General features: G+C 60.7%; 47 protein-coding genes (1 of these 47 cut by a window edge). 23 read left to right on the top strand and 24 right to left on the bottom strand.

What is annotated here, in order from left to right:
* Positions 1-1,388, bottom strand: partial view of a ComEC/Rec2 family competence protein gene (locus JYU29_RS18300; RefSeq protein ID WP_431192841.1) — the 5' portion only. 1,069 nt of this gene lie to the left of the window's left edge; only the first 1,388 of its 2,457 coding nucleotides appear in the window; its start codon is at positions 1,386-1,388; its stop codon lies beyond the left edge, outside the window.
* Positions 1,389-1,509: 121 nt separating this feature from the next.
* Between JYU29_RS18300 and gltX the strand changes: the two genes are divergently transcribed.
* Together gltX and gltA are read left to right on the top strand one after the other, a co-directional pair.
* Complete coding sequence (gene gltX / locus JYU29_RS07515; RefSeq protein WP_213984043.1) at positions 1,510-2,931, top strand: glutamate--tRNA ligase; 1,422 nt, start codon at positions 1,510-1,512, stop codon at positions 2,929-2,931.
* A 166-nt stretch (positions 2,932-3,097) separates the two neighbouring features.
* The gene (gene gltA / locus JYU29_RS07520; protein ID WP_250157206.1) at positions 3,098-4,387 is read left to right on the top strand and encodes a citrate synthase; all 1,290 of its coding nucleotides are present in this window, start codon (positions 3,098-3,100) and stop codon (positions 4,385-4,387) included.
* A gap of 102 nt (positions 4,388-4,489) precedes the next feature.
* Here the strand turns inward: gltA and JYU29_RS07525 are convergent, their stop codons facing one another.
* From JYU29_RS07525 to JYU29_RS07535, 3 genes are all read right to left on the bottom strand, one after another.
* A complete protein-coding gene (locus JYU29_RS07525; protein ID WP_213984045.1) occupies positions 4,490-5,473 on the bottom strand; it encodes a DUF2156 domain-containing protein in 984 nt (327 codons plus the stop codon).
* A 69-nt stretch (positions 5,474-5,542) separates the two neighbouring features.
* Positions 5,543-9,064, bottom strand: a complete 3,522-nt coding sequence (dnaE, locus tag JYU29_RS07530; RefSeq protein ID WP_213984046.1) for a DNA polymerase III subunit alpha — start codon at positions 9,062-9,064, stop codon at positions 5,543-5,545.
* A 102-nt stretch (positions 9,065-9,166) separates the two neighbouring features.
* On the bottom strand, positions 9,167-11,179 hold the full coding sequence (locus JYU29_RS07535) for an acetyl-CoA carboxylase biotin carboxylase subunit (protein WP_213984047.1): 2,013 nt from the start codon (positions 11,177-11,179) through the stop codon (positions 9,167-9,169).
* 185 nt (positions 11,180-11,364) lie between these two features.
* Here JYU29_RS07535 and JYU29_RS07540 point away from each other — a divergent pair, with 185 nt between their 5' ends.
* The 5 genes from JYU29_RS07540 to JYU29_RS07560 all read left to right on the top strand — a co-directional run bounded on the left by JYU29_RS07540 (position 11,365) and on the right by JYU29_RS07560 (position 16,231).
* Positions 11,365-12,492: an S-(hydroxymethyl)glutathione dehydrogenase/class III alcohol dehydrogenase gene (locus JYU29_RS07540; RefSeq protein ID WP_213984048.1), complete on the top strand. Its 1,128-nt coding sequence runs from the start codon at positions 11,365-11,367 to the stop codon at positions 12,490-12,492.
* 44 nt (positions 12,493-12,536) lie between these two features.
* Positions 12,537-13,295: a hypothetical protein gene (locus JYU29_RS07545; RefSeq protein WP_213984049.1), complete on the top strand. Its 759-nt coding sequence runs from the start codon at positions 12,537-12,539 to the stop codon at positions 13,293-13,295.
* Between the two features lie 7 nt (positions 13,296-13,302).
* On the top strand, positions 13,303-13,767 hold the full coding sequence (locus JYU29_RS07550) for a YaiI/YqxD family protein (protein WP_213984050.1): 465 nt from the start codon (positions 13,303-13,305) through the stop codon (positions 13,765-13,767).
* A 72-nt stretch (positions 13,768-13,839) separates the two neighbouring features.
* Positions 13,840-14,676: an S-formylglutathione hydrolase gene (fghA, locus tag JYU29_RS07555; protein WP_213984320.1), complete on the top strand. Its 837-nt coding sequence runs from the start codon at positions 13,840-13,842 to the stop codon at positions 14,674-14,676.
* A gap of 313 nt (positions 14,677-14,989) precedes the next feature.
* Positions 14,990-16,231, top strand: coding sequence for a peptidoglycan DD-metalloendopeptidase family protein (locus JYU29_RS07560; RefSeq protein WP_213984051.1), 1,242 nt, complete (start codon positions 14,990-14,992; stop codon positions 16,229-16,231).
* A 51-nt stretch (positions 16,232-16,282) separates the two neighbouring features.
* Here JYU29_RS07560 and prfB read toward each other — a convergent pair.
* From prfB to JYU29_RS07575, 3 genes are all read right to left on the bottom strand, one after another.
* A protein-coding gene (gene prfB / locus JYU29_RS07565) for a peptide chain release factor 2 (protein WP_213984052.1) occupies positions 16,283-17,414 on the bottom strand; the annotation gives its coding sequence in 2 pieces (ribosomal slippage) (positions 16,283-17,347 and positions 17,349-17,414; 1,131 coding nt in all).
* 122 nt (positions 17,415-17,536) lie between these two features.
* Positions 17,537-19,981, bottom strand: a complete 2,445-nt coding sequence (locus JYU29_RS07570) for a penicillin-binding protein 1A (protein ID WP_213984053.1) — start codon at positions 19,979-19,981, stop codon at positions 17,537-17,539.
* A gap of 192 nt (positions 19,982-20,173) precedes the next feature.
* Positions 20,174-21,406, bottom strand: a complete 1,233-nt coding sequence (locus tag JYU29_RS07575) for an N-acetylmuramoyl-L-alanine amidase (RefSeq protein ID WP_213984054.1) — start codon at positions 21,404-21,406, stop codon at positions 20,174-20,176.
* 658 nt (positions 21,407-22,064) lie between these two features.
* Between JYU29_RS07575 and JYU29_RS07580 the strand changes: the two genes are divergently transcribed.
* Positions 22,065-25,250, top strand: a complete 3,186-nt coding sequence (locus JYU29_RS07580) for an Rne/Rng family ribonuclease (RefSeq protein WP_213984055.1) — start codon at positions 22,065-22,067, stop codon at positions 25,248-25,250.
* A 375-nt stretch (positions 25,251-25,625) separates the two neighbouring features.
* On the opposite strand, the gene JYU29_RS07585 is transcribed toward JYU29_RS07580, so the two are convergent.
* On the bottom strand, positions 25,626-26,810 hold the full coding sequence (locus tag JYU29_RS07585) for a pyridoxal phosphate-dependent aminotransferase (RefSeq protein ID WP_250157207.1): 1,185 nt from the start codon (positions 26,808-26,810) through the stop codon (positions 25,626-25,628).
* Between the two features lie 99 nt (positions 26,811-26,909).
* On the opposite strand from JYU29_RS07585, the gene JYU29_RS07590 reads away from it, so the two are divergent.
* From JYU29_RS07590 to JYU29_RS07625, 8 genes are all read left to right on the top strand, one after another.
* Positions 26,910-28,307 (top strand): M48 family metalloprotease, encoded by a 1,398-nt coding sequence (locus JYU29_RS07590; protein WP_213984056.1) that lies wholly within the window; start codon positions 26,910-26,912, stop codon positions 28,305-28,307.
* Positions 28,308-28,347: 40 nt separating this feature from the next.
* Complete coding sequence (locus tag JYU29_RS07595) at positions 28,348-29,136, top strand: DsbA family protein (RefSeq protein WP_213984057.1); 789 nt, start codon at positions 28,348-28,350, stop codon at positions 29,134-29,136.
* 107 nt (positions 29,137-29,243) lie between these two features.
* On the top strand, positions 29,244-29,681 hold the full coding sequence (aroQ, locus tag JYU29_RS07600) for a type II 3-dehydroquinate dehydratase (protein WP_213984058.1): 438 nt from the start codon (positions 29,244-29,246) through the stop codon (positions 29,679-29,681).
* Between the two features lie 35 nt (positions 29,682-29,716).
* On the top strand, positions 29,717-30,184 hold the full coding sequence (accB, locus tag JYU29_RS07605; RefSeq protein WP_213984059.1) for an acetyl-CoA carboxylase biotin carboxyl carrier protein: 468 nt from the start codon (positions 29,717-29,719) through the stop codon (positions 30,182-30,184).
* Positions 30,185-30,188: 4 nt separating this feature from the next.
* A complete protein-coding gene (gene accC / locus JYU29_RS07610; protein ID WP_213984060.1) occupies positions 30,189-31,532 on the top strand; it encodes an acetyl-CoA carboxylase biotin carboxylase subunit in 1,344 nt (447 codons plus the stop codon).
* A 10-nt stretch (positions 31,533-31,542) separates the two neighbouring features.
* A complete protein-coding gene (gene aat / locus JYU29_RS07615; protein WP_213984061.1) occupies positions 31,543-32,157 on the top strand; it encodes a leucyl/phenylalanyl-tRNA--protein transferase in 615 nt (204 codons plus the stop codon).
* A gap of 158 nt (positions 32,158-32,315) precedes the next feature.
* Positions 32,316-32,942, top strand: a complete 627-nt coding sequence (locus tag JYU29_RS07620) for a PilZ domain-containing protein (RefSeq protein WP_213984062.1) — start codon at positions 32,316-32,318, stop codon at positions 32,940-32,942.
* A 192-nt stretch (positions 32,943-33,134) separates the two neighbouring features.
* Positions 33,135-33,743 carry a transglutaminase-like cysteine peptidase gene (locus tag JYU29_RS07625; protein ID WP_213984063.1) on the top strand — a complete coding sequence of 203 codons (609 nt, stop codon included), beginning with the start codon at positions 33,135-33,137 and terminating at the stop codon, positions 33,741-33,743.
* Between the two features lie 95 nt (positions 33,744-33,838).
* On the opposite strand, the gene JYU29_RS07630 is transcribed toward JYU29_RS07625, so the two are convergent.
* Positions 33,839-34,369, bottom strand: coding sequence for a gamma carbonic anhydrase family protein (locus JYU29_RS07630; RefSeq protein WP_213984064.1), 531 nt, complete (start codon positions 34,367-34,369; stop codon positions 33,839-33,841).
* Between the two features lie 101 nt (positions 34,370-34,470).
* Between JYU29_RS07630 and JYU29_RS07635 the strand changes: the two genes are divergently transcribed.
* Positions 34,471-35,187 (top strand): hypothetical protein, encoded by a 717-nt coding sequence (locus JYU29_RS07635; protein WP_213984065.1) that lies wholly within the window; start codon positions 34,471-34,473, stop codon positions 35,185-35,187.
* A 38-nt stretch (positions 35,188-35,225) separates the two neighbouring features.
* Here JYU29_RS07635 and JYU29_RS07640 read toward each other — a convergent pair whose 3' ends face one another.
* A complete protein-coding gene (locus JYU29_RS07640; protein WP_213984066.1) occupies positions 35,226-35,432 on the bottom strand; it encodes a DUF3126 family protein in 207 nt (68 codons plus the stop codon).
* A gap of 93 nt (positions 35,433-35,525) precedes the next feature.
* Positions 35,526-36,374, bottom strand: a complete 849-nt coding sequence (gene cysE / locus JYU29_RS07645) for a serine O-acetyltransferase (RefSeq protein WP_213984067.1) — start codon at positions 36,372-36,374, stop codon at positions 35,526-35,528.
* Between the two features lie 127 nt (positions 36,375-36,501).
* On the opposite strand from cysE, the gene JYU29_RS07650 reads away from it, so the two are divergent.
* Entirely contained in the window at positions 36,502-37,302 is an 801-nt protein-coding gene (locus JYU29_RS07650) for an enoyl-CoA hydratase-related protein (RefSeq protein WP_213984068.1), read from the top strand.
* Between the two features lie 6 nt (positions 37,303-37,308).
* On the opposite strand, the gene JYU29_RS07655 is transcribed toward JYU29_RS07650, so the two are convergent.
* Genes JYU29_RS07655 through JYU29_RS07665 form a run of 3 tightly spaced genes read right to left on the bottom strand, consistent with a single transcriptional unit; the run spans position 37,309 to position 39,185 of the window.
* Complete coding sequence (locus tag JYU29_RS07655) at positions 37,309-38,067, bottom strand: alpha/beta fold hydrolase (RefSeq protein ID WP_213984069.1); 759 nt, start codon at positions 38,065-38,067, stop codon at positions 37,309-37,311.
* A gap of 12 nt (positions 38,068-38,079) precedes the next feature.
* Complete coding sequence (locus JYU29_RS07660) at positions 38,080-38,589, bottom strand: DUF192 domain-containing protein (protein ID WP_347879864.1); 510 nt, start codon at positions 38,587-38,589, stop codon at positions 38,080-38,082.
* A gap of 32 nt (positions 38,590-38,621) precedes the next feature.
* Positions 38,622-39,185 carry a cold-shock protein gene (locus JYU29_RS07665; protein WP_213984070.1) on the bottom strand — a complete coding sequence of 188 codons (564 nt, stop codon included), beginning with the start codon at positions 39,183-39,185 and terminating at the stop codon, positions 38,622-38,624.
* Positions 39,186-39,447: 262 nt separating this feature from the next.
* Here JYU29_RS07665 and JYU29_RS07670 point away from each other — a divergent pair, with 262 nt between their 5' ends.
* Together JYU29_RS07670 and JYU29_RS07675 are read left to right on the top strand one after the other, a co-directional pair.
* Positions 39,448-39,888 carry a VOC family protein gene (locus JYU29_RS07670; protein WP_213984071.1) on the top strand — a complete coding sequence of 147 codons (441 nt, stop codon included), beginning with the start codon at positions 39,448-39,450 and terminating at the stop codon, positions 39,886-39,888.
* Positions 39,889-40,000: 112 nt separating this feature from the next.
* Positions 40,001-41,533 (top strand): acyl-CoA carboxylase subunit beta, encoded by a 1,533-nt coding sequence (locus tag JYU29_RS07675; protein ID WP_213984072.1) that lies wholly within the window; start codon positions 40,001-40,003, stop codon positions 41,531-41,533.
* Between the two features lie 22 nt (positions 41,534-41,555).
* Here JYU29_RS07675 and JYU29_RS07680 read toward each other — a convergent pair whose 3' ends face one another.
* Positions 41,556-43,331 (bottom strand): SLC13 family permease, encoded by a 1,776-nt coding sequence (locus JYU29_RS07680; protein ID WP_213984073.1) that lies wholly within the window; start codon positions 43,329-43,331, stop codon positions 41,556-41,558.
* A gap of 138 nt (positions 43,332-43,469) precedes the next feature.
* Here JYU29_RS07680 and JYU29_RS07685 point away from each other — a divergent pair, with 138 nt between their 5' ends.
* Complete coding sequence (locus JYU29_RS07685; RefSeq protein WP_213984074.1) at positions 43,470-44,465, top strand: heparan-alpha-glucosaminide N-acetyltransferase; 996 nt, start codon at positions 43,470-43,472, stop codon at positions 44,463-44,465.
* A 3-nt stretch (positions 44,466-44,468) separates the two neighbouring features.
* On the opposite strand, the gene JYU29_RS07690 is transcribed toward JYU29_RS07685, so the two are convergent.
* The 6 genes from JYU29_RS07690 to JYU29_RS07715 all read right to left on the bottom strand — a co-directional run bounded on the left by JYU29_RS07690 (position 44,469) and on the right by JYU29_RS07715 (position 53,049).
* Entirely contained in the window at positions 44,469-44,756 is a 288-nt protein-coding gene (locus JYU29_RS07690) for a hypothetical protein (protein WP_213984075.1), read from the bottom strand.
* Positions 44,757-44,802: 46 nt separating this feature from the next.
* Complete coding sequence (locus JYU29_RS07695) at positions 44,803-45,981, bottom strand: glycosyltransferase family 4 protein (RefSeq protein ID WP_213984076.1); 1,179 nt, start codon at positions 45,979-45,981, stop codon at positions 44,803-44,805.
* Between the two features lie 78 nt (positions 45,982-46,059).
* The gene (locus tag JYU29_RS07700; protein WP_213984077.1) at positions 46,060-46,548 is read right to left on the bottom strand and encodes a DUF4112 domain-containing protein; all 489 of its coding nucleotides are present in this window, start codon (positions 46,546-46,548) and stop codon (positions 46,060-46,062) included.
* Between the two features lie 188 nt (positions 46,549-46,736).
* Complete coding sequence (locus JYU29_RS07705; RefSeq protein ID WP_213984078.1) at positions 46,737-46,943, bottom strand: YMGG-like glycine zipper-containing protein; 207 nt, start codon at positions 46,941-46,943, stop codon at positions 46,737-46,739.
* Positions 46,944-48,229: 1,286 nt separating this feature from the next.
* Positions 48,230-49,108: a P63C domain-containing protein gene (locus JYU29_RS07710; protein WP_213984079.1), complete on the bottom strand. Its 879-nt coding sequence runs from the start codon at positions 49,106-49,108 to the stop codon at positions 48,230-48,232.
* A gap of 77 nt (positions 49,109-49,185) precedes the next feature.
* On the bottom strand, positions 49,186-53,049 hold the full coding sequence (locus tag JYU29_RS07715) for a vitamin B12-dependent ribonucleotide reductase (protein WP_213984080.1): 3,864 nt from the start codon (positions 53,047-53,049) through the stop codon (positions 49,186-49,188).
* Positions 53,050-53,694: 645 nt separating this feature from the next.
* On the opposite strand from JYU29_RS07715, the gene JYU29_RS07720 reads away from it, so the two are divergent.
* Positions 53,695-55,386: a DUF6311 domain-containing protein gene (locus tag JYU29_RS07720; protein ID WP_213984081.1), complete on the top strand. Its 1,692-nt coding sequence runs from the start codon at positions 53,695-53,697 to the stop codon at positions 55,384-55,386.
* Between the two features lie 4 nt (positions 55,387-55,390).
* Here the strand turns inward: JYU29_RS07720 and JYU29_RS07725 are convergent, their stop codons facing one another.
* Positions 55,391-55,846: an NUDIX hydrolase gene (locus JYU29_RS07725; RefSeq protein ID WP_250157209.1), complete on the bottom strand. Its 456-nt coding sequence runs from the start codon at positions 55,844-55,846 to the stop codon at positions 55,391-55,393.
* Between the two features lie 185 nt (positions 55,847-56,031).
* Between JYU29_RS07725 and JYU29_RS07730 the strand changes: the two genes are divergently transcribed.
* On the top strand, positions 56,032-56,355 hold the full coding sequence (locus JYU29_RS07730) for a YnfA family protein (protein ID WP_213984083.1): 324 nt from the start codon (positions 56,032-56,034) through the stop codon (positions 56,353-56,355).
* A gap of 6 nt (positions 56,356-56,361) precedes the next feature.
* Here the strand turns inward: JYU29_RS07730 and gpt are convergent, their stop codons facing one another.
* Both gpt and JYU29_RS07740 read right to left on the bottom strand, forming a co-directional pair.
* Positions 56,362-56,859 (bottom strand): xanthine phosphoribosyltransferase, encoded by a 498-nt coding sequence (gene gpt, locus JYU29_RS07735; RefSeq protein WP_213984084.1) that lies wholly within the window; start codon positions 56,857-56,859, stop codon positions 56,362-56,364.
* A gap of 65 nt (positions 56,860-56,924) precedes the next feature.
* Positions 56,925-57,671, bottom strand: coding sequence for a competence/damage-inducible protein A (locus JYU29_RS07740; protein ID WP_213984085.1), 747 nt, complete (start codon positions 57,669-57,671; stop codon positions 56,925-56,927).

The raw sequence follows: 57,671 nt of genomic DNA on the forward strand, positions 1-57,671 counted from the left end.
AAGGGTGAGCGGTTGGTTGGCGGTGCGTGACGCTTGCCGTTAAGTCGCCACTGCTTCCACCCGGCATAGCCCGCAATCAGGGCTGCGGTTGCCGCAAACGACATTTGAAAGCTCGGTCCCATCACCTCATGCGGGGTGATCAGTAGGATGATCAGAGCCGCAATGGCCAGATTGCGCATGCTGAGCGCAGCGCGATCAAAGAGGATCGCCGTCAGCATCACCGCAACCATCAGAAAACTTCGATTGGCGGCAACCTGATCACCGGCGAGCAGGAGGTAAAATCCGGTACCAGCCAAAGCGACAAGGGCGGAAACCTTCTTCACGGGGTAGCGTGCCGAGAAGCCTGGAAAGAGTGCAAACAGCACGCGCATGGAGCCCATGATTGTCGCTGCCGCCAGCGCCATGTGGAGGCCTGAGATTGACAGAACATGCGCGAGACCGGTGATGCGCAGGTCCTCGTTGACTGCTTCGGGAATACCAGCCCGTACGCCAGCGATAAGCGCGGCCGCGATCTCGCCGGACGCCCCGGGGATCACGGCTCGGATCTTGTCCGCTATTGTCATTCGAAGCCGCTCAACGCGTTGCGCCAGGCTCTGCGAAGACGACGCAGCCGGCGCCCCCTCCGCGCGAACAGGATTGCGCAGGAAAAAGCCGATCGCGCCAAGTCCGTCAAAATAGCTTTGAAAGGCAAAGTCGTAGCTGCCCGGCCGCACCGGGCCGGAGGGCGGCATCAGCCTGACCACGCCTCGGACAACCTCGCCGGGCAGCAACTTGTCAGGCACCTGGCGCGCAGTTACGCGAACCCGCTCCGGCGCGTAACGAAGTTTTGGCCGCGCTGTCGACAAGACATCCAGCGTCAGCCGCGTTCGTCCGCTTTCCTGAAGTTCAACCAGCGCTACGCGGCCTGTGACCTCCGTTGCGATTGGAGAGCCAAGGATAGGCGTCGATTTCCGCTCCGTTTCGAGTTTCGCCAGAGCGCCCCCCACCAGCAACGCGAGCATGGCGAGACAGGCAAGATGCCAAACATGGCGCCGACGCAGGAGCCACGCCAGTACCCCCACGAACAGTAATGCCGCAGCCAGAGGTAAAATCGATGGCTCAAAGGGGAGAAGAAAGTAAACAACGGCACCGCCACCGATCAGCGGCGGCAGGGTGAGAAAGCCGATCCCGCGCGACCATTCGACTTGCCAGGCCCGTTTCCAGGCATCCGGCTGATGTGCAACCCAGCGAAGCAGCCGTGCCACATGCTGCGAAGACAGGAAGCCGCGCGGTTGGCCGGGCTGCGACCATGCGTCATACGTCGCCTCTTCATCGTCATAGACGAAGAAACCCCGCTCACTCGGTTCGGACGCGGCTGTACTGATCGTCGCCCTCACTTCGATCCCCATCAGATGCAAAACTTGCACCTGCCCGCACCTATGCTACACGGGCGCGCGTCCGGTGCCAGCCCACGTCAGGCTTTAGCCCCGTGAAATGCGCCGCCTTGAGAATTTACGATCGGATCCCACCATGTCGAAGCCAATCGTCACCCGCTTCGCGCCCTCGCCCACGGGCTATCTCCATATTGGCGGCGCGCGAACAGCCTTGTTCAACTGGCTTTACGCCCAGCACGTCGGCGGCACGATGCTGCTGCGCATCGAAGACACCGATCGCGAGCGCTCCACCGATGCGGCAACCACTGCGATCCTCGACGGTTTGAAATGGCTCGGCCTGACTTGGGATGGCGAGCCGATCTCCCAGTTCGCACGCGCCGAGCGCCACCGAGAAATCGCTGAGGAACTCGTGGCAAAAGGCGCCGCATATCGTTGCTACGCCACACCGGCCGAGCTCGACGAAATGCGCGAAAAGGCAAAGGCTGAAGGTCGTCCGCCACGCTATGACGGCCGTTGGCGCGGCCGCGATGAGTCCGAGGCACCAGCTGGTGTGAAGCCCGCGATCCGCATCAAGGCGCCGCGCGAGGGCGAGACCGTCGTTGCCGATCGCGTGCAGGGCGAAGTGCGCTTCCCGAACAAGGATCTGGACGATTTCATCATCCTGCGTTCGGATGGCAATCCAACCTACATGCACGCCGTCGTTGTGGATGATCACGATATGGGCGTGACGCACATTATCCGCGGCGACGACCACCTGACCAACGCCGCACGCCAGACCATCATCTACCAGGCGATGGGCTGGGACGTGCCGGTCATGGCGCATATTCCGCTGATCCATGGTGCGGACGGCGCTAAGCTGTCCAAGCGCCACGGCGCGCTCGGCGTCGAAGCGTATCGCGAGATGGGCTACCTGCCGGAAGCGCTCTGCAACTACCTGGCTCGCCTCGGTTGGAGCCACGGCGACGACGAGATCATGTCCGTTAAAGACATGATCCGCTGGTTCGAGATCGAAGACGTCAACAAGGGTGCGGCGCGATTCGACTTCGCCAAGCTGGAAGCCGTGAACGGCGTGCATATGCGTCGCATGGATGATGCAGCGCTCACGGCCGCTCTCATCGACACGCTGCCTTATCTGCAGAACGGCGAAGCCATCCTGGGAAAGCTGGATGATGCCAAGCGCGCACAGCTGAGCGCTGCAATGCCCGGCTTAAAAGAGCGTGCCAAGACGCTGGTGGAGCTGGCCGATAGCGCCGACTACCTTTTTGCCACGCGTCCACTGCCGCTCGACGAGAAGGCTACGCAGATTCTTGATGCTGACGCACGCAAGGTTCTCGCCGATGCACGCGATGCCTTGTCGTCCGTCCAGGACTGGTCGGCAGCCACGACGGAAGCAGCTGTGCGAGAGGTTGCTGAAAAATCAGGCTTGAAGCTTGGTAAGGTCGCGCAGCCGCTTCGCGCGGCTTTGACGGGCCGAAGCACGTCACCTGGCGTCTTCGATGTCTTGGCTGTGCTCGGAAAAGAAGAGTCGATTGGCCGTTTGACAGATCAAATCGGTTAGCGTGGGAACAACTCGGTTGCAGTGCACTTACGGCAGTGCAACATTCGTTGCCGGAATCCTTGGCACGATTTGCTGAATACGATAGCACTCCCCTGCCTGCGGGTTTTCGCCACACTTCGGCAATTTTTCCGCCATGGCGTCTTCCAGTAATGAGAAGGACTTTGCGATGACCGACGCGAACGCTGATTTTAGCCTGAACGGTAAATCTATCAATTTGAAGGTCCGAAAGGGCTCCGTCGGACCAGAGGTGGTCGATATCGGCTCCCTGTATAAGGAAACCGGCGCCTTCACCTACGATCCCGGATTTACTTCAACCGCGTCGTGCGAGTCGCAGATCACCTATATCGATGGTGATGAGGGCGTTCTCCTGCATCGCGGCTATCCTATCGACCAGCTGGCGGAACAGGGCGACTTCCTGGAAGTCTGCTACCTGCTTCTTTACGGCGAACTGCCGACGCGCACGCAGAAGGAAGACTTCGACCGTCGCGTCACGCGCCACACGATGGTGCATGAGCAGATGGCTTGGTTCTATCGCGGCTTCCGTCGCGATGCCCATCCGATGGCCGTCATGTGCGGCGTGGTTGGCGCACTGTCTGCGTTCTACCACGACTCCACGGACATCTCGGATCCGCAGCAGCGCATGATTGCTTCGATCCGCCTGATTGCGAAGATGCCGACGATCGCGGCAATGGCCTACAAGTACCATGTTGGCCAGCCCTTCGTTTACCCGAAGAACGAACTGAATTTCGCGGCGAACTTCCTGCACATGTGCTTTGCCGTGCCGTGCGAGGACTATAAGGTGAACCCGATCCTGGCACGCGCCATGGAGCGGATCTTCATCCTTCATGCCGACCACGAGCAGAACGCCTCGACCTCCACGGTCCGTCTTGCCGGTTCGTCCGGCGCGAACCCCTTCGCCTGTATCGCAGCTGGCATCGCCTGCCTGTGGGGTCCGGCGCATGGCGGCGCCAACGAAGCGGCACTGAACATGCTGGGTGAGATCGGCTCGGTTGATCGCATTCCTGAGTTCATTGCTCGCGCAAAAGACAAGAACGATCCGTTCCGCCTGATGGGCTTCGGACATCGCGTCTACAAGAACTACGATCCACGCGCCAAGATCATGCAGAAGACAACGCATGAGGTTCTCGGCGAACTCGGTATCAAGGACGATCCGCTGCTCGACGTCGCCATGGAGCTCGAGCGGATCGCGCTGACCGACGAGTACTTCATCGAGAAGAAGCTCTACCCGAACATCGACTTCTATTCGGGCATCACGCTGAAGGCGCTCGGCTTCCCGACCACCATGTTCACGGTGCTGTTCGCGGTCGCCCGCACGGTCGGCTGGATTGCGCAGTGGAAGGAAATGATCGAAGATCCGAGCCAGAAGATCGGCCGTCCGCGCCAGCTCTATACGGGCCACACCCAGCGCGACTACACACCGATCGCCAAGCGCTAATCCAAACGCAATGAAAAAGCCCGGCCATAACGCCGGGCTTTTTTGCTTTCGGATGATCGCTATTTTCGCAGAAGTGGCGGCTCAACAGTCGTGTTGAGTGGATCAGATGATCCGGCAGGCCCGTAGCAGCTTCAGAAGCCGCACAACTGCCGGCAGCCTGTTAAAGGCGACGTAAACTAGCCGCTGTTCTCCGCCATAGATATCTTTGTGCTGCGACAAGGAGCGGACCGGATACAGGAAGCGGTTGGTGAACGCGTTGGTGTAGAAGAAGCGGAAACCACGCCGCGTCACCCAGTTCTTGTTGAATTCCTTGTCCTCGATCATGTGAAATGGCGACAGGCCGAGATGGAGCTCGTGCGCGCCTTCAGACTGAAAGGTCTCGATGGCCTTGCGCATCAAGAGGTAGCCGGCAAGCGGATCCGTACCGGGCAACCACCGCCGCGTGGCGGAGAGATAACCGACCACGTGGCCACCCTCGTAGACAGGATCAAAAAAGGCGAAACCTTCCGGCTCGCCTTGTTTATTGAACAGCACGAATTTGCGGGCACCCTCCTCATCGCCGAGCACAACGGGGCGCACAAGGAAACGCAGCTCGCGGCTCTTCGTGGCCTTCGAGCGCCGCCAGGCTTCTGAGACAGCCCGAAGTTTCCGTCCTATCTCGCCGGAAAGTGGAACCTCGCATACGCTGTGTCCACTGGCTTCGAAGCGATTGGCGGCTGTACGGAAGCTGCGGCGTGCAGGTCCTTTAAATGAGAAGTTGCGCAGGTCGACCACTGTTTCGGACCCAAACGCATTGACGAAGAAACCGCGTCCGTTCAGCAGCGCCGCCGTTGCATGCGAGATCTGCCAGAAGCTCACATCCTGGTATTTGGCGAGGAAGTCGTCGATCAGAGCGCCATGGTGTTCAGCCGGCGCGATCGGATCAGCCAGCACGAAAGCGGTGCCGCCAACCATCTTGTAGCTGAGGAAGCCGTTCTCATCGCCAAAATAGCGGAGATCCGGCTGAAACGCGGCAGAATAGGCGACGGGAAAGCGCCCATGCTGTTCGAGCAGCGCGCGGCGCTTGGAATCGGGAAGGACATTCATCCCGGCGAGAAACAGGAAAACCCTGTTCTCGAACAGAGGGGCAGCAAAGAAAAATGCTGCACCAGTTTTTTATACAAGCTCGACCTCAAGCACACCAGGCACAGCCTTGATGGCGGACGCCATGCGGGGCTCGATGCGGTAGCGGTCCTGCAACTGCACCTCGATCTCGCCCTGGCCCCCATCCTTGACCACCACGAAGCTGACCTGACCTTCGCCGCGCATGTTAAGCTGGTTCGACACAATCCGGATAGGCGCTGCATCGCGCACGAAGACGCGCAGCGCTTTCTGAACTCTGCTGGCTTCCTCATCGAGCGATTGCACGGTCTGGATGCGCAGGTTCACGCCTTCCGGCCGATCTTCGGCTGCAACCGTGATCACCACGGAGGTGCCGGGCTCCAGCAGGTCACGAAACTGCGCTAACGCTTCCGAAAACAGCACAGACTCATACTGACCCGATGAGTCAGACAGCATGACGATGCCCATCTTGTTACCGGTGCGAGTACGCCGTTCCTGCTTGGACGTTACGGTGCCAGCAAGGCGCCCGGCAGTGGCGCCCTTCTTCACCGCCGCCTGGAAGTCGCTCCAATTCTGCACCCGCATCTTTGCAAGAACACTGCGATATTCATCGAGAGGATGCGCAGACAGGTAGAAGCCGATTGCCTGGAACTCGCGCTGCAGACGATCAGCCGGCAGCCAACCGTCGGCTGGCGGGAGATACAGCTTTTCGGGTTGCGCAGCTGCGCCGCCGAAGATGTCGCCCTGCCCACTTGCCGCGTTTTCCGCCGCACGCTGCGCCATGCCCATCATGCGTTCAATGCCAGCCATCAGCGCCGACCGGTCATAACCGAAGCAGTCGAACGCACCGGCCTGAATCAGGCTTTCGAACACGCGCTTGCCTACAATCTTGCAGTCAATTCGGGTGCAGAAATCCTCGATTGAAGCGAACTGGCCTTCTTTGCGCTTCTCGACGATGTGGTCGACGGCATGTTCGCCCACGCCCTTGATGGCAGCCAGCGAGTAGAAAATCTTGTTTTCACCGACTTCGAAGATGCGGTGCGAGGTCTTCACCGAAGGCGGCACCACCTCGATGCCGAGCCGCATGGCATCCTGGCGGAAGTCCGACAGCTTTTCCGTGTTGTTCATGTCGAGCGTCATGGACGCCGCCAGGAACTCGACCGGATAATGCGCCTTCAGATAGGCCGTCTGATAGGAGACGATCGCGTAGGCTGCGGCGTGTGACTTGTTGAAGCCGTAATCCGCAAATTTTGCGAGCAGATCGAAGATGAAGTCGGATTGTGGCTTGGTGAGCCCGTTCTTCATTGCGCCTTCAACAAAGCGCACACGCTGCACTTCCATCTCGGCACGGATCTTCTTGCCCATGGCGCGGCGCAGAAGGTCGGCTTCGCCAAGCGTATAGCCGGACAGCTCCTGCGCGATCTGCATGACCTGTTCCTGGTAAACGATAACGCCCTGCGTTTCCTTCACCAGATGGTCGATCATGGGGTGGATCGAGGCGATCTCCTCCTCGCCATGTTTGCGCGCATTATAGGTCGGAATGTTCTCCATCGGACCCGGACGATAGAGCGCCACGAGCGCGATGATGTCCTCGATCCGATCCGGTTTCATGCCGATCAGCGCCTTGCGCATGCCCGCGGATTCCACCTGGAACACGCCGACAACCTCGCCACGCGACAGCATCTCGTAGGTCTTCTGGTCGTCCAGCGGCAAGCGCGGAATATCAATGTCGACCCCGCGCCGCCGGATCAGCCGCACCGCGTTCTCGATCGTGGTAAGCGTCTTGAGGCCGAGGAAGTCGAACTTCACCAGACCTGCCTGCTCGACATATTTCATGTTGAACTGCGTGACCGGCATGTCCGATCGCGGATCGCGATACATCGGCACGAGTTCGGAGAGCGGCCTGTCGCCGATCACGATGCCTGCAGCGTGCGTGGAGGCGTGGCGAAACAAGCCTTCGAGCTTCTGCGCGATGTCGAGCAGCGTCTGCACGATCGGCTCGCGGTCGATCTCTTCCTGGAAACGCGGCTCGCCTTCGATCGCCTTAGCCAGCGTCACCGGATTGGCAGGGTTTGCCGGCACCATCTTGCAGAGGCGATCGACCTGGCCATAGGGCATCTGCAACACCCGGCCAACGTCGCGCAGCACGGCACGCGCCTGCAGCGTTCCGAAGGTGATGATCTGGCCGACCTGGTCGCGTCCATACTTGCCCTGAACGTAGCGAATGACCTCTTCACGCCGATCCTGGCAGAAGTCGATATCGAAGTCGGGCATCGATACGCGGTCGGGATTGAGGAAGCGCTCGAACAGCAGTGAGAACCGCAGCGGATCGACGTCGGTGATCGTCAGCGCATAAGCGACCAGCGAACCAGCACCCGAACCGCGTCCCGGACCGACCGGGATGTCGTGCGCCTTCGCCCATTTGATGAAGTCCGACACGATCAGGAAGTAGCCAGGGAACTTCATGCGCTCAATGATGCCGAGCTCGAATTCCAGCCGTTCCGCATATTGTTCAGGCGTGTAGCCCGGTGTTATCCCGAAATGCTCGAGGCGGTAAGCAAGACCCGCACGAGCCTGCCGCTTGAGCTCGTCGGCTTCTGCCTGCACGGCCTCCTCTGCATCCGCCACATCACCGCCCGTGAAGCGTGGCAAGATCGGCTTGCGGTTCTTAGGATAGTAGGAGCAGCGCTTGGCGATCTCGATCGTGGAATCGACCGCTTCCGGTAAGTCGGCGAACAGCCGACACATGTCGGCCTGACTCTTGAGATAGTGGTCAGGCGTCAGGCGTCGTCGATTGTCTTCTGCGACGACCGACCCTTCCGCGATCGCCACCAGGGCATCATGTGCGTCGTAATCGTCTCGCTTCGGAAAGTAGGCTTCGTTGGTGGCCACCAGCGGCAAGTCGTGGGTGTATGCGAGATCGATCAACCCGGCTTCAACATTGCGGTTATAGCCTTGCTGACGCTGCAATTCGACATAAAGCCGGTCGCCAAATATCGTTTTCAGCTTTTCCAGGCGTGCTTCGGCAAGGGGGCGCTTGTCTGCGACCAGCATAGCGCCAATCGCCCCGGTGGGGCCGCCAGTCAAGCAGATCACGCCATCAGCCAGTTCCTCAACCCACTCCATGAGAATGTGCGGTGCAACGGCATCTGGATGGTTGAGGTAGGAACGGCTAACGAGCCGCACGAGATTGGCATAGCCGCCTTCGGTCGCGGCGATCAGGATCAGCTGATAATAAGTCGGGCCATTCTTGCGCCCGGATCGCGACGTGTCAGGCTCCTCATCATCGAAGCAGACGTCGAGCTGACATCCGACGATCGGCTGCACGCCTTCCTTGGTCGCCTTCTGAGCGAACTCCAGCGCGCCGAACAGATTGTTGCTGTCAGTAATCGCGATTGCCGGCGCGGCATCCTTGACGGCATGTCCGACGATCTTCCCGACAGGCAATGCCCCTTCCAGCAGCGAATAGGCCGAATGCACGCGCAGGTGCACGAAGGGACGCGCGGGCGTCTCCGGCAATGCGGCTTTGACCGCCGCTTCGCGCTTTAGCGGATCGCGTGGAAGTTTGTCGCTCATAAGGATTCCGGCTGCCGGCAGGACTCAGATGTCGTGCCGACATTCTCCCGGATCAAGGCCTCAGGGTCGAGTCAAAACCGCTGTGGAATCACAGCCGCAGCGTCAAGCGAACTCCATGATGACGGCATCCACTGCGAGACTGTCCCCGGCTTTGGCGTTGATCTTGGAAACCGTCAGGTCGCGCTCGGCTCGCAGGACGTTCTCCATCTTCATCGCTTCGACCACAGCCAGCGTTTCGCCGGCCTTCACCTCTTGCCCTTCCTCCACCGACACCGAAACAACGAGGCCCGGCATTGGGCACAGAAGCATCTTTGAGGTGTCAGGCGGCAGCTTGACCGGCATCAGCTTTGCGAGCGCCGCGATCTTGGGCAGCATGACCTTTGCCGTCACCGCTTTGCCGTTCCAGGCAATGCGGCTGCCATTGAGCACCGGGCGGACCTGCGCGGCCACTGGCTTGCCGCCCACCTCACCCTTCCAAACGGGATCGCCCGGTCGCCAATCCGACGTGACCGTCATCGGCTTGCCGTCACCGACTGCGAGATCGACTTCGATCGGCGATCCGATCATGCCTTCGGTGATCGAGACATCGATATAGTCGTCCCCGATCCGCACAACCCAGTCAGGCTTCATCGCGCCAGAATGCGGGGCCATGCGGCCAAGGTGGCGATCCAGGCGATCGCGACGCAGGAGTTCGACGGCAAGCGCGACCGCAGCAATCACGCGCTGCTCGTCGGCCTCCGGTTGGCGCGGTGCAAAACCGTTGGGATATTCCTCGGCGATAAAACCCGTCGACAGGCGTCCTTCACGCCAGCGCGGATGCTGCATCAGGGCCGCGAGGAACGGGATGTTGTGCTCGATGCCATCCACCACGAACTCGTCCAGCGCCACCGACATGGCGTCGATCGCTTCGATACGCGTGGGTGCCCAGGTGCAGAGCTTGGCGATCATCGGATCATAGAACATCGAGATCTCCGATCCCTCCGTTACGCCGGTGTCGTTGCGCACGATGACGTCGCCGTCCTGGCCTTCTTCCGGCGGCCTGTAGCGCGTCAAACGGCCGATCGAAGGCAGGAAGTTGCGATAGGGGTCCTCTGCGTACAGCCGGCTTTCCACCGCCCAGCCATTCAGCGTCACGTCGTCCTGGCTGATCGTCAGCGGCTCGCCGGCCGCGACACGGATCATCTGCTCCACCAAATCGACGCCGGTCACCAGTTCTGTGACCGGATGCTCGACCTGCAGGCGCGTGTTCATCTCCAGGAAATAGAAGTTCTTGTTCTTGTCGACGATGAACTCGACCGTACCTGCACTCTGATAATCGACGGCCTTGGCCAACGCGACGGACTGCTCGCCCATCGCGCGACGAGTGTCTTCATCCAGGAATGGTGACGGCGCTTCTTCCACGACCTTCTGGTTGCGGCGTTGAATCGAGCACTCACGTTCGCCGAGGTAAATGACGTTGCCATGCGCATCGCCAAGGACCTGGATCTCGATGTGCCGTGGATCGACCACGAACTTCTCGATGAAGATGCGGTCATCGCCGAAGGAGCTTTTGGCTTCGTTCTGCGAGGACTGGAAACCTTCGCGTGTTTCAGCCTCGTTCCAGGCGATGCGCATTCCCTTGCCGCCACCGCCGGCCGATGCCTTGATCATCACCGGATAGCCGATCTCGCCCGCGATCTCGACCGCATGATCAGCATCACGGATCTCGCCAAGGTAGCCCGGCACGGTGCTCACCTTGGCGGTGTTGGCGAACTTCTTCGATTCGATCTTGTCGCCCATGGCTTTGATGGCCTTCGGCTTGGGTCCGATGAAGGTGATGCCTTCCTTCTCCAGCGCTTCGCAAAAGGAGGCTCGCTCGGACAGGAAGCCGTAACCAGGATGCACAGCCTGAGCGCCAGTCTGCTTGCAGGCTGCAATGATCTTGTCGGCGACGAGATAGCTTTGAGCGGCAGGCGCAGGCCCAATGTGAACAGCCTCATCAGCCATCTCGACATGCATGGCATCACGGTCCGCGTCTGAATAAACCGCGACGGTCTTGATGCCCATCTTGCGTGCGGACTTGATGACACGGCAGGCGATTTCGCCGCGATTTGCGATCAGAATTTTGTCGAACACTTGTTAGGTCCTCCTGATCCCTCTTTTATGAACTCCATCACGCTCGTCAAGCAACCTAACGAATGTTTGCTTCACCCATAAGCTCTCGGCTTGACGCAGAGGAGAAAGGCAAGGGCATTCCCGGGCTTGATCCCGATCCCGAAACCTGAGACCTCTGACTTCAAGAAACGTTCGGAGATATCCTCATGAAAACCCGCGCCGCCGTAGCCGTTGCCGCCGGCAAACCGCTCGAAATCATGGAAGTGGATCTGGAAGGTCCGCGCGAGGGCGAAGTCCTCATCGAAGTGAAGGCGACCGGCATTTGTCACACCGATGAATTCACCCTCTCCGGCGCTGATCCAGAAGGCATCTTCCCCGCCATTCTCGGCCATGAAGGCGCGGGTGTGGTTGTGGATGTCGGTCCTGGCGTCACCTCGCTGAAGAAGGGCGACCACGTCATTCCGCTCTACACGCCGGAATGCCGTCAGTGCCCATCCTGCCTCAGCCGCAAGACCAATCTATGCACCGCCATCCGCTCCACGCAGGGCCAAGGCCTGATGCCAGACGGCACGTCGCGCTTCTCGATCGGCAAAGACAAGATCTTTCACTACATGGGCTGCTCGACCTTCGCGAACCATACGGTTCTGCCGGAGATCGCACTGGCCAAGGTCAACCCGGACGCGCCGTTCGATAAGATCTGCTACATCGGCTGCGGCGTCACCACCGGTATCGGCGCGGTGATCAACACGGCCAAGGTCGAAATCGGCGCTACGGCCATCGTTTTCGGTCTTGGCGGGATCGGCCTCAACGTCATTCAAGGGCTTCGGCTTGCCGGGGCCGACATGATCATCGGCGTTGACCTTAACAACGACAAGAAGGAATGGGGCGAGCGCTTCGGCATGACCCATTTCGTCAATCCGAAGGAAGTCGATGGAGACATCGTGCCTTACCTCGTCAACATGACGAAGCGTGGCGCAGATCAGATCGGCGGCGCAGACTACACGTTCGACTGCACGGGCAACGTGAAGGTCATGCGCCAGGCTCTTGAGAGCGCGCATCGCGGCTGGGGCGAGTCGATCGTCATCGGTGTCGCGGGCGCAGGGCAGGAAATCTCGACTCGTCCTTTCCAGCTGGTCACCGGTCGAACCTGGAAAGGCACGGCTTTCGGCGGCGCGCGTGGTCGTACCGACGTGCCGAAGATCGTCGACTGGTATATGGAGGGCAAAATCCAGATCGATCCGATGATCACCCACACGCTGAGCCTCGAAGAGATCAACAAGGGTTTCGATCTCATGCATGCCGGCGAAAGCATCCGCTCGGTCGTGGTGTACTGAGCACCATCTCTTGACGCTTGGTCATAAGGCACCAAATGCCATTTATGACCAAGCTCATCCGCACCGCTACCGCCCTGACCCTCCTCCTTGGCTGCACCGCCGCCTATGCCGCATCGACGAGCGCGGTCGTGGCCCAGACAGAAACAGAGCCCAGCACGCTTGAGCGCGCCTGGGGTCGCCTGAAGGAAGCGACCGATCTTGCGGGCGATGCAGCCCGTGAGGAAGCCGTCAAGCTTCGACAACGCGCTCAGGAAGCCATGGACGACGCCGGCCCGCTCGTCGACAAAGCGCGCGACATGGCCAACCAGCTCCGCGACAATCTGCAGGACTCCGCCGAACAAGCTGCACGCGACCTCAGTGCTGCTGCGCAGGATCTCGACGAGCGCATCCGTTCCGCCACAGGCACACCGGTCGAGCAGCCGAGCGACGTTCAGGCAACTCTTCCGCCAGTAGACCAACTCAACACGGACACACGCGCCGCCGCTATGCCCCGGCCTGCCGATACGGTGCCGGACTATGTCGGCGTTTGGGCGAAGTCACCGGCGGCTTGCGCCCAGATCGATCAGAAAGACGCCACCGATTTTGCCGTGATCACGCCCACCACCATTCGCCAGGTAGATAGGGTCTGCAACATGGCGAGCCCGTCGTTGACCGACGGCAAGGCAACGGCTCAGGCGTCCTGCTATGCAGATGGTGAAGAAGCGCCGCGCGACATCGTGCTGAACCTTCCTTCACCCGATACCCTACGCATCGGCACTGGATCACGTGCTACGCCGCTGATCCGTTGTCATCTGCCGGAGTAACCTCTGCATGACCGATCCGGTTGGACCGGCCATCTTTGTCGATGCCGATGCCTGCCCAGTCAAAGACGAGGTGGTGCGCGTTGCAGAACGCCATGACCTCGTCGTGACCTTCGTCTCCAATGGCGGACTTCGTCCGTCGCGCGATCCGATGATCCGGCATGTCGTTGTGCCGAAAAGTGCCGACGCAGCAGATGACTGGATTGTCGAGAACAGCGCGGCCGGGGACATCGTCATTACCTCCGACGTGCCACTGGCAGCACGTTGCGTGGAAAAGCACGTTCACACGCTGGCGCCCACGGGCAGGCCTTTTACGCCTGAGACGATTGGCATGGCTGTTGCGATGCGCGATCTCAAACAGCATCTGCGCGAAACCGGCGAAATCCGTGGCTTCAATCCCGGCTTTTCGGCACGCGACCGCTCAGCCTTCCTGAGCGCGCTCGATCTCACTATGCGCAGAGCCGTGAAGCGCTAGCTTCGTTTGTTCGTTTCGATCGACATGCTAAGCAGCGGCGTCACCCGCCAAACCACCGACGGAAGCAATCAGATGAAAACCGTTTCAACAGCCAAGTCGCACGGCGGCACGCAGGGCGTTTACTCCCACCACTCCGCCGCCTGCGCTTGCGAAATGACATTCGCCGTCTTCGTGCCGCCGAGATCAGGCACGAAGCCGCTTCCGGTGCTGTGGTATCTATCCGGCCTGACCTGTACCCATCAGAACGTTATGGACAAAGGCGAGTATCGCCGACTCGCGTCCGAACTTGGACTGATCATCGTGTGCCCGGACACAAGCCCACGTGGGGAGACCGTCCCGGATGAGCAGGACAACTGGCAGTTCGGCTGCGGTGCAGGGTTCTATCTTGACGCCACGCAAGCACCGTTCGATGCCAACTACCGTATGTACACCTACCTGACCGAAGAGCTTCCCGCGCTGATTGCAGCCGAGTTCCCGGCGGACATGAAGCGGCAAGCCGTCTTTGGACATTCGATGGGCGGCCACGGGGCCCTCACCCTCGCTTTGAAGAACGCTGATCGTTTTCGCAGCTGCTCAGCCTTCGCACCTATCGTTCATCCTAGCACCGCCCATTGGTCGACTGATGCTTTCACCAAATACCTCGGTCACGATCAGTCCAGCTGGCGGGCCTATGATGCCGTATCGCTGATCGAGGACGGCAAGCGTTTTGCAGAGTTTCTGGTGGATCAAGGATCAGCCGACGGCTTCCTCGACAACGGTCTCCAACCCTGGCTGTTGGAAAAAGCCTGCAAGGAAGCCGGTATTCCACTCACGCTCAACATGCGCGAGGGATACGACCACTCCTATTATTTCATCTCTACGTTCATGGACGATCATCTGCGTTGGCATGCGCAAAGACTAACAGTTTAGAAGCTTGTAACCTTCTCAGGGAACCGCTGCGCGGTCAGCACGTTCTACAAACGACACGACTGATCCGCTCAAGAGGAAATCGCTATGTTTCGTGGTATCGCGCTTTGGATGCTGGGAATTCCGATCCCGATCATCATTCTGCTGCTGATCTTCCTGCGCTAAATTTATCCGTTGCGCACCGACAAAGGGCTGGCCGTGTGCCGGCCCTTTTCATTTCGTGCATCACCCGAACGCTCCAAGTGAAAGGTTCCTTAACCTTAACCATGTCTTATCACGATCATCTTCCTTCGTGATCTCGACAGGTGCCTGGCTCGTGCAAAGCACATCTCATTCAGCCGTACTTGGGCGACGTAAAGAACCGCACACCATCATCATCGCTCGGGGCGACGCAGTGCGGCATTTTACGATCCGGCCGTGGGTCGCCACCCTCCTCGTCTGCTGTGTAGCAGTCATTGCCGCAGGGTATCTTCTCGCTACCACCTATCTGGTTCTTCGTGACGACCTGATCGGCGCAAGTGTCGCATGGCAGGCGCGCATGCAGCAGGCCTATGAAGACCGTATTGCCACGTTGCGCTCCCAAATCGATCGCATCACCAGCCGTCAGCTCCTGGATCAGCAGCTGATGGAACAGAAGGTCAACGAGTTAATCGAGCGGCAAACAGCTTTGACCGAGCGGCAGAATGTCATCGCGCCCATTGTGGAGCGGGTAAACACAGCGCCTACCGGAGAAGAATCTGAACGGATCGAGAAGAAGCCCCAGCTTGGCACGGTGTCGCCAGATCAATCTGGCTTCAAGGCCTCGCAGATCGCCGCTCTGTGGAAGACACGCACTGAAAGCTTGAACAAAACGCCTGCCGAAAAAGCTGATCTGGCATTCTCGACGATTACCAAGTCGCTGCGCCATGTCGAGGACGATCAGCTGAAACGTCTAGAAAGCCTCGCTGACGACGCCTACCAGACGGCAGACAAGATCTCTCAAGCCCTCGCTTCAGCTGGACTGGTCATCGATGTCGATTACGACAAAGCGAATGTCGGCGGACCTTTGATCGAGATTGACAAATCTCAGGTGTTTGACACGCGAGTGCGGGAGCTGAACGCCGCCTTCCGTATGCTTGACACAGTGAAGGACCAGGCCCGCAGCCTACCTGTTGCCAATCCCGCTCCTGGACGGCCGGTTTCATCGAGCTTCGGCGTCCGGCGCGACCCGATCATCGGCACTGCCGCCCTTCATTCCGGCATGGATTTTCGTACCGGTACCGGCACACCAATTCGTGCGACTGCATCTGGAACCGTTGTCAGCGCCGGCTGGTCCGGTGGCTACGGCCGCATGGTGGAAGTCGAGCACGGCCAGGGTTTTACCACCCGCTACGCCCATATGAGTGAGATTCTGGTTGTACCGGGAGAGAAGATCGAGCGCGGCATGATCGTGGGCAAAACCGGGAGCTCCGGCCGATCGACGGGACCGCATCTCCACTATGAAGTGCGCAAGAACGGCACTGCGCTTGACCCGCTGCGTTTCATAACGGCCGGGAGGCAGATCCAATCCTACCTATGAAAATGGCGGCCGAAGCCGCCATTCAATAGATATCGAAAACTGCAAGCCGACTTAGTCGATGTCGGCAACCGGTTCTGCTGCACCGCCATTGATCTTGGCCGAGAGCGAGGCTTCCATGAAGTCGTCCAAATCGCCGTCGAGAACGTCGGATGGACTGGTGCTCTCGTGGCCGGTGCGAAGATCTTTCACCAGCTGATACGGCTGCAAGACATAGGAGCGGATCTGGTGACCCCAGCCGATCTCCGTCTTTGACGACTCAGTGGCATTCGCCGCTGCTTCGCGCTTCTTCAGCTCCTCCTCATACAAGCGTGAGCGCAGCATTTCCCAGGCCTTGGCGCGGTTCTGGTGCTGTGAACGCCCCGCCTGACAGGCAACAGCAATGCCGGTCGCGAGATGCGTGATACGCACGGCCGAGTCGGTCGTGTTGACGTGCTGACCGCCCGCGCCCGATGAGCGATAGGTGTCGATGCGAACATCCGACTCGCTCACCTGGATCTCGATCGAATCGTCAATCACCGGATACACCCAGACGCTCGCGAAGGACGTGTGGCGACGCGCATTGCTGTCATAAGGCGAGATGCGCACGAGACGGTGAACGCCCGATTCCGTCTTCGCCCAGCCGAAGGCGTTGTGCCCCTTGATCAGCAGGGTCACCGACTTGATGCCGGCTTCTTCGCCATCATGCAGCTCGAGGATCTCGACCTTGAACCCTCGACGCTCTGCCCAACGCGTATACATGCGCATGAGGATGGACGCCCAGTCCTGGCTTTCCGTGCCACCGGCGCCCGAATGCACTTCGAGATAGGTGTCGTTCGAGTCTGCCTCGCCGGACAAAAGCGTCTCGATCTGGCGCGCGGCGATCTCGCCCTTGAGCGAACGAATGGCAGCCTCAGCTTCTTCGATAACCGACTGGTCGCCCTCTTCCTCGCCAAGCTCGATCAAGCCGATATTGTCTTCCAGACCCTGGTTCAGGCTGCGAACCGCCTTGATGCTGTCGTCGAGCGACTGGCGCTCACGCATCAGCTTCTGCGCTTCCTGCGGATCGTTCCACAGCGCCGGATCTTCGGCGCGCATGTTGAGGTAGTCTAAACGCTTGAGGCCCTGATCCCAGTCAAAGATGCCTCCTCAGCAGGCCAATGCCCTGCTTGATTTCGTCGACAATCGATTGCGTTTCCGCACGCATATAGTTCCACCTGCAAATCGTTCGGGAATGGTTAGGCCGGAACATAGGGAGGCGTCCCGCGCCTGTAAAGAAAAAGGCGCGCCGGATGAGCGGCGCGCCTGCATTCGGTTGATCGAGTGGCCTCAGTAAAGGCCGCCAGCACCGGATGTGATGGCACGGTTGGCGGACGGCGAGATCGTTTCGCGTGACTGCTCCGCCCCACTCTCGTCCATGCCAATGACCCAGTAGCTATCGGCCGGTCCGGTACCGGGTTTGAAAGCTTCCATGATCGTACCCTGCTGACCTTCGGTCGCGCGCATACCGGTCTTACGATCGATGGCGATCAACTTCATGCCTTCCGGTACGCGAAAATCGACGATCGGCTGATCTTTCAACGCCTCGGCCATGAACTCCTTGAAGATCGGAGCCGCGAGGCCGCTGCCAGTCGCGCCTTTGCCCATCGGGCGCGGCGTGTCGTAGCCCATGTAGAGGCCCACAACGAGATCAGGTGAATAGCCCACGAACCAGGCATCCCGCTCATCGTTCGTCGTACCCGTCTTGCCTGCAAGCGGACGGCCAAGCTCGGAGATCGTTGTCGCCGTGCCGCGCTGAACCACACCTTCCATCATTGACGTGATCTGGTAGGCCGTCATCGGATCGAGCACCTGCTCGGAATTGTCGATGATCGTCGGCTCCGGCTGATTATCCCACTGCTGGGCGTTACAGTTTTCACAAGTACGCTCTTCGTGCCGGAAGATGGTGTGCCCGTAACGGTCCTGAATACGGTCGATCAGCGACGGCTTGATCGACTTGCCGCCATTCGCCATCACCGAATAGGCTGAAACCATGCGCATGACGGTGGTTTCGCCCGATCCCAGCGAGTTCGAGATGTGTGGCGCCATCTTGTCGTAGACGCCGAAGCGCTCGGCATACTCAGCGACGAGATCCATGCCCATGTCGTTGGCCAGCCGCACGGTCATGAGGTTGCGCGATTTTTCGATACCTGTGCGCAAGGTTGATGGACCGCCGAAGCCACCACCATAGTTCTTCGGCTCCCAAACGGAGGTGCCGATCTTGATGCTGATCGGCCCATCCATCACCACGGACGCCGGCGTGTAGCCGTTGTCGAGGGCAGCCGAGTAAACGATCGGCTTGAAAGACGAGCCGGGCTGACGCATCGCCTGCGTGGCGCGGTTGAACACGGACTTGGCATAGGAGAAACCGCCGACCATGGCGAGCACACGACCCGTATGCGGATCCATGGCAACCATGCCGCCTTCGATCTGCGGCGGCTGTCGCAAAATCAGCTTCTTGATGTCGCCGTCCTGAGGCTCAACATACACCACGTCGCCGGGCTTAACGACATCCGCCGGGGACTTTGCAGTCAAACGCTTACCGTTGACGACATGGCGCATCGCCCACTTCATGTCGGCAGCAGCAACGAAGCCCTCGTCTCGCTCGGCCTTCAGCTCACCAGACACCTCCCGACCGGGCCTCATGCCGACTTTCAGGCCGTCCTTGTTTGCTTCGAGAACAACAGCCGGCTGCCATTCAGGCACGTCGCTCAGACCCTTCACCTCCCCAAGCGGCTTGCCCCAGTCACCTGCGATGTCGATCGAGGTAATCGGACCGCGATAGCCGCGGAGCGTGTCGTACTTGATCAGGCCATGCTGAAGCGCACCGCGCGCCATACGCTGCATGGTGGGATCAAGTGTGGTACGAACGGATAGACCGCCTTCATACAGAGTGTCTTCGCCATACTTGGCGATGATCTGACGGCGGACTTCTTCCGTGAAATATTCGCCAGCAAAGATGTAGGTGCCACCGCGACGTGGCGTGACGCCGAGATCGGTCGCCTTGGCCTTGTCACCGTCTTCCCGCGAGACGTAGCCATTTTCGACCATCTGATCGATGACCCAGTTGCGGCGCTCAAGCGCACGCTCGGTGTGGCGGAACGGGTGATAATTGGTCGGCCCCTTCGGCAAGGCGGCCAGATAAGCAGCTTCTGCGACAGTCAGCTCATTCACCGACTTGTCGAAGTAAGTCAGTGCCGCTCCGGCAATACCGTAGGAGCCGAGGCCGAAGAAAATCTCGTTGAGGTAGAGCTCAAGAATGCGATCCTTCGAATAAGCCTGCTCGATGCGGAAGGAGAGCACCGCCTCTTTCACTTTGCGCTCGATCGTCTGCTCGTTCGTCAGAAGGAAGTTCTTGGCAACCTGCTGCGTGATCGTCGAGCCACCCTGGGTCGGGCCACCTTTCATGGCGACCAACACGGCACGACCAACGCCTTCGATGTCGATGCCCGGATGATTGTAGAAGTTCTTGTCTTCGGCAGACAGGAACGCAGCCTTGACCCGGTCCGGAATGGCCTGGATCGGAAGATAAAGACGGCGCTGGCGAGCAAACTCAGCCATCAGAGCACCATCCGAGGCATGCACGCGCGTGGTAACGGGCGGTTCGTATTTCGCGAGCACCTCGTAGTCTGGCAGATCCTTGGTGAGGCTCGTGATGTAGAGGGCCACGCCTCCAGCAGCCAGCAAAGCCAGCGCTACGCCTACACCAAAGAAGTAGCCGATCAGCCTAATCATTCCCACTCCAGTCCAAGGAAACCATGAAGCGCACCGGCACGAGCCGAGCAGAATCATGCCACGCAACGCTCGGTGCGCCGATTAACCCCGCCGATATGGGCAAAATACGGCAAACTCAATGCTGCCGCTGAGTTCTAGGCAAAATCGGGACAAAGCGCTTCGAGCGCCCTCATAGCACATTCTGAGGGATAATTAACCTCGGCTACCGATGCGAGGACCCGCAAACTGGATCACGGCATCCACAATGCCGCCGGCGGCCTTGGCCCGCCAAGCGCTGTCGAGCAGATGTTTTTCGTCGCCTTCATTCGACAGATAGCCGAGTTCGATCAGCACGGAAGGCACATCCGGCGCGCGCAAGACCCGGAATCCGGCCATACGGTGCGGGTTGTTGATCATCGTCACCGAGCGCTTGAGCTCACCGACCAGTGTTTTGGCGAAGCTCATCGAGAAGGAGTGCGTTTCGCGCCGGATCAGATCAACCAGAATATCCGCGATCTGGTGATCCTCATCCTCGATGTTGATGCCAGCAAGCTGGTCCGAAAGGTTTTCGCGTGTCGCAAGAGCCGCTGAGGCCGCATCCGAAGCGCGATCTGAAACGGTGTAGACGGTGGCGCCGCTGATGCCTTTCAAGCGAATGGTGTCAGCGTGAATGGAGATGAACAGATCGGCGTTCTTTTCGCGGGCGAAGCGCACCCGCTCATCCAGTCGCAGGAACCGGTCGTCGTCACGCGTGAGGATGACATCAAGGTTGCCGGCTTTGGAAAGCTGGTCGCGCAGCTCTCGGGAAAAGGCGAGTGTGATGTCCTTTTCAACCGTGCCGGACAAACCATTCGCCCCGCCATCGATGCCACCATGACCGGGATCAACAACCACCGTGAAACGTTTTTCACTTGTCTGCGCTGTTTGGCCTTCGGCGTTCTTCGGCTGTGAAGGCGTCGTTGACCCGGTTGATGTCGCCTGTTCGGCGAGAGCCGCGTCAAAGAGCTGTTCCGAAGCCGCTTCTAGGTCGAGCACCAGGCGATTGCCGGCCTTCTTGTCATTCGCAAGCAGGTTGAAGTCGGCAATCGTGAACGGGCCCTTGGCGCTGACCACGATCCGCGACATGCCCTCGCCGATCGAACCATACTTGATGCCGGTGATCAGGCCACGCGGCTTCAGAGCTTTCTCTTCGAAGCGAAAGCGCGCTTCGGGAAGGTCGATGACGAGGCGATGGGGCGAACGCAGCAGCATGAGCTTGGGTTCGGCTTCGACATCCAGGCTGAACAGCATCCGCGTCTTCAGCGAATCGCCGGCAATGGCCAAATCCCGCAACTCCAGCGGCTTGGCTGCCGCCGGCTGGCCCATAAGCAAGGAAAGCGTGAGCCCAGCAGCTATCATTGCCCGGGCGGCCATGGTGCGGACGTTCTCGGAAATGCGGAAGTTCATACGCCCCTCGTCGCCTGCCGCAGGTGAAGTTCAAGCTCTCGTCGAGCACGAAAACGGCACAGTTTGGGCCGCCACCCAGCCGTCGATAGTTAAGCACAGGTAATTCAAGCTGGTTAAGCAAGCGTTGCCTCACCATACAGGCGTACCCATATGAAACAGGTCGGCAAAAAAGGTTGCTTTAGGATAACCCAAACCATACAAGCGAAGCTGGGTAACAGCTATGTCGGTCCTGTTTTGGATCGCCTGCAAGCTAGGTTCGCGTGACGTACACGCATCCGTCGTACGCCGTGAGCCACGCCGCAAGGCGGGCAATAGGCGTCGTTTTTGCCCCAACGTATTTCGGCTCGGCATCTCGATTTCATGAGGCCGGGTTTGAGGAAAACGGCTGGAGTTTTTCTGAGCCGGCTCTTTAGAGCGAACAAGCTGGTCCGACACCCTGTCGGGCTCGATTTAATCTTTTCGCGAGGAACGCGATTGGTCTGCGCATACCAGGTCCCCTCCGTTGAAAACCGCGCCACTTTGGCTGCGGTTGGAGCCGACCATGCGTACCGATTGGTGATCGTGGACGTGACAATATCCGGCACACGCGTGCCGTCCAGCCAGGAAGATCCGCCTTTGAGGGCGTCCCGGTGGCCGGCTGCCGGGGAGATCTTTAACTATGCCCAACAAGATGCTGATCGACGCCTCCCACCCGGAGGAAACACGGGTCGTCGTCACCCGCGGTAATCGGATCGAAGAGTTCGACTTCGAATCGCAGGATAAGAAACAGCTTCGCGGAAACATCTATCTCGCCCGCGTGACGCGGGTTGAGCCGTCGCTCCAGGCGGCCTTCGTGGAATATGGCGGCAATCGCCACGGCTTCCTCGCCTTCAGCGAAATCCACCCTGACTATTACCAGATCCCGCTTGCAGATCGTCAGGCTCTTCTGCGCGCTGACGCGGAAGAAGCAGAAGCTGAGGAAAAGGAAGACGAGGAAGAGCGCTCCGGCGGACGTCGTCGTCGCAGCCGCAACGGCAAGAATCGTCATCGCGATGACGATCGTAAAGCCTCGTCCAATGAGTCCGAGAAAGACAAGGACGAAAATCAGGATCCAACGGTCGAGAACGGCGGCTCGCTCGCCGAGATCGAGATGCTGGAAAGCGCGTCTTTCCTGTCGAATTCCTTCAGCCCGGCAGCACTGGCGGAAGCTGAGAAGAACGCTGCCGCTGACGAACGTCACGGCGATGCATCTGACGAACAGCGCGCTGACGCGCAGGACAATGCGGAACGCAACAGCCAGGATGCCGATCGCAGCAACGACGTCTCCGTTGCAAACGACGAATCCCAGAGCGCAGAAGACGAAGACGAGACGAACTCGTCATCCGGCGGCTCCGGTCCGGCTATGCCGTCTGCCATCGAAGGCGACGTCGTTTCGGAAGATGTAACGGACGCGTCTGAGGGCACCTCTGGCAAACGCCATGGTCGGACGTCCAACGGTTCTTCCGCCGATGATCACAGCCACGATGACGACGACTCGGAAGGCGACGACGATGTTGAGTCGGTCGGCGCGGAAGACGCCATCGAGGAAGCGCAGCCGCGTCGCCGCGCCAACCGCCGTCAGTACAAGATCCAGGAAGTTATCAAGCGCCGCCAGATCCTGCTGGTTCAGGTCGTCAAGGAAGAGCGCGGCAACAAGGGTGCTGCTCTCACCACCTACCTGTCGCTGGCCGGCCGCTATTCCGTTCTGATGCCGAATACGGCACGCGGCGGTGGTATCTCGCGCAAGATCACCAACATCCAGGATCGCAAGCGCCTTAAGGATGTCGTGAAGGAGCTCGAAGTGCCGCAGGGCATGGGTGTGATCCTCCGTACGGCCGGCGAAAGCCGAACGAAGGCCGAGATTCGCCGTGACTATGAATATCTGATGCGCATGTGGGAGAACGTCCGCACGCTCACGCTGCAGTCAACGGCCCCTGCCCTCGTTTACGAGGAAGGCTCTCTGATCAAGCGATCGGTGCGCGATCTCTATAACAAGGACATCAGTGAAATTCAGGTGGCCGGCGAAGAAGGATATCGCGAGGCCAAGGACTTCATGCGCATGCTGATGCCGAGCCACGCCAAGGTGGTTCAGCCTTATCGCGACACGGTCCAGATTTTCGCCCGCAACGGCATCGAAGCACAGCTCGATCGCATGCTGCAGCCGCAGGTGAACCTGAAGTCGGGCGGCTACATCATCATCAACCAGACGGAAGCGCTGGTTGCGATCGACGTGAACTCGGGTCGCTCTACGAAGGAGCATTCGATCGAAGACACGGCGCTGCAGACCAATCTGGAAGCAGCGGACGAAGTCGCACGTCAGCTTCGTTTGCGCGATCTCGCCGGTTTGATCGTTGTCGACTTCATCGACATGGAGGAGAACCGCAACAACCGAGCCGTTGAAAAGCGCATGAAAGATGCGCTGAAGAACGACCGCGCGCGCATTCAGGTTGGTCGCATCTCGCATTTCGGCTTGCTGGAAATGTCGCGTCAGCGCATCCGCGCCAGCGTGCTGGAATCCACGACGCAGACCTGTCCGCATTGCGGCGGCACCGGTCACATCCGCTCCGAATCCTCTGTCGGGCTGCATGTGATCCGCGGCATCGAGGAGTACCTCCTCAAGGACAATCGCTCGCACATCACGGTTCGCACGCCTGCATCGACGGCGCTCTATGTGCTGAACCACAAGCGCTCGACCCTTGTAGACATGGAGAAGCGCTTCGGTGTCACCATTGAGGTTGAGGCCGATGAAACCCTGGGCTCGCAGCACTATGCGATCACCCGCGGTGCGGCCGTAGAGAACCCGGTGATCATTGCACCGCCGAGCTACGAACCGGTGGTCGACGAACTCGATGACGAGCCGATGCAGCCTTTCGACGAAGTCGAAGATGAGGTTGTAGAAACCGAGGCGGAGAGCCGCGATGAAGGCGAAGCGAAAGAAGGCGAGCGTGACAACGATCGTAAGCGCAAGCGCCGTCGTCGCCGTCGTGGTGGACGCGATCGCGACGCTGAAAATGCTGTAACGCCTGCATCTACTGGCGATCACGGCCTGGCGTCCAACGCCGATGAAGCTCCGGCTGCCGATGAGGATGCCGCCGTTGGTGCCGAACCTGTTGAGCCGGAAGCGGATGCTGACGGCGACAACAAGAAGCGCCGGCGTGGCAAGCGTGGTGGTCGTCGCAATCGTCGTGAAGACGGCGATGAAAGCGTTGCGGCGCAGGATGGTGGCGAGGCTGAGAAGGCTGCGGTGTCGGATGTTCAGCAGACCGATGAAGCGGCTGTAGCGGCTGAAGCGGTAGCTGGGATCGATTCGACTGCCGAAGTTCAGTCTGCCGAAGAAGCAAAGCCTGAGACGGCCCAGAATTCGCCGGAAGATCAGGCACTTGCGGTTGATCTGCCGACGGAACAGGCCGCTGCTGAAGCCATGACGGGCGACGCGGTTGCGGCTCCTGAAGAGGCCCCTGCTCCGGCCAAGCGGCCGCGTGCAAGGCGCAGCAAGAAGGCGATTGCTGCGGAAGAGGCTGCAGCGGCAGCAGCGGCGGAAGTCGTTGAGAACGCTGCAGAACCTGCCGCTGAAAATGCGTCGACGCCAACTGCAGAAGAAGCACCGGAGGCCCAGCCCGCTCCATCCGAGCAGGCCGCAGAACCGGAAGCTTCGGTTCAGGTTGAAGAGCCCACGGAAGAGCCGGCTCGTCGGTCGCGCCGTCGCACAACGGGCACGGAAGAGCCGGTTGAACCGGTGGTTACGTCCACGGGTCCAAGCGAGACTGCGGACGAAGCACCGGCACCGCGCAAGGGTGGCTGGTGGCAGCGCAAGAGCTTTTTCTAAGCATCTGGCAGCGTGGAACGCGCGTTCTGTAACGCAGAATAAGCAAATGGCCGGGGCATTTCCCGGCCATTTGCGCATTTGGCTGAGCGTTTTGCGGCGAAAACGGGACTTGGTCGCGCTGGCTTGGTGATGACTGGGCTTGCCAGTTGATCCCCGCCAAAAACAAAGACGATCAAGTTTGATGCATTAGGCACTTCTAAGAAGAAGACATCAGCGAACTTGACATCGACACGGAACGAGACGCTCTCGTCAGCCGCGTCTCATATCATCGTCATCGCAGTCAGGCAGATCGGCAAAGTGCAACGAATAAATCGATGCACGTCTCCCACGATCCCGCATCAGGATCCGGACCGAATCACAGCAACTTCGATGACACTATCGACTTGCGCGGGTGGCCAGCCAACGTTCGATGCGGTCGGTCGCCTCAACCATCTCGTTCATGCTGCCGGCATAGGAGAATCGCATCGTGCGATGTCCCTCACCCGTGTCGAAGTCGATGCCGGGTGTGGCGGCGACATGAGCTTGCGCGAGCATGGCCTTGGCGAACTCCATGCTGTCATTGCTGTGACGTGTCACGTCGCAATAGGCATAGAAAGCACCATCAGGCGGAGCGGCGATGCCGAAGCCGAGTTGTGGCAGGCGCTGGAGGAGATAAGCGCGGTTGGCTTCGTAGCGCGCCTTGATGGGCTCCAGGACTTGCCTAGCCGTCAGAGCGGCGACGGCGGCGATCTGCGACAGTTCGGGCGCCGAAATATATAGGCTCTGGCCGATGCGCTCGATGGGCCGCACCATCCGCTCCGGCAGCACCATCCAGCCGATGCGCCAGCCGGTCATGCAGTAGTATTTGGAAAAGGAGTTGATGACGGTGACGTTCGGATCGAAGGCAAGCGCCGTCACATCCGGGCCGGTATAACAAAGGCCGTGATAGATCTCGTCGGAGATCGTCGAGATGCCGAGTTCGCTTGCCGTTTGAACCAGATCGCGCAGAGCATCGGCAGGAATCACGGCACCGGTGGGATTGGCCGGACTCGCAAACAGCAGACCGTCGAGCCGTCCTTCGTCATGAACCGCACGCAGCCTTTCAGCCGTGAGATAGGGTTCATGATCCAATGGGATCTCGACGACCTCGAGACCAAGCGCCTTGAGGATGTTTCGATAAGCGGGATAGCCGGGTGCTGTGATGGCGACACGGTCGCCGGGATCAAACATCGCGAGAAACGCCAGGTTGAAGCCGGCCGATGACCCGGTGGTGACGGCGATACGCTCCACCGGAACGGACACACCATAATGCTCGGCATAATGCCGGCTGAGACCCTCGCGCAGATCGCGCAAACCAAGGGCGTCGGTATAGCCTATGCGGCCTTCCTTCAACGCGCGGGCCGCAGCCTCGCGCACGATCTCCGGTGCCGGATCGGACGGTTGCCCCACCGCAAGCGAAATCACGGACGCTCCGGCTGCACGCAGACGGTTCGCTTCGGCGAGAACATCCATGGCGTGGAAGGGCTCCACGGCACTGCGGAGCGAGGGCTGGCGAACAAAGGGCTTGGGTGACTCAGTCATGATGCCGCACAAATGCCGGAATGGTATGAGGATCACAAGTTTACGAGTGAGAACAGCGTGCCTTTCTTTCCACCGCATCCTTCGTTACCAACTCCGGTCATGATCAGAGCCAGTTTCCAGCGATTGAAGTCTGCTAAACGCGCGGCCATTGCGAGCGTCTTGAGTGTTGCGCTGGTTCTACCAGCGATCGCTCCCGCTGCCGCGCAAGGCCGAAGCGTTCCGATCGTGCGCGATGCCGAGATCGAGGCGCTGGTTACCGAATATGCCAGGCCGATCCTTAAGGCGGCCGGTCTGGGCAATTCCGGCATCCGCATCGTTCTGGTGAATGATCCGAGCTTCAATGCGTTTGTTGCCGGTAACCGAATCTTCGTCAACACCGGCGCGCTGATGACGGCGGAAACGCCGAACGAAATCATCGGCGTGCTCGCGCATGAATCCGGCCACATCGCCGGCGGTCACCAGCAGCGGCTGCGTGACCAAATTGCCCGCGCGCAGACGGCAGCCGTGGTCGCCGGTCTGCTCGGCATGGGCGCTGCCGTTGGTGGCGCGGCGTCGGGAACGAACGGGCTCGGTCAGGCCGGCATGGGCATGGCCATGGGGAGTTCCGAAGTGGCTCGCCGCAGCGTGCTCGGTTATCAGCGCACGGAAGAGATCACCGCCGACCGCTCGGCCATGCGCTACCTTGAAGCGACCGGGCAATCCGGCAAGGGCATGCTGGCGACGTTTCAGCGTTTCCAGAGCGGTCTGGCTCTGGCCGGCACGCGTGTCGATCCCTACCAGATCAGCCATCCAATGCCGCGCGAGCGTATCGCCAATCTGACAGAGCTCGCTCAATCCAGCCCTCACTATAACCAGAAGGATCCGGCGGAGCTGCAGCAGCGGCATGACCGCATGCGCGCCAAGATCGCTGCTTATACGCAAGACCAGCGGGCAGCGAGCCGCTTGTTCCGGAACGATCGCAGCAACCCGGCAGCGGCCTATGGCGATGCTTTCACAACCTTTCTTTATGGCAACCCGGCCGCCGCGCTGCAGAAGGTCGATGCGCTCATCAAGACGATGCCGAAGAACCCGTATCTGTATGAGTTGCGCGGCGAAGTGCTGATGCGCGGGAACCGCCCGGCGGAAGCGGCCAATGCGTTTGCCACTGCGGTGAAACTCGACCCCAACCGGTCCGGCATTCTTCAGGTCGCTTACGGTCAGGCGCTTCTTGCGACGGGCAAGCCGGCTGCGCTGAAGCAGGCCACGGTTGCCTTGCAGCAGGGTCTTGCGCGTGACCGCGAATATATCAACGGCTACAAGTTTCTAGCTCAAGCCTACGGACAGGCAGGCTCCATCGGCGAAGCCGAACTGGCGACGGCCGAGGGGCACTATTATTCCGGAAACTACAAGGACGCGATGATCTTCGCCGCCCGCGCGCAACAGCGCTTGAAGCGCGGATCGCCTGGCTGGGTGCGCGCGCAAGACATCATCTCCTCACGCACGAAGCTGAAGAAGTAAGGGGCTTACACCCCAACCAAACACCGTGAAGGCGCAGACTATGAAAAAGATACTCCTGGGACTGACAGGCACTGTCATGGCGCTTGCCCTTCTTGGCGGCGGCTATGCGGCTGGCCGGGTCAATGCCGATCCGAGCCCGGAAGCCACTCCCCAAGTCGCTCAGGCCACCGATCGGGCCGAAACCGAATCGATCATCCGCGACTATCTCTTGTCCAACCCAGAAATCCTGATCGAGGTTCAGACCGCCCTGACCGCGCGCGACCAGGAAGCGCAGCAGAAACAGCAGGCGGAAGTTCTGCAGAACGAAAAGGCCGCGATCTACCAGTCCGCCAATGATGCGATCATCGGCAATCCGGAGGGCAGCAAGACAGTCGTCGAGTTCTTCGATTACAATTGCGGCTACTGCAAGCACGCGCTCGCCGACATGCAGGCGATGGTACAGGACGATCCGGACCTGCGCTTCATCATGAAGGAATTCCCGATCCTCGGACCGGATTCGCAACAGGCCCATATGGTGGCTGCCGCGTTCAAGCGCGTCGCAGCGGACAAATATGCCGAGTTCCATATCCGTCTTCTCGGCGGCAGCGGTCGCGCCAGCGAAGCGTCGGCACTGCGTCTTGCCGCCAGCATGGGCGTGGAAGAAGCGGCCTTGCGCCAGGCCATGAAGGATCCGGCCATCGTCGAAGAGTTCACGCAGACCTTTGAACTCGCCAACAAGCTTGCCATCAGCGGAACGCCCGCTTACGTCATCGGCGACGAAGTCGTTTCGGGTGCGATCGGTGCGGATGCGCTCAAGAGCAAGGTGGAAGCGGTCAGCGCCGTCAACTAAGGGATCGCTCTGGCACGGGAAAAAGCCCGGTTCGCTCTTTTCGTTCGAAGCTGACGCCCTTATAGAGGGCGCGGTTGTGCCTGCAAACGCGGGCACCGGGAAACGTGATGTCGAAGCCGATCTTTGTTCTCAACGGTCCGAACCTCAACATGCTGGGTAAGCGCGAGCCCGGCATCTATGGCGGCAAGACCCTGGGTGCGATCGAAGCCGATTGCAGCGCTGAAGCGCAGGCGCTCGGCCTCGAAGTCGATTTTCGACAAACGAACCACGAAGGCGTTCTGGTCGATTGGATTCAGGAAGCCGGCGACCAAGCCGCCGGCATCGTGATCAATCCGGGCGCCTATAGTCATACTTCCATTGCCATCCACGATGCGCTCCGCTCGATCGGCTCGCTTCCGGTGGTGGAGGTCCATCTTTCCAACATCCATGCCCGCGAAGCTTTCCGGCACACTTCCATGGTGTCGCTGGTTGTTGCGGGTGTTATCTGCGGTCTCGGACCGATCGGCTATCTGCTGGCGCTCCGGGCCTTGGCGGCACGGCTATGAGCGACGCAGAGACTATCACAAAGGACACAACGGACATGGCGACCAAGCCAAACGGCATCGATCAGCAACTCATCCGCGATCTGGCCGGCATCCTGAACGACACGAATCTCACCGAGATCGAAGTCGAATTCGGTGATCTGAAAATGCGCGTGGCACGCCAGACGCAGGCCGTGCAGGCCTATGCACCGGCACCGATGGCAGCCGCACCAGCTCCGGCTGCGGCATCTGCAGCACCAGCCGCTGCACCGGCATCAACGGCCGATTCGCTCAAGAACGCCGTGAAGTCGCCCATGGTCGGCACCGCATATCTCTCCCCCGCACCAGGCGCCCGCCCCTTCGTGGAAGTCGGCCAGACCGTGCGCGAGGGCCAGACGCTCCTCATCATCGAAGCCATGAAGACGATGAACCAGATCCCGGCGCCGCGCTCGGGCACGGTGGTGTCCATCATGTGCGAAGACGCACAGCCGGTTGAATTCGGTGAGCCGCTGGTGGTGATCGAGTAAACCCATGTTCCAGAAAATCCTCATCGCAAACCGTGGCGAGATCGCGCTTCGCGTTTTGCGCGCGGCGAAGGAACTCGGCATCCAGACGGTTGCCGTGCATTCCACGGCCGACGCCGACGCCATGCATGTGCGCCTGGCCGATGAAAGCGTCTGCATCGGACCGCCGCCGGCCCGCGACAGCTATCTGAACATCCACCAGATCGTCGCTGCCTGCGAAATCACGGGCGCCGACGCGATCCATCCGGGCTACGGCTTCCTGTCGGAGAACGCCAAGTTCGCTGACATTCTGGCCGCCCACAACATCACCTTCATCGGCCCCTCGGGTGACCACATCCGCACCATGGGCGACAAGATCGAAGCCAAGCGCACCGCAAAGCGCCTCGGCATTCCGGTCGTGCCGGGCTCCGATGGCGCCATCACCGACGAGGTGGAAGCCAAGCGCGTGGCGGCCGAAATTGGCTATCCCGTTCTGATCAAGGCTTCGGCCGGCGGCGGCGGTCGCGGCATGAAGGTCGCACGCACGGAAGCCGATCTGTCGGAAGCGCTGTCGACCGCGCGCTCCGAAGCCGGCGCGGCCTTTGGTGACGACGCCGTTTACCTCGAGAAGTATCTGGAAAAGCCGCGCCATATCGAAGTCCAGGTCATGGGCGACGGCCGGGGCAAGGCGATCCATCTCGGCGAGCGCGACTGCTCGTTGCAGCGCCGCCACCAGAAGGTCTGGGAAGAAGCCAACTCGCCGGCTCTCAACGCCGAGCAGCGTGATCGCATCGGCATGATCTGCGCCAACGCCATTGCCGATCTCGGTTATTCCGGCGCGGGCACGATCGAGTTCCTGTATGAAAACGGCGAGTTCTATTTCATCGAGATGAACACGCGTTTGCAGGTCGAGCATCCGGTCACGGAAGCGATCACCGGCCTCGATCTCGTGCATGAGCAGATCCGCGTGGCCGGCGGCGGCGGGCTTTCGCTGACGCAGGATGAAGTCCGCTTTTCCGGCCATGCCATCGAATGCCGCATCAACGCCGAAGACGCGCGCACCTTCGTGCCCTCGCCCGGTTTGATCACGCATTTCCATACGCCGGGCGGCCTCGGCATTCGCGTCGATTCGGGCGTTTACAGCGGCTATCGCATTCCGCCTTATTACGACAGCCTGATCGGCAAGCTGATCGTGCATGGCCGTAATCGCGTGGAATGCATGATGCGCCTGCGCCGTGCGCTCGACGAGTTCGTGGTGGACGGCATCAACACGACACTGCCGCTGTTCCGCGATCTGGTGGGCAATCCGGACATCGCCAATGGCGACTACGACATCCACTGGCTCGAAAAGCACCTCGCAGCCGATCACTGAGACCAGTCCGGTGGCCCGACCCTTTGCACCTGGCCACCGGATTCCGCCCGACCTCCTGTTGCGCGCATACGCATCCGGGGTGTTCCCCATGGCGGAAGAAGCCGACGACCCCGAAGTGTTCTGGGTTCGGCCGGAAGAGCGCGGCATCATCCCGCTCGACGCCTTTCACATCCCCAAGAGCCTGCGCAAGGTCATCCGGCAAGAGCGCTTCGACGTGCGCCGCGACACGACCTTCAACGGCGTGATCGATGGCTGCGCCGAAAGCAGCGAAGGGCGCGACAAGACCTGGATCAACGGGCCGATCCGCGAAGCCTATGGCGAACTCTTCGCGCGCGGCCATTGTCATACGGTTGAAGCCTGGCGCGAGGGCGAGCTCGTGGGCGGCTTGTATGGCGTCACGCTCGGCCGCGCCTTCTTCGGCGAAAGCATGTTTTCGCGCGAAACGGATGCGTCCAAGGTGTGCCTCGCGCATCTCGTGGCCCATCTGGTCGACCGCGGCTTCGAGCTTCTGGATACGCAGTTCAACACGGATCATCTGAAACGCTTCGGCGCGATCGATGTGCCGCGGGCACGTTACGAAAGGCTGCTTGAAAAAGCGCTGGAACACGAGCCGGCGCAGTTCTGAACACTGCGAACGTCTTCCGCTCACCTTGCATCAAAGCAGATGAACGCTGGTGATAGGCGAAAAGCGTTGTTTTAAACTTACGGCATATTAATGTATGCTCTCATAGGTTTCTATCTTTCATCTTCACATCAGAAGATAAGCCTTTGGGAAGGGCGATCATGAGCTCAGCGGCGATCGAGGGGGCGGCGCTATATGATGGCGAACGCCGTAATTTCCAGCGCATGAACGTCAAGCTCTACGGGCGTTACATGCTGGAAGACCATTCCGAATATCCCTGCCAGATCATGGATATGTCCCCGGGTGACGCAGCCCTTCGCTGCGACCATCCTGGCGAGCCCGGCGAAAAGGTCATCGTCTACATCGATCATGTCGGGCGCGTCGAAGGTGTCGTGATCCGCACGCTTCCAGACGGCTTCGCGATGGCCGTCGTTGCGTCCGATCGCAAGCGCGACAGATTGGCGGCGCAGCTGACCTGGCTGGCGAACCGCCACGAACTGGATCTGCCGGAAGACCGTCGTCATGAGCGTGAAACGCCGGAAAGCCCGGTGACTTTCCTCAAGCTGAGCGATGGCCGCGAGTATCAGTGCCGCATCATCGATCTTTCCCTCTCCGGTGCGGCGGTCGAGATCAATGTGAAGCCGGCTGTCGGCATTCAGGTCATGCTGGGAACGATGCGCGGCCAGGTCGTGCGTCACCTTGAAGACGGCGTCGCCGTGGAGTTCGCGAACCTGCAGCAGCCTCACTCCGAAGAATGGCAAACCGACGACTTGGCTAACGATCTCTGAAGCTGTTTTTCAGACGATTATCGGCAATCGAGGCGAAAAGCCCGCAACTGCAAGTGTCGGCGTCGGAATGGTAAACAGCGGCCCAATGAAAGCTTTACAGTTTCCAACCCAATTCGCTTAAAAGCGGCCGCCGAACTTTGATCACGGTCAATTCGTCAATGTCATTGTTTCTCCCAACGGGGATACGAAAACATGACATTCTGGAAGGCATTCATCCTTGCCGCAGGATTACTGAGTGGACTGAATACCGCAGTGAGCTCGGCTGAAGCCGGGTCCTTCATGCCGGTGGCCGGTCGCTCGACACAGCCGATCGGTCACTACGAGTTCTGCCAGACCCACGCCGACGAGTGCGCCAAGCAGACGTCCTATGCCGGACCTGTTCCGCTGACCCGCGATGTCTGGTCGGCGATCATCGACGTCAACAACGCCGTCAACACGATGGTGACGCCCATGACGGATCTGGAGATCTGGGGTCGCGAGGAAGTCTGGTCCTATCCGACTGCAGGCGTTGGTGACTGCGAGGATTACGCGCTGGAAAAGCGCCGCATGCTGATCAACCGCGGCATTCCGTCGTCCAACCTTCTGATGACGGTGGTTCGCCAGAAGAACGGCGCCGGCCACGCCGTGCTAACGGTGCGCACATCCCATGGCGACTTCGTGCTCGACAATCTCGAAGCGCGCGTCCTGTCCTGGGATCAGACCGATTATGTCTATCTGAAACGCCAGTCCGAACGCCATGCCGGCATCTGGGTCTCCATCGAAGATGGCCGCGACCTGCTGGTTGGTAGCTTGAAGCAGTAGGGTCGCGCCACAACCCGGTCGAGTCCCCACCTCCCCGTCCCCGACGACCGGGTTCAGGAGCCGGCCCTTCCCCCGAGGGTCGGCTCCGCTGCTTTTCAGGCTAGACTTGTTTCTTTCAGCCCCGACGCAAAGCGACGGGCATTCTGCTGATAGTTCAGCGCACCCTGGCGCATCCCCTCGATCTGCTCTGCGCTCAGTTGGCGCACAACCTTGGCCGGCGAACCGACAATCAGGGAATTGGGCGGAAACACCTTGCCTTCCGTCACGAGCGCGCCCGCGCCGACCAGACTGTTCTCGCCGATCACGGCGCCGTTCAACACGATGGCGCCCATGCCCACGAGACTGTTGTTTCCGATGGTGCAGCCATGAAGGATCGCGCGATGACCGATCGTGCAATTCTCTCCGACGGTCAGCGGAAAACCCATATCGGTATGCATCATCGTGTGCTCCTGGACATTGGAGCCATCGCCCACCGTGATGAGCTCATTGTCGCCACGCAGCACCGCGCCGAACCAGATGCCGACATTGCTGCCGAGATGGACCTTGCCGAGCACCACGGCATTGTCCGCAATCCATGCGGTGTCGTTGATTTCCGGCGAGGTGGTGTCGAGTTGGTAGATTGGCAAGCTGTCCTCCCGCACTGCATTTACCCTGCCTTTACCATAAACCAGCCATGGTCGCCGGAGAAAGATCGCGTCGTGCCGATCAGCCGGACGCCACAGGCACCATGAACAGCCACACGCCCATCAGCCGCAGTCTCTTCGACACAAGAGCGAGCAAGCGGCTCGTTGCGGTGGCGATCAGCGTCGCTGTCGTGACTGCGCTTATCAGCGTGGCGGGTAGCTGGCTCGGCCCTCTTCTCGCGCTGTCGGGCCATACGGAAGACCAAACCTTGCGCGAGATCGTGATCGGCAACAATGTGCTTGCCGTTCCTTCCAACACCATCCGCTTCGATGAAGCGCGCGTCGATGGCGTGACCGATCGGCTCGACCTTTATCTGCACTGGCCTGAGCTGGACGGGTATACGGCGGGAACGCGCGATGCGTTCAACAATGCGGAACCTGAGAAGCGCATCCTGTTCCTCACCTTCGAGGAAGCAACCATGTCGCGCGACATGACCGGACGGCTTGAGCCGATCTACCGGCAGCTCATTGAACAGGAAGGTCGCGCAACAGACGGTGGTCTGACCGCATACGAATTTACGGAAACGTCGGGTTATACGAACGAAGAGCTGGTCGTGGGGCCGGGCGCAACGCCGTTCGTGGCGCGCTGTCTGACCGGACAAGCTGCCGAGACCGCGCTTGCACCCTGTGAGCGCGACCTGCGCATGGGTGAAGAGCTCAGCCTGACCTACCGCTTTCCGCGCGGACTGCTTGAACAATGGAGCGCGCTGGATGAGGCCGTAAAAAAGCGAGCGCAGTCATTCCTGCGCACGCCGAGCTGATCAACGGATCAGCTTTTGAGCTTCGGGAGAAGCCTTGATCACAGATCGATGTCGAGAATGGCCATCGAGAAGTTGTAGGACAGTTCGCCTTCTTCCTCGTCCTTGAAGACGATGCCGAGGAACTCGTCGCCGATATAAACTTCGGCGGAGTCGTCCTTGCGCGGACGCGCCTTCACCTGAAGGCCGGGATTCTGGAAGACCCGCTTGAAATAAGCGTCGAGCTTCTTGATCTCGTCGGGTTTCATTTGCGGTTACTCCTGAGGCTTTCGAATAAGGAACGCGCTTCTGACACGCAGCCGGAAGCGCGTAAACCCATATAGGGCAGTGACGATGCGTCGTTAGATGTCGAATGTCTGAACGTGGTCCAGCGAAACAGGATGCAGGGCCTGATCCATGGCCCGCGCCGGTTGGGCACAGCCCGCTTCACCGACGATCCGCGCCGGCACGCCGGCCACGGTCTTGTTATGCGCGACGGATTGAAGGACGACCGATCCCGCCGCAACCCGCGAGCAGTGCCCGATCTCGATATTGCCGAGGATCTTGGCGCCTGCGCCGATGAGGACGCCGTGGCGGATCTTCGGGTGACGATCGCCTCCTTCCTTGCCCGTGCCGCCGAGGGTGACGGCATGGAGCAGGGAGACGTTGTCTTCGACCATCGCGGTTTCGCCAACCACCAGGCCGGTTGCATGATCAAGAAAGATGCCGCGGCCGAACCGGGCGGCGGGATGAATGTCGGTGGAGAACACCGCAGACGAGCGGCTTTGCAGGTAAAGCGCGAAGTCCTTGCGCCCTTGCGTCCACAGCCAATGCGCCAGACGATGGGTCTGCACGGCGTGGAAGCCCTTGAAGTACAGGATCGGCATCAGAAAACGGTCGCAGGCCGGATCGCGATCGTAATAGGCCTGAATATCGGTGCGAACGATCTCGCTCCATTCCGGATTTTCGCGGTTCATCTGGATAAAGGTCTGACGAATCAGATCCGCGCCGAGATCCTGATGGTTCAGCAGCTCGGACAGACGGTGAATGACCGCTTCCTCGAGCGAAGGCTGGTTGAGAATGGTCGCGAACAAAAAGGCAGCCAGCAGCGGATCGCGCTCGACGGCATCCGCGGCTTCCTCGCACACGGAATTCCAGATCGGATCGACAGGGGCAACCACGCTGGGGCGGATCGCGCTGCGAATATTCATGTCATCTACTCCGAGGGCGACCCGGTGGAGCTACAATGCCCCTGCTTGGTCGATGCTGGAACCTATGCCAAAAGCCTATCCGACCGAAATGAATTTTCGGCAACACAGCTTCAATTGGAACCAATGAATGGAAGATCAAGCAGAAGTTGGAACGCAGCCGATCTCGCTCACCGTCCGAGCGGGCGTTGCGACGATCACCATCGACCGCCCGGCCAAGAAGAACGCGATCACTGCAGCGATGTGGAGCGCGCTGATCGATGCGGTCGCACAGGTCGACGCGATGGCGGATGCGCGGCTTCTGGTTCTGCGCGGCGCGGGCGCCGATTTCTCGGCCGGTGCCGACATTGCCGAGTTCGAAACGGTGCGGCGCGATGCCGAAACGGCGCGCAGCTACGAGGCGCTGAATGCGCGGGCGTTTGCGGCCTTTCGCAATGCGCAGGTGCCGACGCTGGCCGTGATCCGCGGCGCATGTCTCGGCGGCGGCTTCGGTCTGGCGATCTCCTGCGATCTGCGGCTCGCCGCGCCCGATGCGCGTTTTTCCATTCCCGCAGCCAAGCTCGGGCTGGCTTATCCCGCAGACGGCATCCGCCACATCGTTTGGGCGGCCGGGCCGCAGCTGGCGCGCTATCTCGTTCATTCCGGCCAGCAGATTTCGGCCGCGCAGGCGCTCGATACCGGCTTGCTGCTGGAGATAATCGAAGATGAAGCGCTGGATACGCGGGTGGAGGCGCTTGCCGCTTCGATTGCCGCCACGGCTCCTTTGACCAACCGCGCCACCAAGCAGGCAATCAACGCACTTCTGTCCGACAATCCGGCCATGATGCGGGAAGCGGAGCGGCTCGGAGACATGACCTTCGACAGCGAGGACTATGCGGAAGGGCGTCGTGCCTTCCGCGAAAAGCGCAAGCCGGTTTTCACGGGCCGCTGACGCGGTTCAGAGCGGATGCGCACGGAGGAAGTCGAGCACCCGCGCCTTGAAGGTGCGGTCGCCGACCGACAGCATATGGTCACGGCCTTCGATGGCGAAGGCTTCGCCATGCGGCATCATGGCCGCGAGACGCTCGGGTGAGCCGCCGATGTCGTCGTTAGTACCAACGGCAACGAGCGTCGGCTGATCGATCCGCGCCATGTCAGCCTGGCTGAGTTCGGCGCGCGACTGTGCGATGCAGGCAGCCAGCGCCTTGCGGTCGCTGCGGGTTTGATCGGCAAAGGCGCGGAACATCTTGCCGCGCGGATGAGTGATCGTGGCCGGATCATCGGTCGCCAGGGCTTCTGCGATCGGATCCCAGTCGCCTACACCATCCACCATGCCGGCACCAAGACCGCCGAACACGAGCGTCGCCACGCGGTCGGGCGCCTGCAGCGCGAGAAAGGCTGACACGCGGGCGCCCATCGAATAGCCGATCACATGAGCCCGTTCGAGCCCGAGATGATCGAGCAGCGCCACGGCATCCGACGCCATGGCATCCGGATGATAGGCATCGACATCATAGCTCTTGGTGGACTTGCCGTGGCCGCGGTGATCGAAAGCCAGCACGCGGTAGCCGGCGTCGCGCAGCGTCTTGACCCAGCCCGGGTTGATCCAGTTCACCGCCATGCTGGATGCAAAACCATGCAACAGCAGAACAGGATCGCCCTCGCCCTCATCCAGATAGGAAAGGTCGAAGCCGTTGTGGAAGAAGGTCTGGGTCATATCGTCGAAAACTCAGTTCTTGGCGGCGATCGCGTCGATCACGGGATGGCTGAGGAGGTCGCCTTCCTTCAGCCCGCGCTTGGCCGCAGTGCCGGCTTTCAGCTCCAACACGAAGCGGATCGGTGCGGGGGTCGAGACCACAGCCTCCGAAAACGGCTCGGCCTGTTGGATGGATGCGACCGTGCCGTTTGCGCGAATGAACACCATGTCGAGCGGCATGGGCGTGTTCTTCATCCAGAAGCCCACCGGACGGCTGGTGTCGAACACGAACAACATGCCGCGATCATCCGGCATGTCCGTGCGGAACATCAGGCCGCGCTCGCGCTCGTTGCCGTCATCGGCGATCTCGATGGTGAAACTCTGCTTGCCGGACGCCGTGGTCGCCACAAGCGGCGCCTTGTCGACGGGCAGCATCATCGCCTGACCATCTTGCGCCAGCGCAACGCTGGACACGCTGGCAATTGCGCCGGTCAAGGCGAGCGCCAGACCAATGGCGCGGAAAGTGGATCGGGAAATGCTCACGCTGGACCTCGCTGGGTTCGTCCCGCGATTATCTAGTGCGCGACCGGCAAAGTTCCCACATCAGGATGAATTTCAGCCGCCATCAAGCCCTTGCCGCTACGCCCGAAGCGAACCAGCACCACCTGCCCCGGCCGCAGCTCGGTCAGGCCGTAATGGCGCAGGGTTTCCATGTGAACGAAAATGTCTTCCGTGCCCTCGCCGCGCGTCAGAAAGCCGAAGCCCTTGGTGCGGTTGAACCACTTCACCAAAGCGCGCTCGATCCCGCTTTCGGCGGCAACCACGTTGTGGGTACGCTGTGCCGGCTGCTCAGACGGATGAACGGCGGTCGACAGATCGATCGACACGACCTTGAACGCCTGCAGTCCGCGCTCGCCCTGCTTGACCAGGCAAACCACGCGCGCGCCCTCAAGCGCCGTCTGGAAGCCGTCGCGGCGCAGGCACGTCACATGCAAAAGCACGTCACCAAGACCGGGTTGATCCGGCAGAATGAAGCCGAAGCCTTTCGCGACATCGAACCATTTGATCGAACCAGCTACCTCCAGCACATCCGTGCTTTCGATGGTGTCGATCGAAGCTCCGCTGTCGGCGTCAGCCATGCCGGCTTCATGCCGGTCGGATATGGCCTTTTGCCCCATTTTCGCGAGCCCCTTCGCAACACCAAATCACTGATTCCGAGGGCAAGATAGCATCGGTGACTCATGCTTGCGCAAGACCCGCACACCACTTTTTAACACTTGCTTACAAGCGGGAATGACCAGCTGTGTACTATCGACAACAGGTTGGATTCGCCCGGCCGCCTTGCATCGCGCAGGACCGACGCCATATCACCCTTTCCTCACCACAACCGGGATAAACCCCATGCGTTACCTCCACACCATGATCCGCATCCGCGACATCGACGCGTCACTCGATTTCTTCGTCAAGAAGTTCGGGCTGGTGGAAGTCCGTCGCATGGAAAACCAGCAGGGCCGCTTCACCCTGATCTTCCTGGCCGCACCGGAAGACGAACACCGCGGTGTCACGGAAAAGGCGCCGCTGCTCGAGCTGACCTACAACTGGGATGCCGAGGATTATGCCGGCGGTCGCAACTTCGGCCACCTCGCCTATGAAGTCGACAATATCTACGACACCTGCCAGCGCCTGATGGACAGCGGCATCACCATCAACCGCCCGCCGCGCGATGGCAACATGGCCTTCATCAAGTCGCCGGACGGCATTTCGATCGAGCTGCTTCAGAAGGGCCCGGCGCTGGAGAAGGCTGAACCCTGGGCTTCCATGGAAAACACCGGCACCTGGTAACAGGGCACCCGGCAACAAAGCCACACCGTTCTTCTTCCGGTTGATCTCCCACCGAGACACAGCTAACTAGCAGCCGAACAAACGTTTGGCTGATGGGTTTGGGAGATCCGGAATGAAGGACGTGCTGGTGGAACTGGAACGCCGCCGCGCCACGGCACGAGCCGGCGGCGGCGAAGATCGCATTGCCGCGCAACACAAGCGCGGCAAGCTGACAGCACGCGAACGGATCGAGATCTTTCTCGACGAAGGCTCTTTCGAAGAGTTCGACATGTTCGTGGAGCATCGCTCCACTGACTTCGGGATGGAAAAGACCAAATATGCCGGCGATGGCGTCGTCACCGGCTGGGGCACGATCAACGGCCGAACTGTCTTTCTGTTCGCCAAGGATTTCACCGTGTTCGGCGGCTCGCTTTCGGAGGCGCATGCCGAGAAGGTGATCAAGGTCCAGGAAATGGCGCTGCGCAACCGCGCGCCGATCATCGGCCTTTACGATGCTGGTGGCGCGCGCATTCAGGAAGGCGTCGCAGCACTCGGCGGTTATGCCGAGATCTTCCAGCGCAATGTACTGGCATCCGGCGTCATTCCGCAGATCTCCGTAATCATGGGACCGTGCGCTGGCGGCGACGTGTATTCGCCGGCGATGACCGACTTCATCTTCATGGTGCGCGACACGTCCTACATGTTCGTGACCGGACCGGATGTCGTGAAAACCGTCACGAACGAGACGGTCACGGCCGAACAGCTCGGCGGCGCGTCGGTTCACACCACCAAGTCTTCCATCGCCGATGGCGCCTACGACAACGATGTCGAAGCGCTGCTGCAGATGCGCCGCTTCATCGATCTCCTGCCGCAGTCGAATACCAGCCCCGTGCCGGAAATCGAAACCTTCCAGCCTGTCGATGAGATCGACCTGTCGCTCGACCGGCTGATCCCGGACAATGCGAACAAACCCTACGACATCAAGGAGCTGATCCTGAAGACGATCGATGAAGGCGACTTCTTCGAAATCCAGGAAAGCTTTGCCAAGAACATCGTCACCGGCTTCGGCCGCGTGGAAGGCCGCACGGTCGGCTTCGTCGCCAACCAGCCGATGGTGCTTGCGGGCGTGCTCGATTCCGATGCCAGCCGGAAGGCCGCGCGCTTCGTGCGCTTCTGCGATTGCTTCAATATCCCGCTGGTGACCTTCGTGGATGTGCCGGGCTTTTTGCCGGGTACGGCGCAGGAATATGGCGGCCTCATCAAGCATGGCGCTAAGCTGCTCTTCGCTTATGCCGAAGCCACCGTGCCGAAGATCACGGTCATCACCCGCAAAGCCTATGGTGGTGCTTATGACGTCATGGCGTCGAAGCATCTGCGCGGCGACATGAACTATGCATGGCCGACGGCCCAGATCGCTGTGATGGGCGCCAAGGGTGCGGTGGAGATCATCTATCGCAAGGATATCGGCGACGCAGACAAGATCGCCGCACATACCAAGGGCTATGAAGATCGCTTTCTGTCGCCCTTCGTGGCAGCCGAGCGTGGCTATATCGACGAAGTGATCATGCCGCACTCGACCCGCAAGCGGATTGCGCGGGCGTTGCGCATGCTGCGCAACAAGGACCTGACGAACCCCTGGAAGAAGCACGACAACATCCCGCTTTGAGCGGGATGTTGCTTCTGAAGGATCAGTTCAGCGGCCAGACGATCATCAGAACCGGCACGGCGACTACCACCACGATGATCGACAGCGGCAATCCCAGGCGCGGATAGTCGCTGAACCTGTAACCACCCGGCCCCATCACCAGCGTGTTGCACTGGTGGCCGATCGGCGTGAGGAAATCACAGCCGGCACCGATGGCGACCGCCATCAGGAAGGCATCGGGCTTGAAGCCGAGGCCGCTCGCATAGCTGGCGGCGATCGGGGCCATCACGAGCACGGTCGCTGCATTGTTCAGGAATGGCGTCACGGCCATCGCGGCAATGATCACCAGACCGAGCGCGCCATAAGGCGGGAGCATGGAGCCGATCACGACCAGGCCGCTAGCGATCAGGTCGGTCGCGCCGGTTGCGCTCAGCGATTCCGAGACCGGGATCAGGGCGGCAAGCATGACGAGGATCGGGCCATCCATCGCGCCATAGACTTCGCGTGTCGGCACGACCTTGAACAGCACCATGCCGACAGCGGCGGCAAAGAAAGCGACTGCGACCGGCAGAGCTCCGGTTGCGGTTGCTCCCATCGCCAGCATCAGGATTGCCAGCGGAACCAAGCCGCGCCGTACGCTGCCGAGAAGGATCGAGCGTTCGGCGAGAGGCAAGCAGCCGAATTCACGCAGCATGCCGGGGATCGCGTCACGCTCGCCTTGAAGCACGATCACATCGCCAATGCGGAACTTGACCTCGTTCAAACGCTCGGTGATGCGGCTGCCCTTACGGCTGACGGCAAGCAGATTGGTGTTGTAGCGGTCAAACAGCGAAAGCTGTTTCGCCGACCAGCCGATGAGCGGCGAGTTTTCACCAACCACCGCTTCGATGGCCGTGATTTCCGAGGCAGGCTTGGCGCCTTTCACGTCGCGGTCGCCGGTTACGGAAAGACCTTCCTGCGCCACCAGACGATCGAGGGCTTCGGGATCGCCTTCCAGAACCACGATGTCGCCATCGCGCAGCACGACGTCCGGCAGCGGGGTGACACGGGTGCCTTTTGCCCGCAGGATCGAGGTCACCGTCGCGCCGCCGGCGGCAGCGTTCAGTAGGTCCGCGATCGTCTTGCCGAGCAAGGCAGACTTCTGCGTGATGCGGGCTTCCGAAACATAGTTCTTGATGTCGATCGCCTCGTCCAGGCTCGCCGTTTCGCGGGTGCGCTGGGGCAAGAGCTTGTATCCGAAAGCCAAGAAAATGACGCCGACAAGAGCAAGCGCACCACCCACGGGGGTGAAATCGAACATGGTGAAGGGCGTGCCGGTGATCTCCTCCCGAAGTCGCGACACGATGATGTTGGGCGACGTGCCGATCTGCGTCATCAGACCGCCAAGCAGCGAACCGAAAGCCATTGGCATCAGGAACACCGAGGGCGAGACCTTGCTGCGCTTGGCGAACTGAAACGCAATCGGGATCATGATGGCCAGCGCGCCGATGTTCTTCACAAAGGCCGACAGAACGGTGACGATCACGACGAGCATGACGAGCTGCAATCGAACCGTCGAGATCTTCGGGAAATAGCGCTGGATCAGCAATTCCATGATGCCCGAACGAGCGACACCGGCACTCACAAGCAGCGCGCTGCCGACAATAATGACGATGTCGTCGCTGAAGCCTGAGAAGGCATCTTCCGGCTTGACGATACCCACCGCGATCGACGCCAACAGCGCCACAGCAGCCACGAGGTCGTAGCGGAAGCGACCCCACACGAAAGCGACCATCATCAAAGCGATGACGGCAAATGAGCAGATTTGCGGAAATGTCATGTGGTCAGCGATCCCCTGGCAGCCACAAACGCCCATGGAACAAAAACGTTCGGTCGTCAGCAAAAAAGATCCCGAAGCGCAGGGCGAACCATGATGCCGCTATCTTCGCGACCACGCTTGCGGCAGAAGGGACCCATCATGGTCGAACCCGTTCCTGCACCACGCCCCGCTTCCAGCCGCATCCGCGCCATCGATGTAGCGCGTGGAATCGCGCTGGTTGCGATGGCCATCTACCACTTCACCTGGGACCTCGAATTCTTCGGCTATGTCGAGCCCGGTCTCACGGCCTTCGGTGGCTGGAAGATCTTTGCGCGCTGCATCGCGTCGAGCTTCCTGTTCCTGGTCGGGGTCAGCCTCGTTCTGGCGCATGCCCGCGGGGTGCGCTGGCGACCCTTCCTGATCCGCCTTGGGCAGGTGGCGCTGGCAGCCGCTGCGATCTCGCTCGTCACCTGGTTCGCGGTGCCAGGCGGCTTCATCTTCTTCGGCATCCTTCACCAGATCGCGCTGGCGAGCCTGCTGGGTGTGCTGTTTTTGCGCTTCCCGGCATGGATGCTGGCCGGGATCGCGGCCTTGATGATTGCGGGACCGTTTTTCCTGCGTTCGGCACTCTTCGACACGCCCTGGCTGTGGTGGGTGGGTTTGTCGACGGTGAACCCGCACTCCAATGACTACGTGCCGCTGTTTCCCTGGTTCGGCGCCGTGCTTTTGGGAATGGCGGCGGCAAAGACGGCGCAGCATTTCGGCATCTTCGATCGCATGCGCTCATGGACGCCGGCTCGGCCGCTGCGAGTTCTGGAAGCTGGCGGCCGGCACAGCCTGGCTTTCTACCTCATCCACCAGCCGCTTCTGATTTCGCTCGTCTGGCTGGCCGCGCAGATCGCACCGCCACCTGCGCCGGATCCGCGCGTCGGGTTCAGTCAGGCGTGCGAGCGGCAATGCGTGGAGGTGCGGGATCAGGCCTTCTGCACGCGCTATTGCGGCTGCGTGATGGAAGGCGTGGAAACGATGCCCGGCGGCATTGCCGGGCTTGATCGAAACGCCGGTGACGCGACGCAGCAAACGCGGCTGCAGGAGATCGCCGCCACCTGTACCGGCAACACCGATCTCCTCGAATTCGATCAACCCGACGACTAGACCCTAGTTGCCCGGATCGTTCTCGAACGTCGCGTCGTCCGTGCCGGTGGTGACGCGGGGGCTGGCGCTGGTGACGCCGTTGTTTTCGCGTCCTTCCTTTGAATGAACGAACTGACCGCGCGCGTCGCCTTCAACGGCGGTGTCGCCGTTGCCTTTGGCGTCGCCAGGCTGTGACGCGGCGTTGGGCTTTGCGTCCTGCGCGTGGGATTGCAGGTTGACGCCAGCGCCCTCCTTGTTGGCTTCGCTGAGGCCGTTGGGGGTGCTGCCTGGGGAATAAGGGGTTCCAGCCATGATGTTGGTTTCCTTCCTTGTTTCGGGCGAAAAACCTGCCCGCTAGTCACGCAACCGGCGAGCGCCGGGCTTGTTCCGGGCGTTGATGCTTTGCCAGATGCTGGATCGAGTGATCCCACGTCCAGTGGGCAAGCACGGTGGGGCGCGGCTGCATCGTGTCGGCTTTGGCCAGCAGCGCATCGATGCCCTCGTGGAAGCGGTCGGGATCGGCGGTCATGCCGGTGTCGGCAGTGATGTATTGCAGGCCGCAGCGCAGGCCGGCATTGGCGAGAACGGGCAGACCGGCCAGCATGTATTCGGTGAGGATGGCGGGCGCGCCGTCATCGATCCCGCAAACGACGCCGATGCGAGCCTGGTTCATCAGGCGGTTGACCTCGTCGAACGGCACGCCAGGGGGGCCGACGAAACTCACGTCCAAACCGCGCTCGGCAGCTTGATGGCGCAGATGATCGGCCATTTCGCCATAGCCGAAAACGCACAGCGCGCGCGTTCCCGGACGCTTTTGGAGGGCATCGAACAGTATGTCGTGGCGCTTGTAGCCTTGCGCGGCGGCGACGTAGATCACGTCATAGGGCTTGGTTGTGCCTAATGGGCGGAAGGTCTGGGGATCGGCGAAGTCGGGGCCGATGGGGAGCACGAGGCACTCCATGCCGGGAAGCCTGGCGCGGACTTCTTCGCTTTGCCATTCGGCGCCGGTCAGCACGAGATCGAAATGGCGGCCGACATCATCGGGGATGCGGAAGGCGGGGGCGTCGATGGAGTTGTAGATCTTGAAGCTGTCGCGGCAGGCTTCGAGGATGCGCTCGTCGACGCCGAGACCCCAGACGCACAGGATCTTCGGTGCGCCATAGGCTGCGATGAAGCCGAGCATGTCGGTGGAGCAGAAGGGTGCGTCTTCGCCGTCGAGGTGGAAGGCGCGGCGGGCAAGGAGCGCGTGATCTTCGCTGAAGGGCGGCGGCGTGGATGGGCGCCAGTGGTGCCAGATCTCGGCGCGGTCTGCGAGGCCGGCCTTGATGGCGGCGAGTGGCAGGCGCTCAAGGTAGCCGCCGGTGACGTCGAGCCTTTCGCGCTGGGCAGGCGTTGCGCCCGCCCCCGGAGGCGGTGCGCGATGGCCGTCAAGCCAGCACTGTTTTGCATCGTCTTGCGTGCCACCGAGCAGTTCGGGCGGCCAGCCGTCGCGGAAATCGGAAATGACGACAATCGTGTCGGATAAAGAGGGCGGCATGCTTTGGCTTGTACCCGTTGGGTCAGAACAAGCCTGGAACGTGCCGCCGGTTCCCCGCAATCCTGCCAAGTCCCGCCGTCAGCGGGCGTTGCGCACCCATTCGCCGTCGATGATTGGCGTGCTCGCATGATGCGCGGCGGTTTCCTTGACGCGATGCGTGCCGGAACGCTCGTGCAGATGCGCCTTGAGAAGTGCGACATTGCGCAGGTTGGCGCGGAAGAAGGCGTCACCGACCCAGCCGGCGAGCGGCACGATGCTGATGCCGAAATCGATGCCGAGATTGGCGAGCATACGGCCTAGCACACGCTTCGGCACGCCGAGGCGGTGGGCTTCCCAGATGATGTAGGCCGTCAGCGACTTGGCGACGACCACGCCGGCAACCGGCACGAAGTTCAGGATGGGATCGAGACCGATGCGCGTGCCGATGATCGGAACGCGGATGGCGCTGTCGAGGATGATGGACAGACGATCGAGGCGCGCAATGGCTGCGGCATCGCTTTCGGCCGACGGCTCCTGCTTTGTGAAGAAGCCCTTCTGACCGAACATCATGTCTTGAATGGTAGGCATACGAAACTCCTCTCAATGCAAGCCTGGGATCACCGGCTTGTGTAGTGAGAGGGTCCGACATCGCTGCGGTGTGAAAACCGCAACCAGAGGGGCCCGGACCCCGACGACACGAATATTGGGACGATGGGGCGGGTGCACAAGACCCTGCCTCATCATCCCGTTTTCAAAAGCGCGCTTGTAGCTTGCGGTTACATGTTGCGGCCGATTGCGCCACCGGCAACCGCACCACCGACACCGCCGATCACCGCGCCGCCCGTGCCGCCGATCGCATTGCCGACGACTGCGCCACCAACACCGCCAGCCGCTGCGCCGCCGACCGTCTTTTCAGTCGTGGTGCATCCGGCGCTCGTGAAAGCTGCACCGAGGATAAAAGCAGCGGCAAGCATCTTGGTCATTATGAGTTTTCCCTATGTTGATGAAAATGCAAACACATCGGGCGCGCTCTGGTTCCCCATTTTTGGTTGTTTGATGGAGATGCACATTATCGTGTTCAGGTTGGCTGCGTTTAGGCACGGCTTGGCGCCTTTGCGCCGGTGATGGTTCGGGCAAGCGGACGCAAGTTGCCAAGGGCTACGGCTGGTCGGCACCGTTGGCGATGCGGGGGGTAGTCAGGCATGGATCCTCGGGTCTGCGCCTCCGCATGCGCTGCGGCTGCGCCCAAGGATGACGAAGGGGTGGGACGCTGATGCAGGCGCGGCCTTTGCCCCGTGTGGGGCTCGAAGGGCGAGCAAGGCCCGTGACTTGCCCCGGGCGGCGGATCACCGCGTCAGCGGCGGGACGGTTGAGGGGTGCGGCGGTGCGTTGACAAGCTGGAACACCCCTCATCCGACTTCGCTTCGCTCAACGGCGTCACTTTTTCTTATCAGGACGCTGAGCTAACGCCGACGCAGCGGCAGTCTTCGAGGTGTCTGACGTACGGCCGTCACGCAATGTCTTTGAGGCCGCGGTGCCAGCTTTCTTTCCAGTCTGCTCATTCTTAGACATCTTCATCTCCTTTGATGAACATGAAGAACGTCGATGAAGCACACTAGTTGCGTCAGATCCGGCACAAATTGCGATTTTATCCTAGCACCTTACTACATGTTGTAATTTTCCATGTAAGCCGGAGGTGAAAGGCTTCCAGGCTCTCTGCTCAAACACGAGCTGATACGTTGAAGTCTTAGCGACGGGGACGATGTAGGCGTGACCTTCTCCTCTTGTGGGAGAAGGTGTATCGACGCGTCAGCGGCGGGTCGGTTCACGCGTGCGGCGGTGTGGGTGCCAAGCTGGAACACCCCTCATCCGACTTCGCTTCGCTCAGCCACCTTCTCCCACAAGGGGAGAAGGGAAGAACCGCACCTTCCCCGCTTCGTCATCCTCGGGCTCGTTTCCGAGGATCCATGCCGAAACAGGACGAGCCATGTGCAACGGCTGATCGGCACCGTTGGCGATGCGGGAGCGGTCCAGGCATGGATCCTCGGGTCTGCGCCTCCGCTTGCGCTGCGGCTCCGCCCAAGGATGACGAAGGTGTGGGACGGTGGAGTGCGTGGCCTTCTCCCCTTGTGGGAGAAGGTGGATCGACGCGTCAGCGGCGAGACGGATGAGTTTTTGTCCACCGGCATAGCCAAGCTGGAACACCCCTCATCCGACTTCGCTGCGCTCAGCCACCTTCTCCCACAAGGGGAGAAGGGACGAGCGCACGTCACAGATCAAGTTCAGTCTGTGCGCCATAGGCCCTGTTGTACAGCCTCAGAAATTCAGCTTTGCTACTGGAAGCTCTTAATAGGGCCATTACACCCACCAATTGCGCTTTAAAATGTTCGAGACCAATTCCGTCAGTTAGTAGCTGATGGTGACGTTGTTTTCGCTGCCAATTTGAATCGGCGGGATTCCGTTGATCTAAGGCAGGCAAAACGGGCTTGGGAAGATGCTTGTAGATAAGCTGCCGCACAAGCTTACCAGCATAACGTGGACCACGGCTGCCGCTGGTGTACTTCCAGCCATACACCCGAAACAACTCCTTAAAAAAATCGTTCGGCACTGACTTTAACCACGGACGATGTTCAGCACGAACGTAGGCTTCAAGTATGCGCCTTAATTCACCCTCTTCCCGAACTTTCTGAAATCCGGTTGTTTCGTCAACGAGAGCAACGATCCCAACGACAGTTAGACCGGAGAGTATCACCTCGCATTGATGCGCGATGAAAAGCTGCTGTTCTTGCAAAATGCCGAGACGTGCCGCGCTAACAACAGCCTCACAAATGGCAGGTAGCGCCTGAGCCTCAACACCGTAAGCAATGTGCCCGGTAACCGGCTTCCTGAACCGAATTGGCTTTGCGAGTAAATCTCGCACCTGCGTGCTTACGACTCGCGCTAAGCGACTTCCGGAAACAAAGTGCTCAAGCCTTGTCTTCCCTGCAACCATCGACCCGCCTTCAGCAAGGCCGATTGCACGTTGAATGTCAGAGTAAAGGAGAACGCGTCTACCATCATCGAGTACGTAGCACTCAATGAGGATCTCCCCGATCCTCAAGGGCTTTTCGGGGGATCCATGCTTAGTAGAGTAAGTTGCTTCCAACATGTTTTCTGCCTTTATTTGATCATGATCTGTTCCATAAGCAACTTACGGCCAAACTTGGCCGTAAGTATTCCTTTGCCTCAGCTGCAGCCGCTCGTGCTTCCGCACGTATCGCACTTTTCGCAGGTGCCGTTTCGCACCATCGTGAAGTTCTGGCATTCCGAGCAGCAGTTGCCGGTGTAGCCTTGCATCAGGGCCTGGGCGCGGCGTTCGGTGGCGAGCGCTTTGGCGTCGGCGGCGTCCTTGGCGGCGGCGTCGGTGAAGGCGGCGCTGGCGGGGGAGATGTCCGCCTGTGCTTCTTCCTCGAACTCCATCTGCTCGGCCAGATCAGCCTGACGCTCTTCGTAGTCGCGGCGGAAGGCCGAGGGCTCTTCCTGAGCGAGCGTCTTCAGCGCCGTGACGGCCGCACCGATAGCACGCACGTTGGACGTGTTGGCGGCAACCGGCGCGGTGCGGGCAGCAGGCGTTGCCGACGGCGCGGCCGAACCGACTGCGCCCTGCCCGGCTCCGACCGATGCCTTGGAGCCTGCCGAAGCCGAACCCTTGGCGCCGGTCTGCTCAGCCGAGCCACCCGAAACCAGAACCGGCTTGTGGCCGCGCATCAGGCCGCGGGAGTAAGGCGACACCTTGCCCTCGTTGATGCCCTTGCCGAGCGTGGTGTTGGAGAAATCCGACACGTCGACATGCGCAAGATCGTTGCGGCCGAGATAGGAGATCGCCAGCTCGCGGAACACGTAATCGAGGATCGACGTCGCGTTCTTGATCGCGTCGTTGCCCTGCACCATGCCGGCCGGCTCGAAGCGCGTGAAGGTAAAGGCCTCCACGAATTCTTCCAGCGGCACGCCATACTGAAGGCCGATCGAGATCGCGATGGCGAAGTTGTTCATCATCGCGCGGAAGGCAGCACCTTCCTTGTGCATGTCGATGAAGATCTCGCCCAAACGGCCGTCATTGTATTCGCCGGTGTGGACATAAACCTTGTGGCCACCGATGACCGCCTTCTGGGTGTAGCCCTGGCGACGGTTCGGCATCTTTTCGCGATCGCGCACCAGCTTCTCGACGATGCGCTCGACGATCTTCTCGGTGACCTGCGTGGCCTGAGCCGCCGCTGGCGCCTGCAACAGCGCTTCGATCTGCTCTTCGACCTCGTCCTCGTCATCCGAGATCAAGGACGCGTTGAGCGGCTGCGAGAGCTTGGAACCATCGCGGTAAAGCGCGTTGGCCTTGAGCGCCAGCTGCCAGGACAGGAGGTAGGCGTTCTTGCAATCGTCGACGGTGGCGTCGTTCGGCATGTTGATCGTCTTGGAGATCGCACCCGAAATGAACGGCTGGGCCGCCGCCATCATGCGGATGTGGCTTTCCACGCTGAGATAACGCTTGCCGATCTTGCCGCACGGATTGGCGCAATCGAACACCGGAAGATGCTCTTCCTTCAGGAAGGGTGCTCCCTCGAGGGTCATCGCGCCGCAAACATGAACGTTGGCGGCTTCGATGTCCTTGCGGGCAAAGCCCAGCGCCGGAAGCATCTCGAACGAGAAGTCGTTGAGCTGCTCATCCGTGAAGCCGAGCGCTTCCTTGCAGAAGTCTTCGCCGAGCGTCCACTTGTTGAACACGAACTTGATGTCGAAGGCCGACTTGAGGGCTGCGTTGACGGCAGCGATCTTCTCGTCGGTGAAGCCCTTGGCCTTGAGCGAACCGGGGTTCACGCCGGGCGCCTGGTTCAGGTTGCCGTGGCCGACCGCATAAGCCTCGATCTCGGCGATCTGGCTTTCCGAATAGCCGAGCGTGCGCAGCGCTTCCGGAACGGCGCGGTTGATGATCTTGAAGTAACCGCCGCCGGCGAGCTTCTTGAACTTCACGAGCGCGAAATCGGGCTCGATGCCGGTGGTGTCGCAATCCATGACAAGGCCGATCGTGCCGGTCGGCGCGATCACGGTTGCCTGGGCGTTGCGGTAGCCGTGGAATTCACCAAGCGCGATGGCGCGGTCCCAGGCGTCACGAGCACGCTCGGCGAGCTCGGTCTGCTTGAGATCGGAGGCAACCAGCGGAACCGGGTTCACCGACAGCTTTTCGTAGCCGGTGGATTCGCCATAAGTGGCGCGGCGATGGTTGCGCATGACGCGCAGCATGGCTTCGCGGTTGCGGACGTAATCGGGGAAGGCACCGAGTTCGCGCGCCATCTCGGCCGAAGTCTCATAAGCGACGCCGGTCATGATCGAAGTCAGCGAAGCGCAGATCGCGCGGCCTTCCGGCGAGTCGTAGGGAATGCCGGAGGTCATCAGCAGGCCGCCGATATTGGCGAAGCCGAGGCCGAGCGTGCGGTACTCGTAAGACAGGCGGGCAATCTCCTTCGACGGAAACTGCGCCATCATGACCGAGATTTCGAGCACCATCGTCCACAAGCGAACGGTGTGCTCATAAGCCTGCACGGCGATCGTGCCATCTGAATTGCGGTACTGCAGCAGGTTGATGGAGGCCAGATTGCAGGCCGTGTCATCAAGGAACATGTATTCCGAGCACGGGTTCGACGCACGGATCGGACCAGCCGCCGGCGAGGTGTGCCAGTCGTTCATCGTCGAGTTGAAGTGCAGGCCCGGGTCAGCCGACGCCCAGGCGGCGTAGCCGATCTTTTCCCACAGGTCGCGGGCCTTGAGGCTGCGATGAACCTTGCCGTCGGTGCGGCGGATCAGGTTCCACTCGCCATCGGCTTCAACGGCGCGCAGGAAATCATCCTTGAGCGAAACCGAGTTGTTGGAGTTCTGGCCCGAAACGGTGAGGTAGGCTTCCGAATCCCAGTCGGTGTCGAAGGTCTTGAAGTCGATTGCCGTCTGGCCCTGGCGCGCCATCTGGATCACGCGCTTGACGTAGTTTTCCGGCACCGCGTTCTTCTTGGCGGCCTTGATCTCGCGCTTGAGCGCGGGGTTCTTGGCGGGATCGAAGCAATCGCCTTCCGGACCTTCGCAGTTGACGCAGGCCTTGACGATGGCGTCGAGGTGACGCTTGACGATCTTGGAGCCGGTCACGAGCGCCGCGACCTTCTGCTCCTCGTTCACCTTCCAGTCGATATAGGCTTCGATGTCGGGGTGATCGGCATCAACAACCACCATCTTTGCCGCGCGGCGCGTCGTGCCGCCCGACTTGATGGCACCGGCTGCGCGATCGCCGATCTTGAGGAAGGACATCAGGCCCGACGACTTGCCGCCGCCCGACAGGCGCTCGCCTTCGCCGCGCAGATGGGAGAAGTTCGAGCCAGTGCCCGAGCCATACTTGAACAGGCGCGCTTCACGCACCCACAGATCCATGATGCCGCCTTCGTTGACGAGATCATCGCCCACGCCCTGAATGAAGCAGGCATGCGGCTGCGGGTGTTCGTAGGACGACTTGGACTTGGTCAGCTTGCCCGTGAACGGGTCGACATAATAATGGCCCTGCCCCGGACCATCGATGCCATAGGCCCAATGCAAGCCGGTGTTGAACCACTGCGGGCTGTTCGGCGCAACGCGCTGGGTGGCGAGCATGTAGGCGAGTTCATCGCGGAAGGTGGCCGCGTCGTCTTCGGACGCGAAATAGCCGCCCTTCCAGCCCCAATAGGTCCAGGTGCCGGCCAGACGATCGAACACCTGGCGCGCATCGGTTTCGGAGCCATAACGCTCGTCTTCCGGCAGTTCGGCCAAGGCGTCGAGATCGGCGGTCGAGCGCCACAAGAAGGACGGAACGTCGTTTTCCTCGACCTTCTTCAGGCGAGCCGGAACGCCGGCCTTGCGGAAATACTTCTGCGCCAGAATGTCGGCCGCGACCTGGCTGAACTGCGCGGGCACGTCGATGTCGTCGAGGCGGAAAACGATCGAACCATCGGGGTTCTTGATTTCCGAAAGCGCTTTGCGGAACGCGATCTCCGCATAAGCGGACTGACCGGGCTTGGTGAAATGCCGTGCAATGCGCATCGTTCGTCCCTTCGACGTCGTCGTCTAGATATGGGGCCCGTTGTCCGGCTTGGCGCCGCAAACGATCAAGGCCACCCTTTGATCCCGAACCGGCATCGCTGCCGATCCATCTCACCCAATGCGCGAAGCCTCGCTTCACGCGCACAACTGAACTCTCTGGCAAACCAGCCACGGCTTTCAAGCGCTAGGGAGCGATTCCCCTCGGCACCGATGCCATGGCGATCATCTAGTGGATGATCGCTACAGAGTACACCACATATAGTGTTTTCAACTGGTAAATGCGACTTACCGTCGGTTCTTTGAACGCACCGAAACATACACCGTACTGCTACCCATACGGTTGCTGCCGTGCTCCATCTAATGAGCTATTTCAGACTTGTGGACGGACCAACAAACGAGGCCAGTCACGCCATTTACGCAAGCGCATGAATCATTAAGCACCCCCTTCGCAGGCACGGTCAACGATTCGTTTCCGGCAAATAGCCGGCACAAGATATTGATCAAAAGAGTGTGGATAACGGGGATGCTTGCTCCATCCCGCTTGGCTCCAACGGCAGCTCAAGCCGGCGGCCGGGAAAAGCCAGCCGCTTCAAATCTTTGCTGGAGCGACTTCCCAAAACGGGCTCGCCGGGACACAACCAGAAGATGTTTTGCCAATGCAATCACAACCCGGCATTCCCCCAAACCTCCCGTAGCCGGGTTGAACGATCCTCGGCCTATGGCATCGCGGTTCTGCTGGCGCTCGTTCTGGTGATCTACCTTTATCCCGCGTCTTTCGTGCTCGGCACAAGCGGCTCCTTCGATCAGGGTGATTCGCCTCAACATGTCAGCGGATGGCTGCTGTTTGCCGCTGACGACTGGCGCTTTCCGCTTCTTCTGACGCAAAGGTTTGCGCCCCCGGAAGGGTTGCCGATCTTCCTGACCGACAGCATTCCGCTGGCGGCACTCGTGTTCAAACCCTTTGCCCCGCTGCTGCCGGAAGGCTTTCATTATCTTGGGCTTTGGCATGTCGGCTTGCGGTTCGGGCAAGCCCTGGCAGCGGTTTATCTGGTCCGCGCTCTCGGCGCGCGTGACGCGCTCAGTGCGTTTGCGGCCGTGGGCCTTGCGCTGCTTTGGCCAGCCAACCTGGCGCGCATCGAGCACACGGCGCTCGGCACGCATTGGCTGCTTCTGCTTGGGCTCGGGCATTATTTCCGCGCGCGTCACTGGTCCGTCTTCAAGGCCGCAACGATCTTCACTGTGACGACGAGCGCTGCCCTGCTCGTCCACCCCTATCTTCTGGCCATGATCCTGCCCATCCAGATCGCCGAGGCGGTGGACAGGAGTTGGCGTATTCGCAAATGGCGGAAGCCGGCGACCGGTTTGGCAGCAAGCCTGGTCTGGCTTGCAGCGCTGGCTTTCGTGATGGGGTATTTCACCGCTGGCTCCAATCTCGACGGCGGGTTCGAGATCTATTCCATGAACCTGCTCGCGCCGTTTTGCGGCGGCGACATTCTCCGTTGCATCGTTCCGGATCCAACCGGTGGTCAGCGGGAAGGCTTCAACTATTTGGGATTGGGGGTCCTGATCGCGATCACTGGTGCATGCATCCTCTCATGGCGGCATGCCGGATCAGCGTTACGCGCGCATCCCGCGCTTGCCTGCATCATGATCGGCTTCGTGATCTATGCTTTGTCGAGCCGGGTGTGGCTCGGCGACTGGAAGCTGTTGAGCTACAAGATTCCCTATCCTACCACGGTGCTGACGGAGACGTTCCGCTCATCCGGGCGCTTCTTCTGGCCGGTCGGCTTGCTCCTGATGGCGACGGCCGTAGCGACCTTGGCGCGAAGCGGACGACGCTGGATGCCGGCCCTGCTGGTCGGCCTCGTCGTTGTTCAAGCCGTCGATACGCGATCCCTGCTGCAAAGCGTGCAAGCGCATGCCAGCCAGCCACCCTTGTACGACTTCAGCCAGTGGCGCGCAGCGCTGCCCGCCATTCAAGCGATAGAGGTGTACCCGGCGTTCGGCTGCCCGGAGTTGACGAAACAGCCCTATTCCTTCATGCAGCGTCTAGCTGGTGAGATCGGTGCGACGATCAACACCGGTTATCTGGCGCGATCAAACAACACCTGCGAAGCGGTGGTCGATCACCAGCCACAGCCACTCGCTGCCGGTCGCTTGCTTGTTTCTTTTGCCGATGCCGGACGCTTCCCACAGCCCGCCATCATCTCCCAAGCCATCGCAGCCGGCTCCTGCCGCACGATCACCCTTCGCGATCAGGCCGTCCTCATGTGCAGCAACGATCCCGGCGTGAACTGGGATGCACTCGGGTCCATCGTGCAGCCTGCACGCCCTTGAAGCCTCAGGCTGCTTGGCGCTCAACCGCTGTTGGCGAGAAAGCGTGGATCATGGCGGCGAGTTCGGGTTCGCGGACGTTTGCGGCGGCTTGTGTTTGGCTCATCCAGCGGCGCTCTCGCTGATTGCGCTCGCGCCAGGTCTTGGCGACGGCCTGCACGGCGAGCGGATAGACCTGAACCTCGTAGGAGATGGAGCGGTCGGATCGCTTCTCATACCGGTAAGAGCCGAGTGTCTGCTGCGCAATCGTGCCGGTGATGCCGGCCTCTTCGCCGGCTTCGCGCGCCGCAGCATCGCACAAGGCTTCGCCGGGTTTGGGCCAGCCTTTCGGCAGGATCCAGCGACCGGAGCCGCGGCTGGTGACCAGCATGATCTCGATTTCGCCACCTGAGCGACGCCACGGCAAGGCTGCGACCTGAAGCCGGTGTGCCCGGCCACCGAACAAACGCTGCCACTGCATCATCAGAAAGTGCCTCGCTCTCGCTGCCGGCATTGCTGTCTCTTTCCAGGCTTCAGCGGAACGCTCGGGCTCGGATATGAACCTTGCATCTGGCGTTTCAACTGGGCGTGCCGCATGAACGGCGTGCGGACCACGAGGATGGGCGCAGCCAGCTTGTGCGTGGCTGATGTGACTGCACACCGGGAGAGATGATGCCGACGATCCTGCTTTACGGCCTGGCTGCTGCAGCCGAGATTGCCGGCTGCTTCGCGTTCTTCGCCTGGTGGCGGCTGGACAAGTCCGCGTTGTGGCTCGTGCCGGGCCTGGGATCGCTGATCGCGTTCGCGCTCTTGCTGTCGCTGGTTGACAGCCCGGCTGCCGGGCGCACCTATGCCGCCTATGGCGGGATCTATATCGCGGCGTCGTTGATGTGGCTTTGGCTGGCGGAAGGCTTCCGGCCCGACCGCTTCGATCTCGCCGGTGCTGCTATCTGCCTGGTGGGAGCGGCGGTGATCATTGCCGCTCCGCGCTGAAGGACTTTAGCCGAACTGGCCTTCGGCGATCGGCTTCTGGAACGTAAAGCCCATATCCCACGGGAAGAAGATCCAGGTGTCCTGCGACACTTCCGTCACGAACGTATCGACCAGCGGGCGACCCATCGGCTTGGCATACATGGCCGCGAAATGCGCCTTGGGCAGCATGGCGCGCACAACGGCTGCGGTCTTGCCGGTGTCGGTGAGGTCATCAACGATCAGAACATCGGCGCCTTCGTTGGCGCGCAGTTCCGGCGCGATTTCCTTCAGGACCTGCATTTCGCCCTGGTCCTTGTATTCGTGGTAGGATGCCACGCAGACCGTTTCGAGCACGCGAATGCCGAGCTCGCGGGCAATCACCGCCGCCGGCACGAGACCGCCGCGCGTGATGCAGACGATGGCCTTCCACTGATCCTTGTGGGCCGACAAGCGCCAGGCGAGCGCACGGGCATCACGGTGGAACTGATCCCAGGTAACGGGGAAGGCTTTTTCCGGCAGGGACATGGCGCGCGGGCTCCAGGCAAGTTGGGTGCGCGGGGTTAGCCGCAAAACACGGGATGAAGCAAGAGCTAGGCTGTTTTTGCCACCAGCTGATCCACCATTTCGGCGATTTCGGCACGCACGGTTTCCAGAACGCCCGCGTCGCGCGCACGCACCACCAGTTCGGTATAGAAGCCGCCATTCTCGCCGCTCTTGGGATAAGAGCCGATGATTGTGTCGGGATGCGCCTTCTGGATCGCGCCCAAGGGACCGCCGATCGTGCCTTCGCCGAGCGGACAATGCACGGTGGCTGACAAGAGCTTGGTGCCGGTCTTCAGCGTCGGGACCACATTGTCCAGCATGGCCTGGAAGATCGACGGCACGCCGGCCATGACATGCACGTTCTCAACGATGAAGCCGGGCGCCAGCGACACGGGATTATCGATATGCGTGGCGCCGACCGGCATGCGCGCCATCCGCATGCGCGCTTCGCTGAACTCGAAGCCGCGGGCAGCGTAATGCTTTTCGAGCATCGCATATGCCTTCGGGTCGTAGTCGCACGGCAGGCCGAACGCCTTGGCGATCGAGTCGGCCGTGATGTCGTCATGCGTCGGGCCGATGCCGCCGGTGGTGAAAAGATAGGTGTAGCGGGCCCGCAAGGCGTTCACGGCGGCAACGATCTCATCTTCTTCGTCGGGCACGATGCGCACTTCCTTGAGGTCGATGCCGACCGCCGTCAGGATGTCGGCGAGATGGCCGATATTCTTGTCCTTGGTGCGCCCGGACAGAATTTCATCGCCGATCACGATCATGGCGGCGGTCACGAGGTCGGTCAT

Source organism: Tianweitania aestuarii (assembly GCF_018457165.1).
Lineage (GTDB): Bacteria > Pseudomonadota > Alphaproteobacteria > Rhizobiales > Rhizobiaceae > Tianweitania > Tianweitania aestuarii.

What these genes read in the sequence shown, in the direction of transcription:
- gltX (WP_213984043.1), top strand. Translation starts at nt 1,510, where the DNA reads ATGTCGAAGCCAATCGTCACCCGCTTCGCGCCCTCGCCCACGGGCTAT.
- gltA (WP_250157206.1), top strand. Translation starts at nt 3,098, where the DNA reads ATGACCGACGCGAACGCTGATTTTAGCCTGAACGGTAAATCTATCAAT.
- JYU29_RS07525 (WP_213984045.1), bottom strand. Translation starts at nt 5,473, where the DNA reads ATGAATGTCCTTCCCGATTCCAAGCGCCGCGCGCTGCTCGAACAGCAT.
- dnaE (WP_213984046.1), bottom strand. Translation starts at nt 9,064, where the DNA reads ATGAGCGACAAACTTCCACGCGATCCGCTAAAGCGCGAAGCGGCGGTC.
- JYU29_RS07540 (WP_213984048.1), top strand. Translation starts at nt 11,365, where the DNA reads ATGAAAACCCGCGCCGCCGTAGCCGTTGCCGCCGGCAAACCGCTCGAA.
- JYU29_RS07545 (WP_213984049.1), top strand. Translation starts at nt 12,537, where the DNA reads ATGACCAAGCTCATCCGCACCGCTACCGCCCTGACCCTCCTCCTTGGC.
- JYU29_RS07550 (WP_213984050.1), top strand. Translation starts at nt 13,303, where the DNA reads ATGACCGATCCGGTTGGACCGGCCATCTTTGTCGATGCCGATGCCTGC.
- fghA (WP_213984320.1), top strand. Translation starts at nt 13,840, where the DNA reads ATGAAAACCGTTTCAACAGCCAAGTCGCACGGCGGCACGCAGGGCGTT.
- JYU29_RS07570 (WP_213984053.1), bottom strand. Translation starts at nt 19,981, where the DNA reads ATGATTAGGCTGATCGGCTACTTCTTTGGTGTAGGCGTAGCGCTGGCT.
- JYU29_RS07575 (WP_213984054.1), bottom strand. Translation starts at nt 21,406, where the DNA reads ATGAACTTCCGCATTTCCGAGAACGTCCGCACCATGGCCGCCCGGGCA.
- JYU29_RS07580 (WP_213984055.1), top strand. Translation starts at nt 22,065, where the DNA reads ATGCCCAACAAGATGCTGATCGACGCCTCCCACCCGGAGGAAACACGG.
- JYU29_RS07585 (WP_250157207.1), bottom strand. Translation starts at nt 26,810, where the DNA reads ATGACTGAGTCACCCAAGCCCTTTGTTCGCCAGCCCTCGCTCCGCAGT.
- JYU29_RS07590 (WP_213984056.1), top strand. Translation starts at nt 26,910, where the DNA reads ATGATCAGAGCCAGTTTCCAGCGATTGAAGTCTGCTAAACGCGCGGCC.
- JYU29_RS07595 (WP_213984057.1), top strand. Translation starts at nt 28,348, where the DNA reads ATGAAAAAGATACTCCTGGGACTGACAGGCACTGTCATGGCGCTTGCC.
- aroQ (WP_213984058.1), top strand. Translation starts at nt 29,244, where the DNA reads ATGTCGAAGCCGATCTTTGTTCTCAACGGTCCGAACCTCAACATGCTG.
- accB (WP_213984059.1), top strand. Translation starts at nt 29,717, where the DNA reads ATGGCGACCAAGCCAAACGGCATCGATCAGCAACTCATCCGCGATCTG.
- accC (WP_213984060.1), top strand. Translation starts at nt 30,189, where the DNA reads ATGTTCCAGAAAATCCTCATCGCAAACCGTGGCGAGATCGCGCTTCGC.
- JYU29_RS07620 (WP_213984062.1), top strand. Translation starts at nt 32,316, where the DNA reads ATGAGCTCAGCGGCGATCGAGGGGGCGGCGCTATATGATGGCGAACGC.
- JYU29_RS07625 (WP_213984063.1), top strand. Translation starts at nt 33,135, where the DNA reads ATGACATTCTGGAAGGCATTCATCCTTGCCGCAGGATTACTGAGTGGA.
- JYU29_RS07635 (WP_213984065.1), top strand. Translation starts at nt 34,471, where the DNA reads ATGAACAGCCACACGCCCATCAGCCGCAGTCTCTTCGACACAAGAGCG.
- JYU29_RS07640 (WP_213984066.1), bottom strand. Translation starts at nt 35,432, where the DNA reads ATGAAACCCGACGAGATCAAGAAGCTCGACGCTTATTTCAAGCGGGTC.
- cysE (WP_213984067.1), bottom strand. Translation starts at nt 36,374, where the DNA reads ATGAATATTCGCAGCGCGATCCGCCCCAGCGTGGTTGCCCCTGTCGAT.
- JYU29_RS07650 (WP_213984068.1), top strand. Translation starts at nt 36,502, where the DNA reads ATGGAAGATCAAGCAGAAGTTGGAACGCAGCCGATCTCGCTCACCGTC.
- JYU29_RS07655 (WP_213984069.1), bottom strand. Translation starts at nt 38,067, where the DNA reads ATGACCCAGACCTTCTTCCACAACGGCTTCGACCTTTCCTATCTGGAT.
- JYU29_RS07665 (WP_213984070.1), bottom strand. Translation starts at nt 39,185, where the DNA reads ATGGCTGACGCCGACAGCGGAGCTTCGATCGACACCATCGAAAGCACG.
- JYU29_RS07670 (WP_213984071.1), top strand. Translation starts at nt 39,448, where the DNA reads ATGCGTTACCTCCACACCATGATCCGCATCCGCGACATCGACGCGTCA.
- JYU29_RS07675 (WP_213984072.1), top strand. Translation starts at nt 40,001, where the DNA reads ATGAAGGACGTGCTGGTGGAACTGGAACGCCGCCGCGCCACGGCACGA.
- JYU29_RS07680 (WP_213984073.1), bottom strand. Translation starts at nt 43,331, where the DNA reads ATGACATTTCCGCAAATCTGCTCATTTGCCGTCATCGCTTTGATGATG.
- JYU29_RS07685 (WP_213984074.1), top strand. Translation starts at nt 43,470, where the DNA reads ATGGTCGAACCCGTTCCTGCACCACGCCCCGCTTCCAGCCGCATCCGC.
- JYU29_RS07690 (WP_213984075.1), bottom strand. Translation starts at nt 44,756, where the DNA reads ATGGCTGGAACCCCTTATTCCCCAGGCAGCACCCCCAACGGCCTCAGC.
- JYU29_RS07695 (WP_213984076.1), bottom strand. Translation starts at nt 45,981, where the DNA reads ATGCCGCCCTCTTTATCCGACACGATTGTCGTCATTTCCGATTTCCGC.
- JYU29_RS07700 (WP_213984077.1), bottom strand. Translation starts at nt 46,548, where the DNA reads ATGCCTACCATTCAAGACATGATGTTCGGTCAGAAGGGCTTCTTCACA.
- JYU29_RS07705 (WP_213984078.1), bottom strand. Translation starts at nt 46,943, where the DNA reads ATGACCAAGATGCTTGCCGCTGCTTTTATCCTCGGTGCAGCTTTCACG.
- JYU29_RS07710 (WP_213984079.1), bottom strand. Translation starts at nt 49,108, where the DNA reads ATGTTGGAAGCAACTTACTCTACTAAGCATGGATCCCCCGAAAAGCCC.
- JYU29_RS07715 (WP_213984080.1), bottom strand. Translation starts at nt 53,049, where the DNA reads ATGCGCATTGCACGGCATTTCACCAAGCCCGGTCAGTCCGCTTATGCG.
- JYU29_RS07720 (WP_213984081.1), top strand. Translation starts at nt 53,695, where the DNA reads ATGTTTTGCCAATGCAATCACAACCCGGCATTCCCCCAAACCTCCCGT.
- JYU29_RS07725 (WP_250157209.1), bottom strand. Translation starts at nt 55,846, where the DNA reads ATGATGCAGTGGCAGCGTTTGTTCGGTGGCCGGGCACACCGGCTTCAG.
- JYU29_RS07730 (WP_213984083.1), top strand. Translation starts at nt 56,032, where the DNA reads ATGATGCCGACGATCCTGCTTTACGGCCTGGCTGCTGCAGCCGAGATT.
- gpt (WP_213984084.1), bottom strand. Translation starts at nt 56,859, where the DNA reads ATGTCCCTGCCGGAAAAAGCCTTCCCCGTTACCTGGGATCAGTTCCAC.
- JYU29_RS07740 (WP_213984085.1), bottom strand. Translation starts at nt 57,671, where the DNA reads ATGACCGACCTCGTGACCGCCGCCATGATCGTGATCGGCGATGAAATT.